The 54,068-nt window shown below is 64.7% G+C and carries 57 protein-coding genes and 1 tRNA gene (1 of these 58 running past the window's edge); 41 read left to right on the forward strand and 17 right to left on the reverse strand.

Annotation, left to right across the window (positions count from 1 at the left end; all coding sequences use genetic code 11):
- The 3 genes from VGD10_RS09860 to VGD10_RS09870 form a co-directional block, all read right to left on the reverse strand.
- Positions 1-257, reverse strand: a 257-nt coding sequence (locus tag VGD10_RS09860) for a hypothetical protein (RefSeq protein WP_331040648.1), incomplete at its 3' end; no start/stop codon positions are given.
- 60 nt (positions 258-317) lie between these two features.
- Positions 318-716: a hypothetical protein gene (locus VGD10_RS09865; RefSeq protein WP_331040649.1), complete on the reverse strand. Its 399-nt coding sequence runs from the start codon at positions 714-716 to the stop codon at positions 318-320.
- 60 nt (positions 717-776) lie between these two features.
- Positions 777-1,310: a DUF4402 domain-containing protein gene (locus VGD10_RS09870; RefSeq protein ID WP_331040650.1), complete on the reverse strand. Its 534-nt coding sequence runs from the start codon at positions 1,308-1,310 to the stop codon at positions 777-779.
- A 245-nt stretch (positions 1,311-1,555) separates the two neighbouring features.
- On the opposite strand from VGD10_RS09870, the gene VGD10_RS09875 reads away from it, so the two are divergent.
- Entirely contained in the window at positions 1,556-2,755 is a 1,200-nt protein-coding gene (locus VGD10_RS09875) for an AI-2E family transporter (RefSeq protein ID WP_331040651.1), read from the forward strand.
- A 54-nt stretch (positions 2,756-2,809) separates the two neighbouring features.
- A tRNA-Asp gene (locus VGD10_RS09880) sits at positions 2,810-2,886 on the forward strand.
- A gap of 12 nt (positions 2,887-2,898) precedes the next feature.
- On the opposite strand, the gene VGD10_RS09885 is transcribed toward VGD10_RS09880, so the two are convergent.
- From VGD10_RS09885 to VGD10_RS09905, 5 genes are all read right to left on the reverse strand, one after another.
- On the reverse strand, positions 2,899-3,255 hold the full coding sequence (locus tag VGD10_RS09885; protein ID WP_331040652.1) for a VanZ family protein: 357 nt from the start codon (positions 3,253-3,255) through the stop codon (positions 2,899-2,901).
- Complete coding sequence (locus tag VGD10_RS09890; RefSeq protein ID WP_331040653.1) at positions 3,246-3,458, reverse strand: DUF2842 domain-containing protein; 213 nt, start codon at positions 3,456-3,458, stop codon at positions 3,246-3,248. The genes VGD10_RS09885 and VGD10_RS09890 overlap by 10 nt, the downstream gene beginning before the upstream one ends.
- Entirely contained in the window at positions 3,455-4,018 is a 564-nt protein-coding gene (locus VGD10_RS09895; RefSeq protein WP_331040654.1) for a 5-formyltetrahydrofolate cyclo-ligase, read from the reverse strand. The genes VGD10_RS09890 and VGD10_RS09895 overlap by 4 nt, the downstream gene beginning before the upstream one ends.
- 171 nt (positions 4,019-4,189) lie before the next feature.
- Positions 4,190-4,519, reverse strand: coding sequence for a cell division protein ZapA (locus tag VGD10_RS09900; protein ID WP_331040655.1), 330 nt, complete (start codon positions 4,517-4,519; stop codon positions 4,190-4,192).
- Complete coding sequence (locus VGD10_RS09905; RefSeq protein WP_331040656.1) at positions 4,506-4,916, reverse strand: hypothetical protein; 411 nt, start codon at positions 4,914-4,916, stop codon at positions 4,506-4,508. Before VGD10_RS09905 ends, VGD10_RS09900 begins: the two co-directional genes overlap by 14 nt.
- Here VGD10_RS09905 and tkt point away from each other — a divergent pair.
- The 7 genes from tkt to VGD10_RS09940 are packed head-to-tail and all read left to right on the forward strand — an operon-like array spanning position 4,882 to position 11,887.
- Complete coding sequence (gene tkt / locus VGD10_RS09910) at positions 4,882-6,849, forward strand: transketolase (RefSeq protein ID WP_331040657.1); 1,968 nt, start codon at positions 4,882-4,884, stop codon at positions 6,847-6,849. The genes VGD10_RS09905 and tkt overlap by 35 nt on opposite strands.
- A 1-nt stretch (position 6,850) precedes the next feature.
- Positions 6,851-7,861 carry a type I glyceraldehyde-3-phosphate dehydrogenase gene (gap, locus tag VGD10_RS09915; protein ID WP_331040658.1) on the forward strand — a complete coding sequence of 337 codons (1,011 nt, stop codon included), beginning with the start codon at positions 6,851-6,853 and terminating at the stop codon, positions 7,859-7,861.
- Between the two features lie 3 nt (positions 7,862-7,864).
- Positions 7,865-9,049 (forward strand): phosphoglycerate kinase, encoded by a 1,185-nt coding sequence (locus VGD10_RS09920; protein WP_331040659.1) that lies wholly within the window; start codon positions 7,865-7,867, stop codon positions 9,047-9,049.
- A 12-nt stretch (positions 9,050-9,061) separates the two neighbouring features.
- Complete coding sequence (locus tag VGD10_RS09925) at positions 9,062-9,961, forward strand: fructose bisphosphate aldolase (protein WP_331040660.1); 900 nt, start codon at positions 9,062-9,064, stop codon at positions 9,959-9,961.
- 18 nt (positions 9,962-9,979) lie between these two features.
- Positions 9,980-10,609, forward strand: coding sequence for a class I SAM-dependent methyltransferase (locus tag VGD10_RS09930; protein ID WP_331040661.1), 630 nt, complete (start codon positions 9,980-9,982; stop codon positions 10,607-10,609).
- Positions 10,606-11,292: a thiamine phosphate synthase gene (gene thiE, locus VGD10_RS09935; RefSeq protein WP_331040662.1), complete on the forward strand. Its 687-nt coding sequence runs from the start codon at positions 10,606-10,608 to the stop codon at positions 11,290-11,292. The genes VGD10_RS09930 and thiE overlap by 4 nt, the downstream gene beginning before the upstream one ends.
- Before the next feature lie 16 nt (positions 11,293-11,308).
- Positions 11,309-11,887: a hypothetical protein gene (locus VGD10_RS09940; RefSeq protein ID WP_331040663.1), complete on the forward strand. Its 579-nt coding sequence runs from the start codon at positions 11,309-11,311 to the stop codon at positions 11,885-11,887.
- On the opposite strand, the gene VGD10_RS09945 is transcribed toward VGD10_RS09940, so the two are convergent.
- Positions 11,877-12,614 carry a DUF72 domain-containing protein gene (locus VGD10_RS09945; protein WP_331040664.1) on the reverse strand — a complete coding sequence of 246 codons (738 nt, stop codon included), beginning with the start codon at positions 12,612-12,614 and terminating at the stop codon, positions 11,877-11,879. The two genes, VGD10_RS09940 and VGD10_RS09945, sit on opposite strands and share 11 nt — an antisense overlap.
- Before the next feature lie 62 nt (positions 12,615-12,676).
- Here VGD10_RS09945 and VGD10_RS09950 point away from each other — a divergent pair, with 62 nt between their 5' ends.
- The 25 genes from VGD10_RS09950 (at position 12,677) to VGD10_RS10070 (ending at position 35,901) form a co-directional block, all read left to right on the forward strand.
- The gene (locus tag VGD10_RS09950; RefSeq protein ID WP_331040665.1) at positions 12,677-13,744 is read left to right on the forward strand and encodes a L,D-transpeptidase family protein; all 1,068 of its coding nucleotides are present in this window, start codon (positions 12,677-12,679) and stop codon (positions 13,742-13,744) included.
- The gene (locus tag VGD10_RS09955) at positions 13,741-14,364 is read left to right on the forward strand and encodes a M23 family metallopeptidase (protein WP_331040666.1); all 624 of its coding nucleotides are present in this window, start codon (positions 13,741-13,743) and stop codon (positions 14,362-14,364) included. Before VGD10_RS09950 ends, VGD10_RS09955 begins: the two co-directional genes overlap by 4 nt.
- A 45-nt stretch (positions 14,365-14,409) precedes the next feature.
- Complete coding sequence (efp, locus tag VGD10_RS09960; protein WP_331040667.1) at positions 14,410-14,973, forward strand: elongation factor P; 564 nt, start codon at positions 14,410-14,412, stop codon at positions 14,971-14,973.
- A gap of 21 nt (positions 14,974-14,994) precedes the next feature.
- On the forward strand, positions 14,995-15,813 hold the full coding sequence (locus tag VGD10_RS09965) for an inositol monophosphatase family protein (RefSeq protein WP_331040668.1): 819 nt from the start codon (positions 14,995-14,997) through the stop codon (positions 15,811-15,813).
- Between the two features lie 17 nt (positions 15,814-15,830).
- The gene (locus VGD10_RS09970; RefSeq protein ID WP_331040669.1) at positions 15,831-17,069 is read left to right on the forward strand and encodes an SMP-30/gluconolactonase/LRE family protein; all 1,239 of its coding nucleotides are present in this window, start codon (positions 15,831-15,833) and stop codon (positions 17,067-17,069) included.
- 102 nt (positions 17,070-17,171) lie between these two features.
- On the forward strand, positions 17,172-17,549 hold the full coding sequence (gene ndhC, locus VGD10_RS09975; protein ID WP_331040670.1) for an NADH-quinone oxidoreductase subunit A: 378 nt from the start codon (positions 17,172-17,174) through the stop codon (positions 17,547-17,549).
- Positions 17,540-18,094, forward strand: coding sequence for an NADH-quinone oxidoreductase subunit B family protein (locus tag VGD10_RS09980; RefSeq protein WP_331040671.1), 555 nt, complete (start codon positions 17,540-17,542; stop codon positions 18,092-18,094). The genes ndhC and VGD10_RS09980 overlap by 10 nt, the downstream gene beginning before the upstream one ends.
- A gap of 3 nt (positions 18,095-18,097) precedes the next feature.
- Positions 18,098-18,760: an NADH-quinone oxidoreductase subunit C gene (locus tag VGD10_RS09985; protein WP_414639522.1), complete on the forward strand. Its 663-nt coding sequence runs from the start codon at positions 18,098-18,100 to the stop codon at positions 18,758-18,760.
- Positions 18,757-19,992, forward strand: coding sequence for an NADH-quinone oxidoreductase subunit D (locus VGD10_RS09990; RefSeq protein ID WP_331040672.1), 1,236 nt, complete (start codon positions 18,757-18,759; stop codon positions 19,990-19,992). The genes VGD10_RS09985 and VGD10_RS09990 overlap by 4 nt, the downstream gene beginning before the upstream one ends.
- A 237-nt stretch (positions 19,993-20,229) precedes the next feature.
- Positions 20,230-20,904: an NADH-quinone oxidoreductase subunit NuoE gene (gene nuoE / locus VGD10_RS09995; protein ID WP_331040673.1), complete on the forward strand. Its 675-nt coding sequence runs from the start codon at positions 20,230-20,232 to the stop codon at positions 20,902-20,904.
- Positions 20,904-21,044, forward strand: coding sequence for a hypothetical protein (locus VGD10_RS10000; protein WP_331040674.1), 141 nt, complete (start codon positions 20,904-20,906; stop codon positions 21,042-21,044). The genes nuoE and VGD10_RS10000 overlap by 1 nt, the downstream gene beginning before the upstream one ends.
- Entirely contained in the window at positions 21,044-22,351 is a 1,308-nt protein-coding gene (gene nuoF, locus VGD10_RS10005) for an NADH-quinone oxidoreductase subunit NuoF (RefSeq protein ID WP_331040675.1), read from the forward strand. Before VGD10_RS10000 ends, nuoF begins: the two co-directional genes overlap by 1 nt.
- A 3-nt stretch (positions 22,352-22,354) precedes the next feature.
- On the forward strand, positions 22,355-24,376 hold the full coding sequence (nuoG, locus tag VGD10_RS10010) for an NADH-quinone oxidoreductase subunit NuoG (RefSeq protein ID WP_331040676.1): 2,022 nt from the start codon (positions 22,355-22,357) through the stop codon (positions 24,374-24,376).
- A complete protein-coding gene (gene nuoH, locus VGD10_RS10015; protein ID WP_331040677.1) occupies positions 24,373-25,419 on the forward strand; it encodes an NADH-quinone oxidoreductase subunit NuoH in 1,047 nt (348 codons plus the stop codon). Before nuoG ends, nuoH begins: the two co-directional genes overlap by 4 nt.
- Complete coding sequence (nuoI, locus tag VGD10_RS10020) at positions 25,416-25,901, forward strand: NADH-quinone oxidoreductase subunit NuoI (protein WP_331040678.1); 486 nt, start codon at positions 25,416-25,418, stop codon at positions 25,899-25,901. The genes nuoH and nuoI overlap by 4 nt, the downstream gene beginning before the upstream one ends.
- A 33-nt stretch (positions 25,902-25,934) precedes the next feature.
- Positions 25,935-26,546 carry an NADH-quinone oxidoreductase subunit J gene (locus VGD10_RS10025; RefSeq protein ID WP_331040679.1) on the forward strand — a complete coding sequence of 204 codons (612 nt, stop codon included), beginning with the start codon at positions 25,935-25,937 and terminating at the stop codon, positions 26,544-26,546.
- Entirely contained in the window at positions 26,543-26,848 is a 306-nt protein-coding gene (gene nuoK / locus VGD10_RS10030) for an NADH-quinone oxidoreductase subunit NuoK (protein ID WP_331040680.1), read from the forward strand. The genes VGD10_RS10025 and nuoK overlap by 4 nt, the downstream gene beginning before the upstream one ends.
- A gap of 1 nt (position 26,849) precedes the next feature.
- Positions 26,850-28,943, forward strand: a complete 2,094-nt coding sequence (gene nuoL / locus VGD10_RS10035) for an NADH-quinone oxidoreductase subunit L (RefSeq protein ID WP_331040681.1) — start codon at positions 26,850-26,852, stop codon at positions 28,941-28,943.
- Positions 28,940-30,487: an NADH-quinone oxidoreductase subunit M gene (locus VGD10_RS10040; RefSeq protein ID WP_331040682.1), complete on the forward strand. Its 1,548-nt coding sequence runs from the start codon at positions 28,940-28,942 to the stop codon at positions 30,485-30,487. The genes nuoL and VGD10_RS10040 overlap by 4 nt, the downstream gene beginning before the upstream one ends.
- Complete coding sequence (gene nuoN, locus VGD10_RS10045; protein ID WP_331040683.1) at positions 30,487-31,920, forward strand: NADH-quinone oxidoreductase subunit NuoN; 1,434 nt, start codon at positions 30,487-30,489, stop codon at positions 31,918-31,920. The genes VGD10_RS10040 and nuoN overlap by 1 nt, the downstream gene beginning before the upstream one ends.
- Positions 31,921-31,948: 28 nt before the next feature.
- Positions 31,949-32,416, forward strand: a complete 468-nt coding sequence (locus VGD10_RS10050; RefSeq protein WP_331040684.1) for a RidA family protein — start codon at positions 31,949-31,951, stop codon at positions 32,414-32,416.
- Between the two features lie 2 nt (positions 32,417-32,418).
- Entirely contained in the window at positions 32,419-33,108 is a 690-nt protein-coding gene (locus VGD10_RS10055) for a biotin--[acetyl-CoA-carboxylase] ligase (protein ID WP_331040685.1), read from the forward strand.
- Positions 33,109-33,122: 14 nt separating this feature from the next.
- A complete protein-coding gene (locus tag VGD10_RS10060; protein ID WP_331040686.1) occupies positions 33,123-33,908 on the forward strand; it encodes a type III pantothenate kinase in 786 nt (261 codons plus the stop codon).
- Between the two features lie 31 nt (positions 33,909-33,939).
- Positions 33,940-35,577, forward strand: coding sequence for a ribonuclease J (locus VGD10_RS10065; protein ID WP_331040687.1), 1,638 nt, complete (start codon positions 33,940-33,942; stop codon positions 35,575-35,577).
- A 51-nt stretch (positions 35,578-35,628) separates the two neighbouring features.
- Positions 35,629-35,901, forward strand: coding sequence for a DUF1467 family protein (locus VGD10_RS10070; protein ID WP_331040688.1), 273 nt, complete (start codon positions 35,629-35,631; stop codon positions 35,899-35,901).
- Here the strand turns inward: VGD10_RS10070 and VGD10_RS10075 are convergent.
- Positions 35,898-38,180, reverse strand: a complete 2,283-nt coding sequence (locus VGD10_RS10075) for a hypothetical protein (protein ID WP_331040689.1) — start codon at positions 38,178-38,180, stop codon at positions 35,898-35,900. The genes VGD10_RS10070 and VGD10_RS10075 overlap by 4 nt on opposite strands.
- Positions 38,181-38,318: 138 nt before the next feature.
- Between VGD10_RS10075 and VGD10_RS10080 the strand changes: the two genes are divergently transcribed.
- Genes VGD10_RS10080 through VGD10_RS10090 form a run of 3 tightly spaced genes read left to right on the forward strand, consistent with a single transcriptional unit; the run spans position 38,319 to position 42,057 of the window.
- A complete protein-coding gene (locus tag VGD10_RS10080) occupies positions 38,319-39,527 on the forward strand; it encodes a hypothetical protein (RefSeq protein WP_331040690.1) in 1,209 nt (402 codons plus the stop codon).
- A gap of 35 nt (positions 39,528-39,562) precedes the next feature.
- Positions 39,563-40,657 carry a DUF2336 domain-containing protein gene (locus tag VGD10_RS10085; RefSeq protein ID WP_331040691.1) on the forward strand — a complete coding sequence of 365 codons (1,095 nt, stop codon included), beginning with the start codon at positions 39,563-39,565 and terminating at the stop codon, positions 40,655-40,657.
- Between the two features lie 8 nt (positions 40,658-40,665).
- The gene (locus VGD10_RS10090) at positions 40,666-42,057 is read left to right on the forward strand and encodes a HAMP domain-containing sensor histidine kinase (RefSeq protein WP_331040692.1); all 1,392 of its coding nucleotides are present in this window, start codon (positions 40,666-40,668) and stop codon (positions 42,055-42,057) included.
- Between the two features lies 1 nt (position 42,058).
- Here the strand turns inward: VGD10_RS10090 and VGD10_RS10095 are convergent, their stop codons facing one another.
- Complete coding sequence (locus tag VGD10_RS10095) at positions 42,059-43,345, reverse strand: citrate synthase (protein WP_331040693.1); 1,287 nt, start codon at positions 43,343-43,345, stop codon at positions 42,059-42,061.
- A gap of 10 nt (positions 43,346-43,355) precedes the next feature.
- Positions 43,356-44,777 (reverse strand): glutamate--tRNA ligase, encoded by a 1,422-nt coding sequence (gltX, locus tag VGD10_RS10100; RefSeq protein ID WP_414639523.1) that lies wholly within the window; start codon positions 44,775-44,777, stop codon positions 43,356-43,358.
- A gap of 20 nt (positions 44,778-44,797) precedes the next feature.
- Between gltX and VGD10_RS10105 the strand changes: the two genes are divergently transcribed.
- Positions 44,798-46,930 (forward strand): ComEC/Rec2 family competence protein, encoded by a 2,133-nt coding sequence (locus VGD10_RS10105; protein WP_331040695.1) that lies wholly within the window; start codon positions 44,798-44,800, stop codon positions 46,928-46,930.
- 35 nt (positions 46,931-46,965) lie between these two features.
- Here VGD10_RS10105 and VGD10_RS10110 read toward each other — a convergent pair whose 3' ends face one another.
- The 4 genes from VGD10_RS10110 to VGD10_RS10125 form a co-directional block, all read right to left on the reverse strand.
- Positions 46,966-47,304, reverse strand: a complete 339-nt coding sequence (locus VGD10_RS10110; protein WP_331040696.1) for a VOC family protein — start codon at positions 47,302-47,304, stop codon at positions 46,966-46,968.
- A gap of 2 nt (positions 47,305-47,306) precedes the next feature.
- A complete protein-coding gene (lexA, locus tag VGD10_RS10115; RefSeq protein ID WP_331040697.1) occupies positions 47,307-47,969 on the reverse strand; it encodes a transcriptional repressor LexA in 663 nt (220 codons plus the stop codon).
- A 93-nt stretch (positions 47,970-48,062) separates the two neighbouring features.
- Complete coding sequence (locus VGD10_RS10120) at positions 48,063-48,650, reverse strand: aminodeoxychorismate/anthranilate synthase component II (RefSeq protein WP_331040698.1); 588 nt, start codon at positions 48,648-48,650, stop codon at positions 48,063-48,065.
- A 22-nt stretch (positions 48,651-48,672) separates the two neighbouring features.
- Positions 48,673-50,595, reverse strand: coding sequence for a peptidylprolyl isomerase (locus VGD10_RS10125; RefSeq protein WP_331040699.1), 1,923 nt, complete (start codon positions 50,593-50,595; stop codon positions 48,673-48,675).
- A 120-nt stretch (positions 50,596-50,715) separates the two neighbouring features.
- On the opposite strand from VGD10_RS10125, the gene tpiA reads away from it, so the two are divergent.
- Complete coding sequence (gene tpiA / locus VGD10_RS10130; protein ID WP_331040700.1) at positions 50,716-51,435, forward strand: triose-phosphate isomerase; 720 nt, start codon at positions 50,716-50,718, stop codon at positions 51,433-51,435.
- 5 nt (positions 51,436-51,440) lie between these two features.
- On the opposite strand, the gene VGD10_RS10135 is transcribed toward tpiA, so the two are convergent.
- On the reverse strand, positions 51,441-51,950 hold the full coding sequence (locus VGD10_RS10135; protein WP_331040701.1) for a nuclear transport factor 2 family protein: 510 nt from the start codon (positions 51,948-51,950) through the stop codon (positions 51,441-51,443).
- A gap of 93 nt (positions 51,951-52,043) precedes the next feature.
- Here VGD10_RS10135 and secG point away from each other — a divergent pair, with 93 nt between their 5' ends.
- Both secG and VGD10_RS10145 read left to right on the forward strand, forming a co-directional pair.
- Positions 52,044-52,457, forward strand: a complete 414-nt coding sequence (secG, locus tag VGD10_RS10140; protein ID WP_331040702.1) for a preprotein translocase subunit SecG — start codon at positions 52,044-52,046, stop codon at positions 52,455-52,457.
- Between the two features lie 95 nt (positions 52,458-52,552).
- Positions 52,553-54,068 carry the 5' portion of a CTP synthase gene (locus VGD10_RS10145; RefSeq protein ID WP_331040703.1) on the forward strand. The gene runs 122 nt beyond the window's last position, so the window shows 1,516 of its 1,638 coding nt (coding positions 1-1,516); it begins with the start codon at positions 52,553-52,555; the stop codon falls past the right edge of the window.

Here is a 54,068-nt window from a genome sequence, read left to right on the forward strand (position 1 = left end):
TCGAACGTCGCAGGCGTTGTGCCCTGGTTGAAGATATAGACGGTTGCCGAGCGCGTGTTCCGGTCGAAAGTCAGGCGCCGCGGTGTGATATTGAGGTTGACCCCAACCGTCGAGACGGCGCTCTGGGCCGGCTGCGCCGACTGCGATACGGCCGCGCCGGGCAGCAGCATCAGGGAAGCAAGGATCGGTCCCGCGCCCGCTTTCATGCCTTTGCGCGCCGCTTTTCCGCTGCGAAGCGTCTGAGATTTCTGTGACATCGGCTCCCCCAAGCTCCCGCGCATATTACGTCAAATTCTTCTTATAACAACAGGATAAAGTCAGTTGTACTGAGCCAGCACGACCATCACGCTTTCGCAGTTGCTGGTGCCGCACTCGAGCGCTGTTTCCGCGCCTATCGCGCCGACACTGACGCTCACCGCCTCCTCCGCCAGCAAAAGCCCGCCACCGAACAGCAGTTGGCTCGACGCGCTGAGTTCCAGATTGTTCTGCGGTGTCGGCGCTGCGGGCGAAGCGCGGGCAAATCCGCCGTCGAGATGATTGATCACGGTAACGGTCACCGCCACGTTCGAAAGCACATCCTGGACGACCTGCTCCGTGCCAGGTCCTTCGATAATTGTGGAAGCTGTCGTGCGAACCTGGGCAAAGCTGGGCGCGGAAAAGACTATCGAAGAGGCGAGCGCCACGGCAACTGCAACAGTGGGACGCGCAATCCGCATGGGATCCACCTCACCAGGAAGATCGCCCGGCGCGGCTATGCTGCGCCGGGCGGGGGAAGCTTATTGATAAGCGACAGTAACTGTAAAGGTGCCGGTATAGTCCCCGGTCGGCGTGCTGTCGGAAATTGCGAAGCTGCCGCCGATGTTGAGCGGTGCGGTGCCGTTGGCCACGTCGCCCAGGCTGCCGCCGAGGGTCAGGTTGCCGGCGGGGTCGCGGCTCAGCGTCACCGGAATGTCGGGAGCGCCGCTCCGCTGAAGATTGAATGTGCCCGTGCCGAGATCGACGGTCACGACCTGGCCCCCTTCACCGGCGACCGTGTATTTGGCGCGGCTCTGGCCAGTGCCGAGAAAGATCACGTTCGCGCCGGACTGGGATGGCGTATCGCTGGTCGACGAAATGGTGACGGTCGACGTGCCGCTGGTCGGACGGACGATTCGGCCGAATACCAGCGCATTGTTCTGCGAAATGGTTACCGGGCGGATGATCGTCGTCGTGCTGGTCGTGTTGACCGAATTGGTCGCCTGTCCGAAGGCAGGAGCAGAAATGCCGGTAAGCAACGCGACCGCAATGGCCGACTTCACAAAACGAGTCATCTTGAAAACCCCCACAAGCTGCGGCTTCAGCCGATCCAATGATACGGTATTAGTACCGTATGCCGTGTGACTGAGGGCTCTACGCGCGGGGCGGAAATTGTCAATAAATTCTTAATAACAACGTTATCCCTGTGCCAATATGTTACGGTTCGGCAACAGCATTCCTCGCCATGGAACGAAATCGAGAAATCTGGACAGGCGCCGGTCGGCTGCGTGTATGAGGGGCTATGGGCGCGAACGAGAAAATGAAAAGGCCTGTCGATCCGCATCACGAACATGATGCGCATCAAGATGTGCTGCACGAAGCGACCGAGGCGGCCTACCGCCGCGACCGCTTGCTCGCTGCTCTAACGCTGATGGCGGGCGTTGGCCTTGCAATTGCTCTGCCTTTCGCGCTTCGCGCGGGTGCCGAATTCTTCCTTCCGGTAACGGCAGCGCTGGTGATCGCGATTGCGCTCGTGCCGATGCTGGAATGGTTCGAGCGGCACGGATTGCCCTCCGCTTTGTCCGCGCTTGTATGCGTGATCCTGCTCATCACCATTGCGAACATTGCTGTCGCATCGATCGTTCTTCCGGCCGCGGAATGGGTAAGGCTTCTGCCAGAACGGATTGGGCGCATTCAGGAGACGCTTGCGCCGCTCCTCGAAGTCTACTCGAACCTTGAACGCTTCATTGATGACATCGTCACCGAGTTCGGTGCGGAGAGCGGTCCCGAGCAGAGGACCGTGACGGTGGAGACGCCGAATTCCATGGTCGACATCATCGCCACCTCCGCGCCCTATGCGGCAATCCAGATGTTCTTCGCGGTGCTGGTCATCTTCTTCTTCCTGTCCGGCTGGACGCGGATGCGGAAAAGCACGATCACCGGCCGCGCCAGCTTCGGCGGCGCGATGACGACTGCGCGCGTCATCCAGCAGGTAGTCGATTCCACCTCGACCTATCTCGGCACGATCACTGTCGTGAACATACTGATGGGCCTGCTTGTCGCGGTTGCGCTGTGGGCGATCGGCATGCCGACGCCGCTCATGTGGGGCGGCATTGTCGCGGTGCTGAACTACATTCCTTATTTGGGACCCATCGCCTCTACCTTGCTGCTCGCGCTTGGCGGCCTCATGGCCTTTTCGGATCCGTGGCAGGCGCTGCTTCCGGCGATGATCTTCGTCCTCGTCCACCTGATCGAGGCCAATTTTATCACGCCGATGATCGTGGGGCGGAGGCTGACGATCAACCCGCTCCTCATCCTTGTATCTCTAAGCTTCTGGAGCTGGATTTGGGGAACCACCGGGGCGCTTCTCGCAGTACCCTTGCTGATCATCATCCGCACCGTCATCGCCGCTGCCGGCAAGCCCGACATCGCCGGATTCCTGTTCGAGGAGGGGACCTTAACCGGCCATCACCATGATGAATTGGCGGAGGGAACACAGCCTGCGACGAATAGCCGCTAGGCTTGCTTGACAGCCTTAGGGCGGTCGCCTAGTTCGCCCCCCACCACTACCCACGCGGGTGTAGCTCAGTTGGTTAGAGCGCCGGCCTGTCACGCCGGAGGTCGCGGGTTCGAGCCCCGTCACTCGCGCCATTTCCCAGAAACTTATAGCCTTCGGATCAGCGCTGCCGCCATCAGCGCGAGTCCCGCGCCCGCTATGTCCGCAATCCAGTCGAGGAATTCCGGCGAGCGATTGACAAACGGCATCGCCTGAACCGCTTCGATAGCCGCGCCGAACAGCGCCATGCCAACGCCGATCCGCGCCAGTCGGGCCTTCGGATAGGCAGCGGCTGCCAATGCCGTCAGCACCAGGAAGATGCTGAAATGCAGGAGCTTGTCGGACGGATCTCCTGGGACGCGGAACGGCCTCGGCCAAGTGGAGACGAGGAAGGTGACGACGATCAGGACCCAAAAGGTGAGGACCAAAGCGCGCTGAAACAGGCCGCTCTCCTTCACCTCCACGAACCAAGCTCCATCCAGCGAAGCAGCCGCTTCATCGGAAAGAGCCAGAGCCACGCCACGCCGCCCGCGACGAAAGCAATTCCGCTCGCCCAAAGCGGTAGGCCAAGTTCTTCGACGAGCATCACCACCGCCACCGACCAGATGGCGATCAGCAGCAGGATAAGGAGCATTCCGGCGGGCTTTCGCCAGGTGGGTTCGTTCATTTGCACTGTATCCATTCCGCCGGGGTCGCAATGGCGTCGAGCGGCACGTCCCAGGGGTCGGGCTCCAGCGGCTCCTTCCTGATCTGCGGCTCCCAGGCAAGGCCGATCGTGACGAGCGCGGGATTGCCCTCGCGAAGATGGGAGAGGGCGCGGTCGTAATGGCCCTTGCCATGGCCGATCCGGGTGCCTAGCCGGTCCGCGGCTACGAGCGGCACCAGCACCACGTCAGGCGCGAGCGCCGGGGCATCGGCACCGGGCTGCAGCACGTTCCAGGGCCCGGACTCCGTCGCAGGCGCCTGTCTGAACATCATTTGTTCGTCCCGATCGCCGAACCAAGGCAGGACCGCCGTCTGGCCTTCACCGAGGGCATCGAGGATAGGATAGGGGCTGATCTCGTCCCGCATCGGATGATAGCCCGCGACCACGCGCGCACCGATCAGGCGCGGAAGCACAATCTGCGCGAGCTGCTTCTCCAGCGAATTGCGGGTGTTCGGCCAGAGCGCCGAGGCGTAGCTGTGCCGGAAGAGAAGGGCGTCGTTCCGGATTTCGATCTTGTTCAAGGTGACGGGACCGCCGTGGCCGTTTGCTGGAATATCCTCTGACGCCAGAACGTCAGGTGGGAACCATGTGCTTCGGACCTGGATCCGGGCAGTGACAGCTCCCTAGGATGTCTTATCGCCTCAGGGATGTTCGCAAAAGCTCGTACCGGGCAGTACCCGTCAGAAACCGATTTAGGTGTTTGCGCGCCCGCTCTCAAGCCTGTCGGCAAGCTTTTCCATCCGCTCGGCAAGTTGTTCGAGCGCATTGGCGACGGCGGGGTCGTAGCTCGGCTCCGCTGCGGGGGGAGGCGCCTTGCCCTCGTCGCGCTCCTTGATTTCATCAGCGAGTAGCAGCGAAGCGAAGAGAAGCTGCCGCGCTTCGGGAAGGCTGCCGAGCGCAGACGCCGCCTCCTTCGCCTTTCGGTCGACCACCGCCGCCATCTCGCGAAGATGTTCCTCTTCGCCGTCGCGGCACGCGACGGCATAGCGGCGGGACGCGATCTCGACTTCAATGGTCGCCATGCATCGCCTCCTCGCGGCTCGCCAGCAGCTGGTCGATCTGGCTGACGGCGCCCTGGACGCGCTCGCGCAGCGCCTGATGCTGGCGCTTCAGCTGCTCCAGCTCCTCTCCGCTGCCATTGCCAGCTGGCTGCCGACCTGCGGCGGCCTCGATCCGGGTAAGCGCCCGCTCGATCCGGCTGATGGCTACAATGGCGCGTTCATCTGGCATCAATGTAGGAATAGCACGACTTGCCGCTTCGGCAAGCATGCTGCCGAGGGCGCCCGCGGTTGACGGCCGGGCCTCCATCCTTAAAGGAGCGGCAGGCGGAACGTTCGAGTCCCGCCCGCCTCCTTCACCCGGGCATTCCATTTCAGGGAGCAGCATGTCCGTCGAACCAAGATTGATGGCCAATGCCATTCGCGCCCTTTCCATGGACGCGGTGCAAGCGGCGAACAGCGGCCATCCCGGCATGCCGATGGGAATGGCGGACGCGGCGACGATCCTCTTTAAGGAATACCTGAAATACGATCCGAAGGAGCCCAACTGGCACGACCGCGACCGCTTTGTGCTGTCGGCGGGGCACGGATCGATGTTGATCTATTCGCTGCTCCACCTCACCGGCTATGCGCGGCCGACGATGGACGATATTCGCGGCTTCCGGAAGCTTGGAAGCCCCTGCGCTGGCCATCCCGAAAACTTCATGCTGGAGGGCGTCGAGGCCACAACAGGTCCGCTGGGGCAGGGCTTCGCAATGGCGGTCGGCATGGCGATCGCCGAGCGGCACCTGAACGCCGTATTCGGCGACGATCTGGTGGATCATCGCACCTGGGTGATCGCCGGCGACGGCTGCCTGATGGAGGGCATCAATCATGAAGCCGTTGGTCTTGCCGGACACCTGAAGCTCGGGCGGCTCAACGTCCTGTGGGACAATAACAAGATCACGATCGACGGTTCGACCGACTTGTCGACCTCCGAAGACATTCCTGCCCGCTACCGCGCCTCGGGCTGGCACGTCGTCTCCTGCGACGGCCACGATTTCGACAGCATCCGCAACGCTCTGGACGAGGCCATCGCCGATCCGCGCCCGTCGCTGATCGACTGCCGCACCATCATCGGCTGGGGCGCACCGAACAAGCAGGGCACCTCCGCGACACACGGCGCCGCGCTCGGCGACGACGAAGTCGCCGCTGCCCGCAAGCACCTCGTCTGGGACAGCGAGCCCTTCGACCTTCCGGAACCGATCGAACGCGCCTGGCGTGAAGCCGGCGCTCGCGGCGGTAAGGTGCATGAAGAGTGGCGGGCGCGGCTTGCGGCGAACCCCCAGCGCGAGGAATTCGTGCGCCGGATGGAAGGCCGCCTGCCAGAAGGATCGGCCAAAGGCGATTATCTGGACTGGCTTTCCGCCAATCCGCAGAATGTCGCCACCCGCAAGGCCTCCGAAATGGCGTTGGAAGCGATCAACGCCGCGCTTCCCGAGACGATCGGCGGCTCGGCCGACCTGACCGGCTCCAACAACACCAAGACGAAGGCGCAGGCCCCGCTCACCGCCGACAATTATGGCGGCCGCTACATCTATTACGGCATCCGCGAGTTCGGCATGGCCGCCGCGATGAACGGCATGGCGCTTCACGGGGGTGTAATTCCCTATGGCGGCACCTTCCTCGTCTTCTCCGATTACTGCCGGCCGGCCATTCGCCTGTCGGCGCTGCAGAACGTCCGCGTCGTCTACGTGATGACGCACGACAGCATCGGCCTCGGCGAAGACGGCCCGACCCATCAGCCGGTCGAGCATGTGATGAGTCTTCGCATGATCCCGAACCTCGACGTCTATCGGCCTGCAGATGCGGTGGAGACAGCGGAATGCTGGGCTTTGTCGCTAGCGCGGCAGGACGGCCCTTCGCTCCTCTGCCTCACCCGTCAGAACTTGTCGCAGCTCCGGACGGAGCGGACCGACAATTTTTGCGCGAAGGGCGCCTACCGGCTGCGTGCCGCCAAGGCCGCGCGCCGCGTCATCATCATCGCCACCGGTTCAGAGGTGGAAACGGCGCTGAAGACCGCCGAGGCGCTGGAGGGGCAGGGCATCGGCGCCGATGTCGTCTCTATGCCCTGCTGGACGTTGTTCGACCGGCAGGACGATGCATATCGCACCGACATATTGCCGAAGGGCGTGCTCCGCCTCTCGATCGAGGCGGGGACGACGCTCGGCTGGGAACGCTATGCCGACCTCAGCATCGGCCTCGACAGGTTCGGTGCGTCCGCGCCTGCGGAAGATCTTTTTGAACGCTTCGGCTTCACCGCCGATCAAATCGCGCCGCGCATCGTCGCGGCCCTCAATTCAGGAGTGAAATGACATGGCGACACGGGTAGCGATCAACGGTTTCGGGCGGATCGGCCGCCTCGTCGCGCGCGCAATCCTCGAAAAGAAGGACAGCGGTCTGGAACTCGTCGCCATCAACGATCTCGCCGACGCCAAGTCGAACGCTTTGCTGTTCAAGCGCGACAGCGTCCACGGCCCCTATCCGGGCGAAGTGTCCGCCGACGGCAACGACCTCGTCATCGACGGCAAGCGCATCAAGGTAACTGCCGAGCGGGATCCGGCGAAGCTTCCGCACCGCGAGAACGATATCGACATCGCGCTCGAATGCACCGGCTTTTTCACCGACCGGGACAAGGCGAACGCGCACATCACCGCTGGCGCGAAGCGCGTCCTGATCTCCGCTCCGGCAAAGGGCGTCGACCTCACCGTCGTTTACGGCGTGAACCACGAGAAGCTGACGGCGGACGACATCATCGTTTCGAACGCGAGCTGCACCACCAACTGCCTCGCCCCCGTCGCCAAGGTGATGAACGACACGGTCGGCATCGAGCGCGGCCTGATGACCACGATCCACGCCTATACGAACGATCAGAAGATCCTCGACCAGATCCATTCCGACATGCGCCGCGCCCGCGCCGCCGGCATGTCGATGATTCCGACCACCACCGGCGCCGCCCGCGCCGTTGGCGAGGTACTTCCCGAGCTGAAGGGCAAGCTCGACGGATCGGCCGTCCGCGTGCCGACACCTAATGTCAGCCTCGTCGACCTCACCTTCACTCCGAAGCGTGATACGACGCTGGAGGAAGTGAATGGTGCACTGAAGGCGGCCTCTGAAAGCGGGCCGCTGAAGGGAATTTTGGCTTATACCGACGAGCCGCTGGTTTCGATCGACCTCAACCACAATCCGGCTTCGTCAACCGTGGACAGCCTTGAAACGGCGGTTCTGGAAGGCAAGCTCGTCCGCGTCGTGTCGTGGTACGACAATGAATGGGGCTTTTCGAACCGCATGGTCGACACGGCCGCGGCGATGGGCCGGTTCCTCTAAGCAATGGCGTCCTTTCGAACGCTGGACGATCTCGGGGATGTGAGGGGCAAGCGCGCGCTGGTGCGCGTGGACCTCAACGTCCCCATGCAGGACGGGCACGTCACCGACGACACCCGCTTCCGCGCAACGCTTCCGACGGTGACGGAACTCGCGGACCGCGGCGCGATCGTGCTGCTGCTCGCCCATTTCGGACGGCCGAAGGTGCCGGGGCCGGACTTCTCCCTGTCCCGTGTGACACGGCCCTATGAGCAGGTGCTCGGCCGGCCGGTGCGTTACGTCGACTGGGAGGTGGACCAGGAGAATGTTGCCATGCTCCAGCCGGGAGACGTGGCGATCCTCGAAAATACCCGTTTCTTCGGGGGCGAGGAGAAGAACGACCCGGCGGTTGCGGAGCGTTTCGCCCGGCTCGGCGACTTCTACGTCAACGACGCCTTTTCCGCCGCTCATCGCGCTCACGCCTCCACCGAAGGCTTAGCACGCCTGCTTCCCGCTTATGCTGGTCGGGCGATGGAAGCGGAGCTGAAGGCGCTGGAAGCGGCGCTCGGTAATCCGGAGCGACCCGTCGCAGCGGTGGTTGGCGGCGCCAAGGTTTCGACCAAGCTCGACGTGCTCCGCAACCTGGTCGCCAAGGTCGATTACCTGATCATCGGCGGCGGAATGGCCAACACCTTCCTCGCGGCACGTGGGATCGACGTCGGCAAGTCGCTCTGCGAGCACGACCTCAGGGACACGGCGCTCGAAATCCTCGACGCCGCGGACAGGGCGAACTGCACCGTGCATTTGCCTTATGATGTGGTGGTGGCGAAGGAGTTTGCGCCCAACCCGCCGACCCGCATTGCCAATGTGCATGAAGTCGCCGCGGACGAGATGATCCTCGACGTCGGTCCGGCCGCCGTCGAGGCGCTGGCGGATGCGATCAAGACCTGCCGCACCCTCGTCTGGAATGGCCCTCTCGGCGCGTTCGAAACGTCGCCGTTCGACAAGGCGACCGTGCAGCTCGCCCAGACGGCGGCGGCGCTGACTCAGAGCGGCAGCCTCGTTTCGGTTGCAGGCGGAGGCGACACCGTTGCCGCGCTCAATCATGCCGGTGTGGCAGACCAGTTCACATTCGTTTCAACCGCGGGCGGCGCCTTCCTGGAATGGATGGAAGGCAAGGCCCTGCCGGGCGTCGAAGCCCTGAAAAGATAAGAAGGACCAAAGATGCAAGTTTCCGAAATGCGGACGAAGATCGAAAGCGGCAACGGCTTCATCGCTGCGCTCGACCAGAGCGGCGGCTCGACGCCCAAGGCGCTGAAGGGTTACGGTGTCGAGGAAGGCAGCTGGTCGAATGAGGAGGAGATGTTCGGCCTCATCCACGACATGCGGAGCCGCATCATCACCTCGCCTTCCTTCACCGGCGACAAGGTGATTGGCGCGATCCTCTTCGAACGCACGATGGACGGGCAGGTCAATGGCAAGCCGACCCCGCAGGCGCTGATCGAAAAGGGCGTGGTTCCCTTCATCAAGATCGACAAGGGCCTCGAAGAGGAAGCGAACGGCGTCCAGCTGATGAAGCCCATGCCGGATCTGGATCAGCTCCTCAGCCGCGCCCGCGGCCTCGGCGTGTTCGGCACCAAGGAGCGTTCGGTGATCAACCTCGCCAACCGCGAGGGCATTGCCGCCGTCGTCCGCCAGCAGTTCGAGGTGGCGCGTCAGGTGCTTGCCGCCGGGCTAGTCCCGATCATTGAGCCTGAGGTCAACATCAAGAGCCCCGAGCGCGCCGAAGCCGATCGCATCCTGCTCGAGGAGCTGACGAAGGCGCTCGACGCGCTTCCCGGCGACGACAAGGTGATGCTGAAGCTTTCGATCCCGCAGCAGCCGGGCCTGTTCCAGCCTTTGGTGGATCATCCGCGCGTGCTCCGCGTCGTCGCCTTGTCGGGCGGATACAGCCGCACCGACGCCTGCCGCGAGCTTGCCAAAAACCCTGGCATGATCGCCAGCTTCAGCCGCGCCCTGCTCGAGGACCTGCGCCACCAGATGAGCGGAGACGAGTTCGACTCCTCGCTCGGCGGCGCGATCGACGAAATCTACCAGGCTTCGACCGTCAAGCAGGCGGCTTAAAGCCTCGATGGGCCAAGATTGAGCCTGATTCAACGCTATCTTGCCTACCAGTTCGCGCGGCCGCGCGGGCTTGCGGGACGCTGGATATTCGGAAGCTGGCTGGACCGGGTGAACCAGGGCATGAACGCCCTGGCCCTCGATCTTCTTCGCGTGCAGCCAGTCGATCGGATCCTGGAGGTCGGCTTTGGGGGCGGAGCGCTCTTCGCCTCGATTCTGGACAGGAATCCCGCCGAAGCGATCGGCGTCGACCCGTCGAAGCAGATGGTCGCGCGCGGGCGTCGGCGCTTCCGCGGCGCCATAGCGCGGGGACGAGCGGAAATCTCGCTTGGGCCGGTCGAGAAGCTGCCGGTGGAGAGCCGGCTGATCGACAAGGCTTGCAGCCTCAACACGATCTATTTCTGGACCGATCCCGAGGCGGGGATGCGGGAGCTGGCGCGGGTGATCCGACCTGGCGGAACGCTCATCCTCGGCTTCGAGGCGCCGGAGACGCTTCGGGCCTGGCCCGGGCACCGCTACGGATTCACCGTCTATGAACCGGCTGAAGTGGTTCGACTTGCCGAGGAAGCCGGTTTCGGCAATGCCGAGATCCATGAAGGGCTGGAGCCGAAGTTCGGCAAAATCTATTGTGTGAAGGCCGAGCGCCTATGACGGACAACGAAGACGAACTGACCCTCGATCCCGATTTCGCGCGCCGCTTCGACGCAGCCCCCCGAGGGCCCTGCCTTCTCTATCTCGTTTCTCCCGCAAGCATCGACGAAGGCTTCGCCGACCAGCTGAAGGCGGCGCTCGACGGCGGACCTGTCGCCGCCTTCCAGCTCCGCCTGAAGGGCTTGAACGATCATGCCGTCGCCCGCGCCGCGGAGCCGCTGCAGGCAATCTGCGCCGAGCGCGACGTCGCCTTCCTCGTCAACGATAGCATGGCGCTGGCGAAAAGGCTGGGCGCGGACGGCGTCCATCTGGGGCAGGGCGACGGCGATCCACGGGAGGCGCGGGCGCTGCTCGGCCCGTCGGCGCAGATCGGCGTCACCTGTCACGACAGCCGCCATCTCGCGATGGAAGCAGGCGAGGCGGGGGCAGATTATGTCGCCTTCGGCTCCTTCTTCCCGACCACGACCAAGGAGGTGCTGCACCAGCCGGAGCCGTCGATCCTCAGCTGGTGGTCAACCCTGTTCGAGCTTCCCTGCGTCGCGATCGGCGGCATCACCCCGGACAACGGACGGGAACTGGTGAAGGCGGGCGCGGATTTTCTTGCTGTATGCAGCGCCGTCTGGGCGCATAAGGATGGTCCGGGCGCCGCGGTCGCGGCGTTTCAGGAGGTGCTGAAGCGTTAACCGGAGGCGAGGGCTTATGGTGGACGATCAGGTAAGGGTGGGTTCCTATTCGGCGCTGATCGCCGGGATCGTGATCTGCGGCCTTGCGGCGGTGGCGCTCTTCCTTCCCGTCATCCAGGATTCGCCGCGCGGAGAGCTATTGGGCCTGCTCCTGCTCCTCGCCGGCCTCGCCGAAGCGGGCACGGGATGGCTGAGGCGGCGACTGAGGACCGGCCGGTCAGCGCTCGGCGCAGGCGTCGTCGCAATGGTGCTTGGGGCGCTGTTCCTCTTCAATCCGTCGCTTCACCTCGTCCCCACATCCTATCTCATCATCCTGTGGCTCTTCTCGCGCGGCGTCCTGCTGCTGTTCGCTTCCATTCCGTGGACCGACCCCGAACATGCCTGGCTTGCCGTCAGCGGCTTTGCCGACATTGGCCTCTTCGTGGTGCTGCTCGTCGGCCTTCCGGTCACTGCTCTCACGCTCAGCCTGTTCGGCCCGACCGAGGAGGTGGTGGCGAATTTCTCGCTGGTAGTGGCCGTGAGCCTCGCCGTCGCCGGCCTCTCCCTGATCGTCATCTCGATGCTGGAGCGGCGGGAGCCCGAAGCTACCGAATAGCCTGTCCCACCATCGCCCGCAGCGTCAGCGCATCGTCGATGGCGTGGGCGTGGATGTCGTTGTTGAAATAGCACCAGACGTCGCGGCCGACGCGCGACTGCTCGACGATCCAGTCGGTCCAGCCGAGCAGCCCCTCATCCGAATAGCGGCCCCAATATTTGCCTTCGCCGCCGTGGAAGCGGACGTAGGCGATCGGACCCGCCGCCCAGCGCGGGCTTTGCGAGCCCGGCATGTCGTGGACACAGAAGGAGACGCTTCTGCTTTCCAGGAGCGCAAGCACCTCGTCCGTGTACCAGCTCTTCTCCCGGAACTCGAAGACATGCGTCAGGTCCCCTGGGAGAAGGTCCAGAAAATCGCGCAGACGATCGAGGTTGAGGCGAAGGCGGGGCGGAAGCTGATAGAGGATCGGGCCGAGGCGATCGCCGAGATGCCGGAAAGGCGTCAGCATCCTTTGCAGCGGCTCCGCGCAATCCTTCAGCTTCTTGGCCTGGGTGAGGAAGCGGTTCGCCTTCACCGCATAGCAGAAGCCCGGCGGCGCCTGCTCCCGCCATTTGTCGAACGTCTCGGCCTTGGGGAGGCGGTAGAAGCTGTTGTTGATCTCCACGGTGTCGAACGTCGCCGCATAATGTTCGAACCAGAGCCGGACCGGCATGCCCTTCGGGTAGAAGAGCTCGCGCCAGTGTTTGTAGTTCCAGCCTGAGCAGCCGATGCGGATTTGCCCCGCCATGGAAATGTTCGCTCCTACAATCGTTGGGCTCGCGGACGTGTGAACCATCAGTGGAGCGTGAAGTGCCGGACAGTAAGTGGATCAACGGGTTCCTGGTAGGAACGATGGGCATCGCAATCGCCGGTGCTGCCGTGGCACAGGACCCTGAGCAGAAGGCAAAGGCGGGCGCTCAAAGCAAGCAGGCCCAACAGGGACAGCAGCAAGGCGCGGAAAAGCCGAAGATCGACGGCACCGTCTTTCACGCGCAGGTACTGCTCGATCGCGCCGGCTTCTCGCCCGGCGTGATCGACGGCGAATCCGGCATCTCCTTCGAAGCCGCCGTGAAGGGCTTCCAGGAAGCGCGCGGCCTGCAGGTGACGGGCCAGCTTGACCAAGCGACGCGCCAAGCCTTGCTGCAGGACAAGGCGCCTTCGACGCGGCGGCTCCGTATCCATGAAAGCGATGCGCAGGGACAGTTCGTCGGCTCGATCCCGAAGGATCCGGCCGAGCAGGCGAAGATGCAGCGGCTCGGCTATCGCAATCTTCTCGAAAAGATCGCCGAGAAATTCCACACGACGCCGCAGACGATCATCTCGCTTAATGATCCGAAGCAGACTCTGCAGGCGGGTACGGTGCTGGTGCTCCCGAACGTGCTTCCCTCGTCGCGCAGCTATCAGGGCGTCGAGGGCGAGCATGCCCAGCTCCTTAGCGACCTAAACGTCAGCGGCCAGCAGCCGCAGGCGAGCCGCGTCGTGGTCGACAAGTCCGACAAGGTCGTCCGCGTCTATGGGCAGAACAACCGCCTCGTCGCGCAATTCCCGGCGACGATGGGAAGCGAGAAGGACCCGCTGCCGCTCGGCCAGTGGAAGGTGAATACGGTCGCCTTCAATCCGCCGTTCAAATATCAGCCGAAGCTCTTCTGGGACGTCGAAGATACTGAACAGGAGCAGATGCTTCCGCCGGGGCCAAACGGGCCGGTGGGCGTGGTCTGGATCGACCTCAACAAGGAGCATATCGGCATCCACGGCACCAATTCGCCGGAGACGATTAAGCGGGCCGAGAGCCATGGCTGCGTCCGGTTGACAAATTGGGACGCCGGGCGCCTAACTCAGATGATCGATAACGGAATGCAGGTCATCTTCCAGGCTTGAGGGCTCTTCGGCGCATATTCACGCACCTTCTGACCGCGGTCCTCACGGCCGCGATCACCAGCCTGTATTGGTACGGCACCTATGGGCGCGGATCGGGCGGCGCGAGGGCGGAGCCGGGTCCGGAATTGGTGGAGAAGGCGGTCGCCACGGCGGAAGGGCCGGTGGAAGTGTCGTTGGGGCCGACGGGGCTTGCGATTCCGGTGTCCGGCATTCGCCCGAACCAGCTCGTGGACACATATAAGCAGGCGCGGGCGGGCGGCGCCCGCGTTCACGACGCTATCGACATCATGGCACCTCACGGAACGCCGGTCATCGCCGCCGCTCCGGGCCGGGTGGAGAAGCTCTTCTTCAGCAAGGGCGGGGGCGGCATCACCGCTTATGTCCGCTCCGACGACGGCAAGTGGATCTATTATTACGCGCACCTTCAGGATTATGCGCCAGGCCTGAAGGAAGGGCAGAAGGTGGAGCGCGGAAGCCCGATCGGCCGTGTCGGCGCCACCGGCAACGCCAATCCCGACGGGCCGCACCTGCATTTCGCGATCCACCGGATGGTCTCGGGTGAGGATTGGCACGAGGGGACGGCGATCAATCCCTACCCCCTGCTTGCCGGAAAGCGGTAGCGCCGCTAAGGGCCTCAGCGGCTCTTTTCCAACAGTGAGTGACCCATGAAGATCAGCGGCGTGGACATTCGTCCCGGCAACATCATCGAATATGAAGGCGGCATCTGGCGCGCCGTGAAGATTCAGCACACCCAGCCCGGCAAGGGCGGCGCCTATATGCAGGTGGAGCTGAAGAACCTGATCGACGGGCGCAAGAACAATGTCCGCTTCCGCTCGGCCGAAACGGTGGAGCGCGTGCGGCTCGACACCAAGGACTTCCAGTTCCTGTTCGCCGAGGGCGACATGCTGACCTTCATGGACAAGGAAACCTACGAGCAGGTTTCGCTGCCGCGCGACCTTTTGGGCGACGCCGCGGCCTTCCTCCAGGACGGCATGGATGTCGTGATGGAGCTCTACAATGAGAAGCCGATCTCGGTGCAGCTCCCCGACACGACCGAAGCCACCATCGTTGAGGCCGACGCGGTGGTGAAGGGACAGACCGCTTCCTCCAGCTACAAACCCGCAATCCTCGACAACGGCGTCCGCGTGATGGTGCCCCCGCACATTTCCAGCGGAACCCGCATCGTCGTCGACGTTTACGAACAGACCTACGTCCGCCGCGCGGATTAAGGGTCTGGGCGGAGAATTGATTTGGTAAGCCATTCCGGCCTCATCACCGTGATGCAGCGCGCCGCTCGCAAGGCGGCGCCGCGGCTTCGGCGCGACTTCGGCGAGGTCGAGCAGTTGCAGGTCAGCCGCAAGGGTCCGGCCGACTTCGTGTCGATGGCCGACAAGCGCGCCGAGCAGACGGTGATGGAGGAACTCCAGCACGCCCGGCCGAACTGGGGCTTCTACATGGAGGAAGGCGGCACGATCGAAGGCGATCCTTCGAAGCCGCGCTGGATCCTGGATCCGATCGACGGCACTTCCAACTTCCTCCATGGCATCCCGCATTTCGCCATCGCCATCGCGGTGCAGGAGCCGAAGCTCGGCGGTGGCTGGGGCGAGATCACGCAGGGGCTCGTCTATCAGCCGCTTACGGACGAAAGCTTTTGGGCCGAAAAGGGCAGGGGGTCCTGGCTCAACGAGCGGCGGCTCCGCGTGTCCTCCCGCCGCGATCTCGCCGACGCGCTCATCGCGACCGGTGTTCCCTACAAAGGGCACGGCCATCTCGACCGTTTCCAGAAGATATTGGACGCCGTTTCGCCCGAAGTGGCGGGCATCCGCCGCTTCGGCTCCGCGGCTCTCGATCTCGCTTGGGTCGCCGCGGGGCGCTACGACGGCTTCTGGGAAGAAGACCTCCAGCAATGGGACATTGCTGCGGGGCTTCTGCTGGTCCGCGAAGCCGGCGGTTTCGTCACCGATTTCCGAGGTTCGGAGGCGGGTCTTGCCAAAGGACAGGTGCTGGCTGCAAATGACCAGATACATTCGAAGCTGCACAAGCTCGTCGGCCGCGCCGTAAGGAGCTGAGCGACAAAAGGGGGAATATGCGGGGGAAGTTGGCCATTCTGTCGGCGCTGATGCTGAGCGCGTGCGCGGCAACCGATCTCACCACTCCCGCCGCGCCCTGGCCTCCACTGCCGACCGCCTTTGCCGCCGTCGGCGATCTCAATGAAGCCGTAGCCCGCTTTCCGAACAGCGCCGCCCTTCAGCAGCGCCGGCTCGACCTGGCCCTCAACGCCAGCGATGCCGCCACCGCACTGGATGCCGCTTCACGACTGGCCTCGATGGGGGCAGGCCTGCCGCCGCCTGTGAGGGAACAGCTTGGGAAAGTCATCGGCGCTGAAGCCGCGGAACGGCTCATTCCCATCTTCAATAGCAATTCTGCGCCAATCGCTCCCAGCAACGTTCACGCGACGATCCCAGCCGCGCACCGGTTGATCGAGGGTGTGGCGTGGGACTCGAGACGCAGCCAGCTTTATGCGACCAGCGTGGTCGACCGCCGCTTGCTCGCTGTAACCAGAGAAGGCGTGCGCGAGGTGGCCGGACCTTCCGGCATCGGCAGCCTCTTCACCGGCCATTACGACAGCGCCAACGATCGGATCTGGCTTGTGGCCGCCAGCGTCGAACAGACGCCGGCAGACGGCGGCCGCTTTGCGGGGCTGCTTTCCTTCTCCCCCGCTGCTCCCGCCGCCGTCATCCGCCTTCCGCTGCCGGCGGCGGGCGAGGCCGGCCCGAACGACATCGCTGCGGCCAGGGATGGCACGCTCTATGTCAGCGACATGGTGACGGGGGCGATCTACCGGTGCCGCCCCGGCTGCTCAGCGCCTGAGACCTTCGTCACGCCGCGCACCTTGCGGAGCGCCCATGGCATGGCTGTCTCGCAGGACCAGAAGCGGCTTTATGTTGCCGACTTCCGCTACGGCCTCGCATCGGTGGATTTGGCGACCGGCCAAGTGTCGCAAGTTGCGGCACCGTCCGACATGATGCTCGACGGGATCGACGGGTTGTTTGCTTATGATGGTGACCTCATCGGCATCCAGGGCGGCACCTTCCCGGCCCGGATCGTGCGCCTCTCCCTGTCCCGCGATGGCCGCCGCGTGGAGCGGCTGAGGGTGCTCGAACGCGCCAATCCCGCCTGGGGCGAACCCACTTTGGGCACGATCGCGGGAAACCGGCTGCTCTATGTGGCGAACGCGCAGTGGGAACGGTACGGCCCAGGCGGCGCACCGACCGGAAACGGTGCTCCCGAACCCACTGTGATCAGGGCGCTTTCGCTCGACTGAGCGGCAAACGGATGGCTTGTGCCAACCTGCCCCGCTAAGCGGTTGCGGCGACGCACTTCCTAGCCTAGAAGCCGCGCAACCTCGTTTCCTCGGAGAGTCTCGATGGCGTCCGCCGCCGCCGAATATCTGCCTATCCTCCTGTTTCTCGGCGTGGCGCTTTCGCTGTCGGCGTCCTTTGTCTTTCTGCCGATGATAGCATCGAAGTTCACCGGCGCCGCGAACCCGTATCCGGACAAGCTCGCCGAATATGAATGCGGCTTTCCCGCCTTCGAGGACAGCCGGGCTCAGTTCGACGTGCGCTTCTACCTCGTCGCGATCCTGTTCATCATCTTCGACCTTGAGGCGGCCTTCCTCTTTCCGTGGGCGGTGTCGCTCGGTGCCATCGGCATTGCAGGCTGGGCCGCGATGATGATCTTCCTGATCGAGCTCACGCTCGGCTTCGTCTATGCTTGGAAGAAGGGAGCGCTCGAATGGGAGTGATCCTCGACCCGCGTCATGAGAATGAGCGTCCGGCCGATCTTCAGCAGCCGGACCCCTATTTCTTCAACCACCTCTCGTCCGAAGTTTCGAACAAGGGCTTCATCGTCACCTCGACCGAGGACCTGTTTCAGTGGGCGCGCACCGGATCGCTCTGGTGGATGACGTTCGGCCTCGCCTGCTGCGCGGTTGAGATGATCCATGTGAACATGCCGCGCTACGACCTTGAAAGATTTGGCGTCGCGCCCCGCGCGTCGCCGCGTCAGTCGGACGTGATGATCGTCGCCGGTACGCTCTGCAACAAGATGGCTCCGGCGCTTCGCCGCGTCTACGACCAGATGTCGGAGCCGCGCTACGTCATCTCCATGGGCAGCTGCGCCAACGGCGGCGGCTATTATCATTACAGCTATTCGGTGGTGCGTGGCTGCGACCGGATCGTGCCGGTGGACATCTACGTTCCCGGCTGTCCGCCGACCGCCGAGGCGCTTCTTTACGGAATCATGCAGCTGCAGCGGAAAATCCGCCGCATCGGCACGATCGAGCGCTGAGCCATGAACAACAGCGCCCCAAGGATCGCGCCGCGCGAAGGCATTATCGACGAGGTTAAGGCCGCTATCGGCGACGCTTTCGTCGAGGCGAAGCACGCCGCCTACGAAGACAGCATCACGGTTCGCCGCGAGAGCATCGTCGAAGTGCTCCGCACGCTCCGCGACAGCTTCGCGTATCAGCAGCTGATGGAGATTGCGGGCGTCGACTATCCGCAGCGGGTCGAGCGCTTCGACGTCGTCTATCACATGCTGTCGGTGACGAAGAACCACCGCATCCGTGTTCGCGTCACGACCGACGAAGAAAAGCCAGTGCCTTCGGTGACAGGCCTTTTCCCGGTCGCGGGCTGGCTGGAGCGGGAGGTGTTCGACCTTTACGGTGTGCTGTTCGAAGGCAATAACGACCTTCGCCGCATCCTCACCGACTATGGCTTCCGCGGCCACCCGTTCCGCAAGGACTTCCCGCTCTCCGGCTATGTCGAGATGCGCTATTCCGAAGAGCAGAAGCGGGTCGTCTACGAGCCTGTGCGGCTGGCCCAGGATTTCCGCGCCTTCGATTTCATGAGCCCGTGGGAGGGCGCCGAATATGTGCTCCCCGGAGACGAGAAGGTGCAGGGTGAAGCTCCCGGAGCGCCCACGCCTGCGAAAGCGGGAGAGACGAAGAAATGACGATCGCCTCCTCCGCTCAGGATCTTGAGACGCAGGTCGCCCGCTCCGGCGGCACCGAATCCGAGATTGCCAACTACACGATCAATTTCGGCCCGCAGCATCCGGCTGCGCACGGCGTGCTCCGCCTCGTGCTGGAGCTGGACGGCGAGATCGTCGAGCGCGTCGACCCGCACGTCGGCCTGCTCCACCGCGGCACCGAGAAGTTCTGCGAGTACAAGACCTACCTGCAGGCGCTGCCCTACTTCGACCGACTCGATTACGTGTCGCCGATGTGCATGGAGCACAGCTATGTGCTCGCCATCGAGAAGCTGCTCGACCTCGAAGTGCCGCTCCGCGCCCAGTATCTCCGCGTCTTCTTCGCCGAGCTGACGCGGATCAAAAACCACCTTTTGAACATCGGCAGCCACGTGATGGACGTCGGCGCGATGACTCCGAACCTCTGGCTGTTCGAGCTTCGCGAAGACATCATGAACTTCTACGAGCGGGCGTCGGGCGCGCGTATGCATGCGGCCTATTTCCGTCCGGGCGGCGTCCATCAGGACGTGCCGCTGAAGCTGCTGACCGACATCGCCGACTGGCTCGACAACCGCCTGTTCCGCCTGTTCGAGGATTCGATGGCGCTGGTCGTCGACAACCGCATCTTCAAGCAGCGGAACGTCGATATCGCGGTCGTGTCGAAGGAAGATGCGCTCGCCTGGGGCTTCTCCGGCCCGATGATCCGCGCCTCTGGCATTCCCTGGGATATCCGCAAGGCGCAGCCCTACGACGTCTACGACCGCATGGAGTTCGAGGTGCCGGTCGGCACCAACGGCGACTGCTATGACCGCATGATGGTCCGCGTCGAGGAAGTCCGCCAGTCCGCAAAGATCATGAAGCAGTGCCTCCAGCAAATGCCGGAGGGGCCGATCGCAACGCTCGACCGAAAGGTCTTCCCGCCGAAGCGCGGCGAGATGAAGCAGTCGATGGAAGCGCTCATCCACCACTTCAAGCTCTACACCGAGGGCTTCCACGTGCCCGAGGGCGAGGTCTATGTCGCCACCGAAAGCCCCAAGGGCGAATTCGGCGTCTATCTCGTCTCCGACGGCACCAATAAGCCTTACCGCGTGAAGATCCGCCCGACCGCCTTCAGCCACCTTCAGGCGATGGATTTCATGACGAAGGGCCACATGCTCGCCGACGCCACCGCGATCCTCGGCGCCATGGACATCGTATTCGGGGAGTGCGACCGGTGATGGATCGGGAGAAAGCCCGAAACTGGCCATTAGCTGGAGGCGTGGGTGTCCTAGTTTTAACGGGCGTTATAGGTCTCCAAGAATTTTTCGTTTCTGGGGGAACGGCATACAGGATTGCCGGCGTTGGGCTGCTTCTACTTCTCTTGGCGGCGGCCTGGTTACTCGCGAGATTTATCTCCAGCCATCGTGACGAAATCGGCGAAGCTCGGTTCGATACGACGAATAAGAGCGAACGAAATGGCTGACACGCTTCCCAACAGCCTGCCCGATATCGCGGAGCTTCGCGCCCGCTGGGGCGGCTTTGCCTTCACGGCGGAGAATGAGGCGCAGGCGAAGGTAGTGATCGGCCGCTATCCGCCTGGGCGACAGCAGAGCGCGATCCTGCCGCTTCTTGACCTTGCCCAGCGGCAGGTGGGGGCGGAGACGGGAACGCAGGGCTGGCTGCCGGTGCCGGTGATCGAATATGTCGCCGCCTATCTAGGCATGCCTTACATGCGGGCGCTCGAGGTCGCGACCTTCTACACCATGTTCAACCTTCGGCCCGTCGGCCGCTACCATGTGCAGGTCTGCGGCACGACGCCCTGCATGCTACGCGGCTCCGACGACGTGTTCGACGCCTGTCACAAGAAGGGCATGAAGAAAGGGCAGACGACGCCGGACGGCCTATTCACTTTGTCCGAAGTCGAGTGCCTCGGCGCCTGCGCCAACGCGCCGATGGTTCAGATCAACGACGACAATTACGAAGATCTGACCTTCGAAAGCACCACCGCTATCCTCGACGCGCTCGCCCGCGGCGAAACGCCGAAGCCGGGCCCGCAGGTCGCCCGCCAGACCAGCGCGCCTGAAGGCGGCCCGACCTCGCTGCCGGAGATGGTGAACGAAAATCACGATTATCGGGGCCAGTGGAGCTGATGGAACAGCTGCTTCCCGTCATCATCGGCGTCGTCGGCCTGATCATCGTCCTTAAGGTGCTGAAGGGCGTCGTGAAGCTTGTCGGCATCGCGATCATCGTCGCGCTCGTTGCCGCGCTTTATTTCGGAATGGGTGCCTGATGCCGATCACCTCCCTTGACGACAAGGACCGCATCTTCACCAACGTCTACGGCTATCAGCCCTGGGGGCTGAAGGGCGCGCAGGCGCGCGGCGACTGGGACAATACCAAGAAGCTGATGGCGTTGGGGCAGGACGCCATCATCGACGAGATCAAGAATTCAGGCCTTCGCGGACGCGGCGGCGCCGGGTTCCCGACCGGCATGAAGTGGAGCTTCATGCCGAAGGAGCCGACCGAGGGGCGCCCCAACTTCCTCGTCATCAACGCGGACGAATCCGAGCCCGGAAGCTGCAAGGACCGCGAGATCATCCGCCACGATCCGCACAAGCTGATCGAAGGCGCTTTGATTGCCGGCTACGCGATGCGCGCGCGGGCCTGCTACATCTACATTCGCGGCGAGTTTATCCGCGAGGCGGAGACGCTCTTCGCCGCCGTGCAGGAGGCCTATGACGCCGGCCTGCTCGGCAAGAACGCAGCCAAATCGGGCTACGACTTCGATGTCTTCGTCCACCGCGGCGCCGGCGCCTATATTTGCGGCGAGGAAACGGCGCTCCTCAACAGCCTCGAGGGGAAAAAGGGCTTTCCGCGGCTGAAGCCGCCGTTCCCGGCGGGCGCGGGCCTCTATGGCTGCCCGACCACGGTCAACAATGTCGAGAGCATCGCGGTCGTCCCGACGATCCTCCGCCGCGGCGCGAACTGGTTCAAGAGCTTCGGCCGCGAGAAGAATGAAGGCACCAAGCTCTTCCAGATATCCGGGCATGTGAATAAGCCGTGCGTGGTCGAGGAAGCCATGTCGATCCCGTTCCGCGAGCTGATCGACCGCCATGCCGGCGGCATCCGCGGCGGCTGGGACAATCTTCTGGCCGTAATCCCCGGCGGCTCGTCCGTCCCGCTCGTACCGGCGGCGCAGATCATGGACGCTCCGATGGATTTCGACGGCCTCCGCGATCTCGGCTCCGGCCTTGGCACGGCGGCGGTGATCGTCATGGACAAGTCCACCGACATCGTGAAAGCGATCAGCCGCATCAGCTACTTCTACAAGCATGAAAGCTGCGGCCAGTGCACGCCCTGCCGAGAAGGCACCGGCTGGATGTGGCGCATGATGGAGCGCCTCCGCGAGGGCAATGCGGACATCGGCGAGATCGACCAGCTTTACGACGTCACCAAGCAGGTCGAAGGCCACACCATCTGCGCCCTCGGCGACGCCGCCGCCTGGCCGATCCAAGGCCTCATCCGCCACTTCCGTCCGGAAATAGAGCGGCGCATCATCGAGAAGAACGGCGACAATCAATTGGAGGCCGCGGAGTAACTCATGCCTCTAGTCAAAGTTGATGGCCAGGAGATCGAAGTACCGGCAGGCGCGACCGTCCTGCAGGCTTGCGAGCTTGCGGGGAAAGAGATTCCGCGCTTCTGCTATCATGAGCGGCTGACCATCGCTGGCAATTGCCGCATGTGCCTCGTCGAGGTGAAGCCGGGGCCGCCGAAGCCGCAGGCAAGTTGTGCGCTGCCAGTGGCCGAGGGGCAGGAGATCGTCACCAATTCGCTGACCGTGAAGAAGGCGCGGGAAGGGGTGATGGAGTTCCTCCTCATCAACCACCCGCTCGACTGCCCGATTTGCGACCAGGGCGGTGAATGCGATCTTCAGGATCAGGCGATGGCCTATGGCCGCGGCCATTCGCGCTTCGCCGAGAATAAGCGCGCGGTGACCGAAAAATATATGGGTCCGGTCGTCAAGACGATCATGACCCGCTGCATCCAGTGTACGCGCTGTGTGCGCTTCGCCGAGGAAGTCGCCGGAGTCGAGGAGATCGGAGCGATCAACCGCGGCGAGAATATGGAGATCACCTCCTATCTCGAGGGCGCGGTGACGTCGGAGCTTTCCGGCAATGTCGTCGATCTCTGCCCGGTCGGTGCGCTTGTGTCGAAGCCCTACAGCTTTGAGGCGCGGCCCTGGGAGCTTCGCAAGATTCCCGGCATCGACGTGATGGATGGGGTCGGCACCAACATCCGCATCGATGCGCGCATGCGGGAAGTGATGCGCGTTTTGCCCCGCATCAACGAGGACGTGAACGAGGAGTGGGCGCACGACAAGACGCGTCACGCGGTTGACGGGCTGCTCCGCAACCGCCTCGATCGGCCTTGGGTGCGGAAGGGCGGCAAGCTAGCGCAGGCGACTTGGGAAGAGCCGTTCGCGGCCATTGCCAAGGTCGCCAAAAGTGCGGGCAGCAGTGTTGCCGCCGTGGCGGGCGATCTGCTCGACGTCGAGACCATGTATGCGGCGAAGAAGCTGCTGCAGTCGCTCGGATCGAACCTGATCGAGGGGCGGCAGACCGGCCTTGCCTATGACGCGACGAACCTCGGCGCTGTCAGCTTCAATTCGACCATCGCCGGCATCGAGACGGCGGACGCGATCCTGCTCGTCGGCACCAATCCGCGCTGGGAGGCGAGCCTCGTCAACACCCGTATCCGCAAGGCCGTGAAGGCCGGCGCGAAGGTGTTCGGCATCGGTCCCGAGGTCGATCTCACCTATCCGGTCGAATGGCTCGGCAACGACCTTTCGCTGCTCCAGAAATTGCCCAAGACGGTTGCGGCGGCGCTCAAGGACGCTCTTCGTCCGGCGGTGATCGTCGGCGGCGCGGCACTCGCAGCCGAAGGAGGGCAGGCGGCGACGCTTGCGCTCGTTGATCAGTTCAACCTCAACCGGGTCGGCTGGAACGGCTATAACGTGCTTCACACCGTCGCGGCGCGGACGGGCGGGCTAATGCTCGGCTATGCGCAGCCGGGCGGCATGCGGGCGCTTGCCGAAGCGGCGCCAAAGCTGCTGTTCGTGCTCGGCGCGGACGAAATGGATTTCGCGCCGTTCGCCAAGAGCTTCAAAGTCTATGTCGGGCATCATGGCGACAAGGGCGCGTCCAGTGCCGACGTGATCCTGCCGGGCGCTGCTTACACCGAAAAGCACGGCATCTACGTGAACGTCGAAGGCCGTGTGCAATATAGCGAGCGTGCCGTCGATCCGCCGGGCGACGCTCGCGAGGATTGGGCGATCTTCCGCGCGCTTTCCGACGTGCTCGGTAAGCCGCTGCCGTTCGACAGCTTCCATGCGCTTCGCCAGCGCCTGTTCGAGGACTATCCCGTCTTCGCCAATCCGGGGTTGTTGACCTTCGACTGGGCGCCGCCCGCTCTGCCGGCGGTGAAGCTCGCCAAGGACAGTGCTGTCGCTTACCCGATCAAGGACTTCTACTTGACCAACCCGATCGCCCGCGCGTCGCCGACGCTGCAGCGCTGCTCGGCCGAGATCCTCCACGGCCAGACCTTCGCGGAGGCCGCGGAATGACCGAATGGTTCCAGGGCACGCTTGGCTACGGCTTCGGCTGGTTCGTCGCGACGCTTATCCTCATCCTGATGATCGCGCTGCCGCTGATGCTTGCGGTCGCGATGATCATCTATGCCGACCGCAAGATCTGGGCGGCGATGGCGCTCCGGCGCGGACCGAACGTGGTGGGGCCGTTCGGCCTCCTGCAAAGCTTTGCCGACGGTTTGAAGGTGTTCCTCAAGGAAACGATCATCCCGTCCGGCGCCAACCGCGGCCTCTTCATCATCGCCCCGATCATCACCTTCACGGTGGCGCTGATCGCCTGGGCGGTGATTCCGTTCGGGCCGGACATGGTGCTGTCCGACATCAATGTCGGGCTCCTGTTCCTGCTCGCGGCGTCCTCGCTGGGCGTCTACGGCGTCATCATCGCCGGCTGGGCGTCCAACTCCAAATATCCCTTCTTCTCCGCGCTCCGCGCCGCGGCGCAGATGGTGAGCTATGAAGTCTCGATCGGCTTCGTCCTCATTCCGGTCATCCTCTGGGCGGGCACGTTCAACCTCGGCGGGATCATCGCTGCGCAGGAGAGCCATGTGTTCTTCTTGAACGGCTTCGGCTTTAACCCGCTGCTTTTCCCGATGGCAGTGATCTTCCTCATCTCCTCGATGGCGGAAACCGCGCGTGCCCCGTTCGACCTGACCGAGGCGGAATCGGAGCTCGTTGCCGGCTATCAGACCGAATATAGCTCGATGAGCTTCGCGCTCTTTTGGCTCGGCGAATATGGCAACGTCCTGCTGATGTGCGCGCTCAATGCGACGCTCTTCTGGGGTGGATGGCTGCCCCCGATCGACTGGGAGCCGCTTTATGCGATTCCAGGCATCTTCTGGCTATTCCTGAAAATATTCCTGTTCTTCTTCATCTTCAGCTGGGTGAAGGCGACGGTGCCGCGCTTCCGCTACGACCAGCTGATGCGGCTCGGTTGGAAAATCTTCCTTCCGATCTCGCTGCTCTGGGTCGGCATCGTATCCGGCTATCTGATGATCGACCGTTACGGAGCGCTTTCATGAGCGTCGCGCATTACGCCAAGTCATTCTTCCTCTGGGAGTTTCTGAAGGCGCACTGGATCACCTTGAAGTATTTCTTCAAGCCCAAGGCGACCATCAACTACCCTTATGAGAAGAACCCGATCTCGCCCCGTTTTCGCGGCGAACATGCGCTTCGCCGCTATCCGAACGGGGAGGAACGCTGCATCGCCTGCAAGCTGTGCGAAGCGGTCTGCCCCGCGCTCGCCATCACGATCGAGGCCGAACCGCGCGAGGACGGCAGCCGCCGCACTACGCGCTACGACATCGACATGACGAAGTGCATCTATTGCGGCTTCTGCCAGGAAGCGTGCCCGGTCGATGCCATTGTCGAGGGGCCCAATATGGATTTTTCAACCGAAACGCGGGAGGAGCTGATGTACGACAAGGCGAAGCTCCTCGCCAACGGCGACAAGTGGGAGCGCGCACTCGCCGCGAACCTTGCCGCCGATGCACCCTATCGTTAAGCGGCCAGCCAGTTCAGGGGCACGACCGACCAAGTGATTCAGGCCTTCATCTTTTATCTGTTCGCAAGCCTTGTGGTGCTTTCCGGAGCGCTCACCATCCTTGCGCGCAATCCGGTGCACAGCGTGCTGTGGCTGATCCTCGCCTGCTTCAACGCGGCGGGGCTGATGCTGCTGCTCGGCGCCGAGTTCCTCGCCTTCCTTTTGGTCATCGTCTACGTCGGCGCGGTCGCGGTGCTGTTCCTGTTCGTCGTCATGATGCTGGACGTCGACTTTGCCGAGCTTCGCGCCGGCTTCGCCAAATACTGGCCGTTTGCGGTGCTGCTTGCCTTGGTGCTGCTGGTCGAGATCGGCGCGGCTTTGGTGGCATGGGACATGGGCGCGTTCGATCCCGGCGTTCGCGCTGCTCCGACTAATCCGCACACGCCTAATATCGAGGCGCTGGGGACGGTGCTCTACACGCGCTACCTCTTCATCTTCGAAGCGGCCGGCCTCGTTCTGCTCGTCGCAATGATCGGCGCGATCGTTCTCACCCACCGCACCCGCGGCGGGACGCGGCCGCAGAACGTGTCGAAGCAGATCCGCCGCCGTCCGGACGAAGCGACCCGCAACGTCAATCCCGGCGTGGGGCAGGGGGTGGAGCTATGATCGGCCTGGGCCATTATCTCGCCGTCGGCGCGATCCTGTTCGTGATGGGCGTGTTCGGGATCTTCCTGAACCGGAAGAACGTGATCGTCATCCTGATGGCGATCGAGCTCATCCTGCTCGCCGTGAATATCAACCTCGTCGCCTTCTCCGCCTATCTGGGCGACATGGTGGGGCAGGTGTTCGCGATGTTCGTCCTGACTGTCGCGGCGGGCGAAGCCGCCATCGGCCTTGCCATCCTCGTCATTTATTTCCGCGGCCGCGGCTCGATCGCGGTCGACGACATCAACCAGATGAGGGGCTGAGATGGACGTCCAGCTCATCGTCTTCCTGCCGCTGCTGGCGGCGATCGTCGCAGGGCTCGGCGGCCGCATCATCGGCCGCGTGCCTGCCAAGATCATCACCACCGGCGCATTGTTTGCGTCGGCGGCGCTCAGCTGGCCGATCTTCCTCGGCTTCATGGCGCACAGCGTCGAGCCCTATAACGTCACCATTCTGAAGTGGATCAGCTCCGGCGACCTGCAGGTGAACTGGTCGCTGCAGATCGACGCGCTCACCGCCGTCATGCTGGTCGTCGTCACCACCGTCTCCAGCCTCGTCCACCTTTATAGCTGGGGCTATATGGCGGAGGATCCGGATCAGCCGCGCTTCTTCGCGTATCTCAGCCTCTTTACCTTCGCGATGCTGATGCTCGTGACGGCGGACAATCTCGTCCAGATGTTCTTCGGCTGGGAAGGCGTCGGCCTCGCTTCCTACCTGCTGATCGGCTTCTGGTATCAGAAGCCTTCCGCCAACGCCGCGGCGCTCAAGGCCTTCGTCGTCAACCGCGTCGGCGATTTCGGCTTCTCGCTCGGCATCTTCGCGACCTTCCTCGTCTTCGGCACCGTCTCTATCCCGGAAATCCTCGCCGCCGCGCCGTCCATGGCAAACTCCACGATTGGCTTCCTCGGCCTCCGCGTCGATACGATGACCTTGATCTGCATCCTGCTCTTCATCGGGGCGATGGGGAAATCGGCACAGCTTCCGCTTCACACCTGGCTTCCGGACGCGATGGAAGGCCCGACGCCCGTCTCGGCGCTGATCCATGCCGCCACCATGGTGACGGCGGGCGTGTTCATGGTCTGCCGCCTGTCGCCGATGTTCGAGGTAAGCCCGACCGCGCTCACCATCGTCACCTTCGTCGGCGCGATCACGGCTCTGTTCGCAGCCACCGTTGGCACGGTGCAGAACGACATCAAGCGCGTCATCGCCTATTCGACCTGCTCGCAGCTTGGGTACATGTTCTTCGCGGCAGGCGTCGGCGCATACGGCGCGGCGATGTTCCACCTGTTCACGCACGCTTTCTTCAAGGCCTTGCTGTTCCTCGGCGCGGGCAGCGTCATCCACGCCATGCATCACGAGCAGGACATGCGCTTCTACGGCGGCCTTCGTAAGGAAATCCCGCTCACCTTCTGGGCGATGCTGTTCGGAACCCTTGCGATCACCGGCGTCGGTATCATCCAGGTGGCGGGGCTGCCGAGCTTCGGTTTTGCGGGCTTCTTCTCAAAGGATGCGATTATCGAAAGTGCCTTCGCGTCCGGCACGACTGCGGGCGGCATCGCTTTCGTCGTCGGTATTTTCGCGGCCCTGCTCACCAGCTTTTATAGCTGGCGCCTGATTTTCCTTACCTTCTTCGGCAAACCCCGCTGGGCGGCGTCGGAGCATATCCAGCATGCGATCCACGACGCGCACGGCCATGGCCATGACGCCCACGATCACAACGATCCTATCCAGGAGCATGCCGGCCACGACACGCGTCCGGACGAGGCGCATGCGCATGAGGTTCCGGCCGGCACCGGCGGCTATCATCCGCATGAAAGCCCCTGGACGATGCTGGTGCCATTGGGCGTGCTGACGCTCGGCGCGATCTTCGCCGGCATGGTCTTCCACCACGCCTTCATCGACCTGCACGAAGGCGCCGAATTCTGGGGCGGCAGCATCCATTTCAACGCGCATCTGATGGAGGACATCCACCACGTGCCTCTGTGGGTGAAGCTGTCGCCCGCGGTCGTGATGATCCTCGGTTTCCTCATCGCCTATGCCGCCTATATCCGCGACACATCGATGCCTCGGCGCTTCGTCGGCCAGTTCGGCGTCCTCTACCGCTTCCTCTATAACAAGTGGTTCTTCGACGAGGCGTATAACGTCCTCTTCATCCGCCCCTCGCTCTGGCTCGGCCGCGTCTTCTGGAAGCGCGGGGACGAGGGCACGATCGACCGCTTCGGACCTAACGGGGCGGCGGGCGTGGTCCGCGTCGGTAACCTTCTCACTTCGCGGCTCCAGACCGGCTATCTCTACACTTATGCGCTGGTGATGCTGCTCGGCCTCGCTGCCGCTGCGACCTGGGTCATGGCGCGATGAACGTTCTCGGTTTCCCGATCCTCTCCGTCATGCTGGCGGTGCCGATCGTCGCCGGCATCCTCTGCCTGTTCGTCAGCAGCAATGCCGCGCGTTGGGTGGCGCTTGCCGCGACCCTGATCGACCTCGCGCTGGGCATCCTCCTCTGGAACGCCTATCAGATCGGCGGGCCGCAATGGCAGTTCGTCGAGAATGCCGGTGCGTTCGGGCCGTTCGCCTGGAAGCTCGGCATCGACGGCATCGCCTTGATGCTGATCCTCCTGTCCGTCTTCCTGATGCCCTTCTGCATCCTCGCCAGCTGGTCCTCGATCGAGCACCGCATCCCGGAATATATGGCGAGCTTCATGCTGATGGAGACGCTGATGATCGGCGTCTTCGCGGCGCAGGACATCTTCCTCTTCTATCTGTTCTTCGAGGCCGGCCTCATCCCGATGTACCTGATCATCGGCATCTGGGGCGGTTCGAACCGCATCTACGCCAGCTTCAAATTCTTCCTCTACACGCTTCTGGGATCGGTGCTGATGCTGGTCGCAATGCTGTGGATGGTGCAGACTGCCGGCACGACCGACATCCCGACCCTGATGGCCTACGACTTCCCGCCTCAGGCGCAGACGTGGCTGTTCCTCGCTTTCTTTGCTTCCTTCGCGGTGAAGATGCCGATGTGGCCGGTCCACACCTGGCTACCCGACGCGCACGTGCAGGCGCCGACCGCGGGTTCGGTGATCCTTGCGGGCGTGCTCCTGAAGATGGGCGGCTACGGCTTCATCCGCTTCTCTCTGCCGATGTTCCCGGAAGCTTCGTCGCAGCTCTTCTGGCTCGTCATGGGCCTCAGCCTCGTCGCCATCGTCTACACCTCGCTCGTGGCGCTGGTGCAGCAGGACATGAAGAAGCTGATCGCTTATTCCTCAGTCGCGCACATGGCGTTCGTCACCATCGGCCTCTTCGCCTTCAACCGGCAGGGGCTGGAAGGCGCACTGATCGTGATGCTCTCGCATGGTCTCGTCTCGGGCGCGCTCTTCCTCTGCGTCGGCGTGATCTACGACCGGCTGCACACCCGCGAGATCGACCGCTATGGCGGCCTTGCCACCAACATGCCGGCTTATGCGGTGCTGTTCCTGCTCTTCACCATGGCCTCGATCGGCCTCCCGGGCACTGCGGGCTTCGTCGGCGAGTTCCTCAGCCTCGTCGGCGCCTACAAGGCGAACAGCTTCGTCGGCGCGGTGGCGACCACCGGCATCATTTTGGGCGCCGCTTACATGCTCTACCTCTACTGGCGCGTCTCCTACGGCGTGCAGCGTAATGCCGATGCCGCTGCAATGCCGGATCTGACGCGGCGCGAGCTTGCCATCCTCGCCCCCATCGCCGCCGTCGTGCTGTGGATGGGCATTTATCCTGAATCCTTCCTCGCGCCGATGCGGAACGATGTCGGCCTGCTTCTGGCCCGGGTTGAGCGGGCAGCGCCGGAAAGCGACGCGCACCTTGCGATGGGGAGCGCGCCCAAGGCGGCAGCGCCCGCTGCGCACGCGCCGGCGGCAGGAGGCCATTGATGAAAGAATCCCTCCTCCTCACGCTGCCCGAGTTGATCCTGACGGCCGGCTCGCTGATACTGCTGATGATCGTCGCCTGGGCGGGCGATAAGTCCGGCAAGCTGGTCACCTGGCTGTCCGTGCTGACGCTTGCCGTGGCCGCCTTCTTCATTCCAGGCGTCAACGACGCGGGCGCGATCGGCTTCGACGGCCTGTTCATCGCCGACAGCTTCGCTGCTTTCTCGAAGATCCTCGTCTATATCGCCGCGGCCGCTTCCATGCTGGCGGCTTTGGGCTGGTTCACGCGGGACCGCGACTTCCGTGCCGAATATCCGATCCTCGTGCTCCTCTCGTCGATTGGTATGGGCATCATGGTCTCGGCCGGAGATCTCCTCACCCTCTATATCGGCCTCGAACTGCAGAGCCTCGCCGCCTACGTCCTCGCCTCTTTCCAGCGGCGCGACATGCGCTCGGCCGAAGCGGGGCTCAAATATTTCGTCCTCGGCGCGCTTGCCTCCGGCATCCTGCTCTACGGCACGTCGCTGCTCTACGGCTTCACCGGCACGACCCTTTTCGCGGGCGTAGCGCTCGGGCTCGAGAACGGCGTCTCGACGGGCGAGCTGTTCGGCATGGTGTTCGTGCTCGCCGGCGTGGCCTTCAAGGTTTCCGCGGTGCCGTTCCACATGTGGACGCCCGACGTCTATGAAGGCGCGCCGACGCCGGTGACCGCCTTCTTTGCCTCGGCGCCGAAAGTCGCCGCAATGGCACTCCTCGCCCGCGTCTGCATCGAGGCGCTTGGGCCCGCCACGTTCGAATGGCGGCAGATCGTCATCTTCATGGCGCTCGCCTCCACCATCCTCGGCGGCGTCGCGGCGATCGGACAGAACAATATTAAGCGCCTGCTTGCTTACTCGTCGATCAACAATGTCGGCTTCGCGCTGATCGGCATTGCCGCCGGCACGCAGGCGGGCGTCGCCTCGGTCCTCTTCTACATGGCCGTCTATGTCGTGATGACGCTCGGCACCTTCTTCATCATCCTGAAGATGCGGGACGAAGCCGGCCAGCCGGTCGAAGGTATTGGCGCGCTCTCCGGCCTGTCTCGCTCGCGCCCCGGCCTCGCGCTCGCCATGGCGCTCTTCATGTTCAGCCTCGCCGGCATTCCGCCGCTGATGGGCTTCTGGCCGAAATTCTACGTCTTCAACGCGGCGGTCGAGGCGGACCTCACCTGGCTCGCGGCGGTCGGCATCGCGACCTCGGTGATTGGTGCCTATTATTATCTGAAGATCATCAAGATCATGTATTTCGACGAGGTTGCTCCCGCCTTCGAACGGCGCGGCTTCGGCGTCGAAAGCCTGCTCATCCTTGCCGCGGCTCTCTTCGTGTCGCCGCTCGGCTACCTCCTGATCGGGCCGTTAGATACCGTTTCGCGAAATGCTGCGGGGGCGTTATTCTAGAAGCCTGATCCATTGAGGGGGGACCGACATGCGCATCTTCTGCCTGACCATCGCTTCATTGCTTGCGGCCGCGCCGGCCTCAGCCGCCGCTCCCACGAAACAGGTTTCCCCGGCTCCCACTCCCGAGGCTCAGCAATTCTATGACAGCTGGGGCTTTTCCGGTGCGGTCCGAAGTGGTGACATGATCTATGTCTCCGGCGTAGTCGGCACCCAACGGCCAAACGAAACCGGTCCGGAGCAGGGGTTTGTCCGAGCCTTCGAAGCCCTTTCGAAGACGCTGGCGCTGGCCGGCGCCAGTTGGGACGATGTGGTGGATATGACCTCCTACCACACCGATCTCGGCGCGCAGATGGACGTCTTCCGGTCCGTTAAGTCGCGCTACGTGAAGGCGCCCTTCCCGGCTTGGACAGCGATCGGCGTCTCTCGCCTTGTTCCGGACAGGGGTCTCGTCGAAATCAAGGTGGTCGCCCGGGCCCCCGCCGCTCCGCCCCGGTAAGAATGATCAGGACGGTCGAGGAGACCGGCTCCACCAATGACGATATGGCGGCGCTCGCACGTGGGGGCGCGGCCGAAGGCCTGTGGCTCCGCGCCGAGCGCCAGACCGGCGGCCGCGGGCGGCAGGGCAGGGGCTGGCAGTCTCCGCCGGGCAATCTTTTCGCCAGCACCCTGGTGAGGCTCCAGCCGCACGATCCTCCCGCGCCCACGCTCGCGCTTGTCGCTGCCGTCGCTCTGCACGAAAGCTTGTCCATCGCAGCGTCCGGGCCGCAATTCATCATCAAGTGGCCGAACGACCTTCTGGTAGACGGGGCGAAGCTCAGCGGCATCCTGCTCGAACGGGCCGATGACGCCGTCATCATCGGCATCGGCGTCAATCTTGCTTTTCATCCGGAGGGGCTGGGACGGCCCGTCACCAGTGTTGCCGCACTGGTCGGCGCGGCTCCCGAGCCTGCCGCTTTCCTCGAGATACTGGCGGAAAGCTTCGCGCAATGGCTCTCCCGCTGGCGGACAGAGGGGCTGGAGCCGATCCGAGGCCGCTGGCTAGCGCACGCTCATCCGCTCGGCACTGCCCTTTCGACACCCGAAGGTGAAGGCATGTTCGATGGTCTCGACGAAAGCGGCGCACTTCGCCTCCGCTTGGCGGATGGCGCGTCCCGTGTCATTCACGCCGGCGACGTGTTCCTGATCTGAAGGCCTGATCCCAAATGTTGCTCGCCATCGATGCCGGAAACACCAATGTGGTCTTCGCCCTCATCGAGGGGCAGGAGATCAAGGCGCGCTGGCGGATCGCGACCGATCCGCGCCGGACTGCGGACGAATATGCGGTCTGGCTCCACCAGCTGATCGGGCTCGACGGACGCAGCAAGGCGGAGGTCGAGGCGGTGATCATCGCCACCGTCGTGCCGCGCGCGCTCCACAATCTCGAAGTGCTTGCCGAGAAATATTTCGGGGTGAAGGCGCTGGTCGCCGGCCGCGCACCGGTCGAATTCGGCATGGCCATCGACCTGCCGCAGCCGGAGACGGTGGGCGCGGACCGCGTCATCAACGCGCTTGCGGCGCATGAGGCGCATAAGGGCGACCTCATCATCATCGATTTCGGCACCGCGACTACCTTCGATGTCGTGGATTATACCGGCACCTATAAAGGCGGCGTGATCGCCCCCGGCATCAATCTCTCGCTCGACGCGCTCGTCGCCGCCGCCGCCAAGCTCCCGCGCATCGCCATCGAGGCCCCTGCCGAAGGGAGTGCCGTTATCGGCCGCAGCACCGAGGAGGCGATGCTGTCCGGCATCTACTGGGGCTATGTCTCCATGATGGAGGGCATGGTCGCGCGGATGAGACAAGAAATCGGCCGCCAGACGAAGGTGATCGCCACCGGCGGGCTTGCGCTTCTCTTCGACAAGCATACGAGCATCTTCGACGCGATCGAGCCGGACCTCACCATCACCGGCCTCGGAATGCTTTACGATCGGGCCAAGGGGCGCGCTTGAACCCTCCGCCTTCACGAATGTTGGAACAGCCATGAAACCCGGAAAAGAACTGCTCTTCCTCGCGCTTGGCGGCTCGGGCGAGATTGGGATGAACGTCAATCTCTACGGCTGCGACGGCAAGTGGATCATGGTCGATCTCGGCATGACCTTTGCCGATCCCGCCTACCCCGGCATCGACCTCGTCCTCCCCGATCTCGCTTTTATCGAGGAGCGGCGGAACGACTTGCTGGGCATTGTGCTGACGCACGGCCACGAGGACCATATCGGCGCCATTCCCTACCTCGCGCACGATCTCGGCGTGCCGCTTTACGCGACGCCTTTCACGGCTGGCCTGATTGCGGAAAAGCTTCAGGAGGAGGGCCTGACTGAGGACGTGAAGGTCAACGTCATCGATATTGGCGGGACGATGCAGATTGGGCCGTTCGGCTTCCGCTTCGTGCCGCTGGCACACTCGATCCCCGAGGGGAACGCGCTGCTTATAGAGACGCCTTACGGGAAGATCTTCCACACCGGCGACTGGAAGCTGGATGAGTTTCCGCAGCTTGGCGATCCGGCGGACGAGGGCGAGCTGATCAAGGTCGGCGATGAGGGCATTCTCGCGCTCGTTTGCGATTCCACCAACGTGTTTCAGGAGGAGGCTTCCGGCTCCGAAGAGGAGGTGCGGAAGGGCCTGGACGAGGTGATCGGCCGGGCGGAAGGCCGGGTGCTCGTCACCACCTTTGCCTCCAACGCGGCGCGCCTCCGTACGCTCGGCAATGTCGCCCGCGACACCGGGCGCCAGGTCTGCGTCGCCGGACGCTCATTGGATCGCATCCTCCGCGTCGCGAGGAGCGTCGGCTATCTGCTCGATTTCCCCGACACGATCGACTTCGAAGCTGCGATGCAGCTGCCGCGCCGCGAGGTGATGATCATCGCCACCGGGGGGCAGGGCGAATATCGCGCCGCGCTCGCCCGCATCGCCTTCGACCAGCACAAATTGAAGCTGGCCGACGGCGACCTCGTCGTCTTCTCTTCGAAGCAGATCCCCGGCAACGAAATCGCCATCGGCCGCATCCAGAACGAGCTTGCCGCGCGCGGCGTCCACATGATCACCGACCGGCAGGCCGACGTCCACGTGTCCGGCCACCCGGGCCGGCCGGAGCTTGCCGCCATGTATCGCTGGATCAGGCCGGAGATCATCGTGCCCGTTCATGGCGAGCTTCGCCACATGGCTGAGCATGACGGCTTCGCCCGCGCGAACGGCGTTCCGCGCGGCATCCTTCAGAAGAATGGCGATGTCATCCGGCTCGCGCCCGATGGCCCCAAGAAGATCGGCGAGGAGAGGGTAGGGCGCCTCATCCTCGACGGCGACGTGATCCTCGCCGCCGACGGCTCGACGATGAACGAGCGGCGGAAGCTTGGCCAGAACGGCACCATCTCGGTCGCGCTGGCGCTGGACGATGCCGACCGGGTGCAGGGCGGCGTCGAGATCAGCATCCAGGGCGTCCCGGTCGAAGAGGATCGCGAGGCTTTCCTTGAGGAAGCTTGCGAAGCCGCCGCTTCCGCCGCGCGTGCCAATAGCGGGCGCGAGGACAAATTGAAGGAAGGCATTCGCCTCGCCGTCCGCCGCTGCGCCACCGAATGGACCGGCAAGAAGCCGATCGTCGAAGTCCTTATCGTTCGCGTCTGAGACCAGAAAACAAGGCTTCGACAAGCTCGGCCGGAGCGGTAAGGAGGCGGCATGAAGCTAGGCTCGGCGCTCGCCATCTACGCACTATTCTGGGTGATGAGCTTTTTCCTCGTTCTGCCGTTCGGCGTCCGGACCGACGAGGAAGCCGGCGTTGAGCGCGCTGCAGGGCATGCGGAGAGCGCGCCGCATCGCTTCAGCTTCGGCAAGGCCGCGCTGCGCGCGACTCTGCTCTCAGCGTTGCTCTTCGCGCTTTTCTACCTGAACTATATTTACGGCTGGATCGGCGTCGGCGCCCTCGATTGGGCCGCGCCGCCCAAGGATTAGTTCCTGAGCCGCTCGATCGCCTGCGCGAGGGCGACGTAGAGCTTGCCCATGTCGGATGAGAGGATGGTGACGCCGAGCGCATTGCCGTCCCGATCCGCAAGGACGCGGCGGAGCATGGTTTCGAAATCGGCGATGTAGCGGTTCACCTGCTCGCGGAATTCGGCGTCCATTTCATAATATTGGCCCACCTCCCGCGCTTCCGAATTGTCGAGGAGGCGCACCGCGCGCCGCGTGAAGACGCCGCGGTCGCCCTTGAGGTAGGCCGCCCATTCGGCGTCGGTGACTTCGTTCGACAGTATCTTGGTGACGTCGATGGCGGTAGAATTGAGTGCTTCTATGAGGAGGGACACGCGCCGGGAGAAAGCCTCGCTGCTGGTCGCTTCCTCGGCGCGGCGCTCTTCCTCGATCCGCGCCTCGACCGCAGCGGCGGAGTCGCCGATGGCGAGCATCTGCCGGGTGAGGCGTTCCGAAGCCGCCCGTGCCGTTTCGGTGGCGCGTTCGGAAAGCGCCGAAAGCTCCTCGACCTGTGTTCTGAACGTCTCCGCAATGGCCTCGCCGATGGCGCGGCGGCTTGCTTCGCCGATCTCCGCGGCCGCGCCGGGGATGACGGCGCTGATCGTCTCGCGCGCGTGGTTCGCCGCCTGATTGGCGGTTTCGCGCACGCGCACCAGAGCGTCGATGAGCTGCGGCCCGGTCTCGCCGCCGATGCGGGCGGCCGCAGCGTCCGCGCCTTCCGCCGCCTGCCCAAGCGCCCTGAGCTGCTCTTCGGCGCCCGCCACATTTTCGCGGAGGCGGGCGAGGAGAGTGTCCAGCGCCTCCTTCTGGCGCGCGATGCTCGCCTCGGCGGCAGCGGCTTGGCTGGCCGCGTCGCAGGCGGCGACCTGCACCGCTTCCACGACCGGCGCCAATTCTTCCGCCGCGCGTTTGGTGCGCCCGGCCTGCGCCTCCACCTCGGACAGCGCCGAGGGAATGTCGCTCTGCAGCTGGCTGGTGATGCCGGTGAGGGCTCGCGCCATCTCCTCGGCGCGGCCGATCAGCTCCGCGGCGCGGTCCTGGCCGCCCGTCACCTCGTTCTGCAGCTCCTGCACGCGGCTGCGAAGCAGCTCGATGGAGCTGCCAAGCTGTTCGTTCTGGGTCCCGCCGGTTGCGCCGAGCGCCACAAATCTCTGGTCGAGCTCGGCAAGGTTGCTGGAAAGGCCGGACACGAGCGTCTGACTCGCCGCGTCCTGCGCAGCAAGCTGGCTCGCAAGCTGCTCGATCTGGCCGCTGACCTGCTCCAGCCGCTGGGCAAGGCTCCGGCCCGACGCTTCGCCGGCCGTTTCGAGTGCGACACGGCTCTGCTCGATCATCGCCAGCATGGCCTCACCCTGCGCCTGCAGGCTCGACCGTGCTGCCGCGACAGCCTCCGACGTGCGCACCAGGCTTTCGTCGACCGCGCTGGTCATGCTCTGGGTGGCGTCGTCGAGCTGAACCTTGGCGGCGGCCGTGCTGGTTTCGATCCGCTGGAGGTGCGCCGCGAGCCGCTGCGCCGTGCCGCCGACCACTTCGTCCGCCTCGCGTCCCCGAGCCACCAGCGCCGAAAGCTGGCTTTCGAGTTGCCCCGCCTCGCCGAGCGCCGCCAGCCCGGCCTGCTTCATCGCTTCGGCAACCGTCCGCGCCTGCTCCTCGGCCTTGGGAAGGTCGGTGAGCAGCACGCCGATGTCGACGCGCGCCGCATTGGCCGCGGCTTCGAGCTGCTCCGCCTTGCGGTCGAGCGTCACCGTCTCCTTGGAAATGTAGTGCGTCACCCGCCCAAGCCGGTCCGCGGCTTCGTCGCCAAGCTTCATCAGCTTCGCCGCTTCGCCGGTGAGGCGCGCATGATTGTCCTCGAGCTGCGTCGCGACGATCTGGAGGATGCTCTGCAGCGCCACGCTTTCGCGGTGCATCTCGGCAACGACGGCGCGGAAGCGCTGCGTCTCGCGCCGGGTCGTCTTGCCGAAGATCAGCCAGATGAGGGCGAGGAGGATGAGCGGCCCCGACACGAGGGCTACGGAGGTGACGATGCCGGGGAGCGTCGGCTGCCGGAATGTCGGGATCAGCGACCACACCGCGAATGCGAGCCAGGCGAAGGCGGCAAGCCCCAGCAGCACCGCCAGCGCCTTGAGCCCGCCCGACATCTCGCTTTCGATCGGCACCGCGGGCTCATAAACCTCGTCGGCCGAGCCGAGCCAGGCGTTTGAGCCGTTATCCTGGGCGACGCCTTCCGGCTCCGCCTCTGCGCGCTGTGCCCCTGTGATCATGCCGCTACTCTATCATCTTTCCGCCGCCGGGGAAGTGGGACTTGGGCGAGGCGAGCCACCCTTTCCGTGCGGTGAGCTGCTCTTTCCAAAAACGCCTCGCGAAGCCTACGGTGAGGCATGGGGAGGGATTCACCGCCGATGACGCTGGCCGCGCTAATCTGCGCCTATCATGAGAGCGAGGAGATTGGCGGGCCGCTTCGCGCCACCCTGCCGCTTGCTGGCCGCACCCTGATCGAGCGGCAGGCGCGGATCGCCGCCAATGCCGGCGCGCGGCCGATTATCGTCGCGGTGGAGCGGCAGCCGCCCGAACTCACCGCCGCCATCGATCGGCTCCGTGCCGAGGGACTCGATATGCTGATCGCCCGCACCGCCGGCGATGCGGCCAAGGCCGTTCAGTCTTCCGACCGCCTGCTGCTGATGGCGGATGGGCTTCTTGCCGACGAGGACGAGGTGCAGCGGCTGGTATCCTTTGAAGGGAATGCGCTTCTCACGGTGCCCGATCTCCGTTTCGACGAGCAGTTCGAGCGGATCGACGCCGACTCGCGCTGGGGCGGCCTTGCGCTCATCGACGGGCAGACGCTGAAGCATACAGCCGCCATGCTGCAGGACTGGGATTTGCAGTCGACCCTGCTGCGGCGCGCGGTGCAGGGCGGGGCGCGCCATCTCTCGCTGAGCGGCGATCCGGTAGCGACGCGGCTGCTGGTGGCGGAGCGCGGGGCGGACCTTGCGGACCTCGAAAGCCGCATTCTCGAACATGCCAGCGCCTATCAGACGGACTGGGTCTCCCGCTATCTGCTCGCGCCGCTGGAGCATGCGGCGGTGCGGCGGCTGATGCCGACCGGGGTCACGCCGACGCAATTGTCGCTGCTCGGTCTCGTCCTCAGCGGTCTCAGCGCAATCTCCTTCTCCCGATCCTGGCTCTGGGCCGGGCTCGTCCTCTTCCTGCTCGCGACGCCGCTCGCCGGCATGGCGGAGCGGCTCGGCCGCCTCCGCTTCCACGGACGCCAGCCCGACGTCTGGCTCTCCCGTCTCACGCCCGTCGCAGCGGCCGCCGCGCTTCTTGCGCTCGGTTATGCGCTGACGCCTCTAAGTGGCTGGGGCTGCATGGTTTTGACGGTCGCCGCTATCGCTTTCCTGGTCGCGCTTGCAGGGGAAAGGGCGCCTCGCGGCACACGCGCCGGGGCCTTCCTTGCCGAACCAAAGGGCATGGCTTGGCTGATGCTGCCCTTTGCCGCCACCGGACAATGGGCGGCGGGGCTCGGCGCGCTGGCGCTTTATGCCGCCGGCTCCTTCTTCTGGGGGCAGCGGCAAGTCCATGGGCCGAAAGGGCTCTCGCCAAAGGATTAGCGGCGTTTTAACCTTGTCTCCGCTAGGAACGACCGATGTCCGACCGCGGGTTGAAACAGCCGGAACCCATGGGCGACGCCGCGCGGCTGTTGCTTGCCGCGGCGCGTGAGCGCTTCTCGGTCGCGGCGACGGACATCCTGCTTCCCGAACAGTCGCGCCTTACCGAATGGCAGCGGCTCACTGCCTCGGCCCTTTTGCTCCGCCTCGTCCGCAGCATCGAAGACGATCTTCGCGCGCGGCTGGCAGGGCAGTTTCGGGACAATGAAGCCATCTATGCAGCTTTGGGCGCGACGCGGCTGGAGATCGCGCTTCCGCTGCTGGAGCGAGCGCAGGTGCTTCGCGACGCGGAGATCGGCACCATCCTCGTCCGCCGGGTGGAGGAGCATCGCTTCTGGAAGGAACATGCCCGGGCCGACGAATATCTGTCGGAGCTGATCCGGGATGATGACGACGGCATCGCCGCCGAAGCCATGACGTTGCTGATCGCCCGTAGCCGCCGCTTCGACCGCTTTCAGGAGCCGGTGATGGGCCACACGGACCTGCCGGCCGAGCTTCAGCACCGCCTCGTCTGGATGATCGCCGCCGCGCTTCGCCAATATCTCGTCCAGCAGCACAAATTGCCTTCGGGCCAGGCCGATGCGGCTATTTCCGCTGCCGCTGGCGACGTGATCGCGGGTCATGACGAGAGCCACGGCCTCGAAGCGACGGCCATGCGGCTCGCGCGGCGCCTTCATCAGGCGGGGCGGCTCGAAGGCACGGACCTCTCCCGCATCCTGGAGGAGGGGCAGCTGCCGCTGTTCGTCGCCGGCCTCGCCGTGCGCTGCGGGCTCGACTATGCGTCGGCCTGGGAAATCCTCTCCGATCCGCATGGGCGCGGTTCGGCCTTGATGCTCCGCTCCGGCAACATCCCTCGGGACAGCGCCGCCTGGATCCTTTTGCTCCTCAACTCGCGGGGCAAGCTCTTCTCGGGCGCGGAAGGGGATGCCGCCGCGGCGCAGCTCGACCTGTTCGACGGCACTGGCCAGCCCGCCGCGGAGGACGTGCTTCATCTCTGGCGGGTCGACCCCGGCTACCGCGCCGCCATCACCCGGCTTTCGACCCGCAGCCGTTCGGGCTCCGAAGCAGCGTGAGCGCCGGCGTGGCACCCGAACTCATGACCGTACGGGCGACGCTCGACGGCGATTGCCGCCTCATCACGGCCGATCCGCAGCTTGTCGACCTCCACCGCCGCGCGGGCGGCAGGGAAGGGGGCGTGCTCGCTGTGCCGCAAGTGGCAGCGCTGGCCCGGCTCGCCCGGCGCTTGGGCGTGGTGATCTCGCGCGGCGCCATTGCCGCGGACGGCGACCGCGATCTTGAACTGTGGGTGCGGGCGGAGCCGGCGGGCGACCGGATCGAGCTTTCGATCGGCGGCTGGACCGAACGGGCGGCGCATCGCCCCATCTCAGGGCCCGCGGCCGAGCAGGAGGCGGATTTCGTCCGCGCGGCCGTCGACTGGACCTGGGAGACGGACGAGACGCTCCGCTTCACCGCGCTTGGCCCGGGCGCGGCGCAGGCGACCGGAAGGCTTCCCGCCGAACTCACCGGCGAGCAGCTCACCAGCCTTTTCCGCTTCAAGGAACATGAGGACGGCTCGCTCCCGATCCTCAACGCGCTTGCCGAGCGCCGCCGCTTCGACGACCAGCTTGCCGAGCTTCGCATCGGCACACGAGAGGCCTTCACCCTCAGCGGCGTGCCGCTGATCGACGGCGCCGGGCGCTTTGCCGGCTTTCGCGGCTCCGCCACCAGTATCTCCGCCTCGCTTCGGGACGCTGCCGCCAATGATGTGACGCCCCCCGCGCAGGAGGAGCACGACCTCACCGCTTTCGGCGAGCGGATCGACAAGGCCCTTCGCGACCCGCTCGACCACATCATCCATTATGCCGAGGATATCGAGGCGCAGAAGGAAGGGCCGCTTCAGCCCGATTATGCAGGCTATGCGGGCGATATTGCCTCGGCGGGGCGCCACCTCCTGACCCTCGTCGACGACCTCGTAGACCTGCAGGCGATCGAGCGCCCGGACTTCAAGCCGGCCTCTGACCCGATGGACCTCGCTGAGGTGGCGCGACATGCCGCCCAGCTCCTCGGCGTCCGCGCGTCCGGCAAGAGCGTCACCATCGAAGCGCCGGCCGAGGCGCTAAAGCTTCCCGTGCGCGGCGAATATAAACGCGCGCTCCAGATCGTGATGAACCTCGTCACCAACGCGATCCGCTACTCGCCGGAAGGCGGCACGGTGAGGATCGCCGCGTCGGCGCAGAAGGGCGTCGGCTCGATCTCCGTCGCCGATGAAGGAAAGGGCATCGCCCTCGCCGACCAGCAACGCATCTTCGAGAAATTCGAACGGGTGGACGCCAGCGAGCCGGGAGGAACCGGCCTTGGTCTCTACATCGCGCGCCGACTGGCCGAAGCGATGGGCGGCACTCTCGCCGTCGACAGCGCTCCGGGCGAGGGCGCCCGCTTTACCTTCGGCTTGCCACTGGAACGCCGCCGCTAGGTCAGCGCTGGCCGACCGGTACGTAATCGCGCTGCGTCGGGCCGGTGTAGAGCTGGCGCGGGCGGCCGATCTTCTGGTCGGGGTCGGAGATCATTTCGTTCCACTGCGCGACCCAGCCGACGGTGCGGGCGAGCGCGAAGAGGGCGGTGAACATCGACGTTGGGAAGCCGATCGCCGACAGGATCACACCCGAATAAAAATCGACGTTCGGATACAGCTTCTTCTCGATGAAATAGGGATCGTTGAGCGCAATCTGCTCGAGCTCCCGGGCCACGTCGAGGACCGGATCGGAGATGTTGAGCTCCTTCAGCACTTCCTCGGCGGTCTGCTGCATCACCTTCGCACGCGGATCGTAATTCTTGTAGACGCGGTGGCCGAAGCCCATCAGGCGGAACGGATCGTCCTTGTCCTTGGCGCGGGCGATATATTCCGGAATGCGGTCGGGCGTGCCGATCTCGCGCAGCATGTTGAGCGCGGCTTCGTTGGCGCCGCCATGCGCAGGGCCCCAGAGGCAGGCGATGCCCGCCGCGATGCACGCGAAAGGATTGGCGCCCGACGAGCCCGCAAGGCGGACGGTCGAGGTGGACGCATTCTGCTCGTGATCGGCATGGAGGATGAAGATCCGGTCCATCGCCCGCTCGATGATCGGGTTGACCTCATATTGCTCCGCCGGAACGCCGAAGGTCATGCGGAGGAAGTTGCCGGTATAGGACAGGCTGTTGTCCGGATACATGAACGGCTGCCCGACCGAATATTTATACGCCATCGCGGCGATGGTCGGCATTTTCGCGATCAGCCGGTGGCTGGCGATCATCCGCTGCTTCGGATCGGTGATGTCCGTGGAATCATGATAGAAAGCGGAAAGTGCGCCGACGACGCCGCACATGATCGCCATCGGATGCGCATCGCGCCGGAAGCCGCGGTAGAAGGTCGAAAGCTGCTCGTGCAACATCGTATGGCGCGAAATCGTGTAGCCGAACTTGTCCAGCTCTCCCTGCGTCGGAAGCTCGCCATTCAGGAGCAGGTATGAGACCTCCATGAAGGTCGAATGTTCGGCCAGCTGATCGATCGGATAGCCGCGATGGAGCAGGATGCCCTGATCGCCGTCGATATAGGTGATCGCGCTCTCGCAGGCCGCGGTCGAGGTGAAGCCGGGATCGTAGGTGAAGGCGCCGGTCTGGCCATAGAGCTTCCGGATATCGATGACGTCGGGCCCTACGCTTCCCGATTTGACCGGATAATCGAATTGCTGCCCGCCAAGATCGAGTTTCGCGCTGCCGTCGGCCATATCTTCTTCCTTACTTCGTCATCCGGTCGGCGATGCGGGCGAGGCTTTCGGCCTTGCCCAGCAGCACCAGCACATCGAAAATGCCGGGCGATGTCGCCCTGCCGGTGAGCGCCGCCCGGAGCGGCTGCGCCACCTGGCCGAGCTTTACGCCCGCGCCTTCCGCCACCTCCCGAACGGCCTGCTCCGTCGCCTCGGCCGACCAGTCCGCGATTGCGGACAAGCGGGCATGGACGAGGGCGAGCAGGTCCGGCCCTTCGCCCTCTAGCAAGGCAAGAGCGCGTTCGTCCATGTCGAGCGGCAGTGATTTGAAAAGAAACGTGCCGCCTTCTGCAAGTTCATTGATGTTTTTGGCGCGGGGCTTCAGCCCCTCCATGGCGCGGGTGAGGAGCGCCAGCTCGTCGTTCGACAAAGCGCGGTCCAGAAGCTGCTCGATCTTCGCGCCGGCAAGCCCCGCTAGCCGCCCGTCGGACGCTTCGCGGATATAGTGGCCGTTCAAGTTCTCCAGCTTCTTGATGTCGAAGCGGGAGGGCGAGCGACCGACATGATCGAGGTCGAACCAGCGTACCGCATCCTCGCGGCTGATGATCTCGTCGTCGCCATGGCCCCAGCCGAGCCGGAGCAGGTAATTGGACAGGGCTTCCGGCAGGATGCCCAGCTCATGATAGTCCATGACGCCGGTCGCGCCGTGCCGCTTAGACATCTTGGCGCCGTCCTGACCGTGGATCAATGGAACATGGGCGTAGGTCGGCTCCGGCCAGCCCATCGCCTTGATGATTCCGAGCTGCCGGAAAGCGTTGTTGAGGTGATCGTCGCCGCGGATGACGTGGGTCACCCCCATGTCGTGGTCGTCCACAACGACCGCGAGCATGTAGGTGGGCGTGCCGTCCGAACGGAGCAGGATCATGTCGTCCAGCTCGCTATTCTGGACCGTGACTTCGCCCTGCACCTTGTCGTGGATCGTGGTCGCGCCTTCCTTCGGCGCGCGGAGGCGGATGCTGAACGGCATGCCCTCCTGCTCAGGGCCGCATTCGCGGTCGCGCCAGCGGCCGTCATAGCGGAGCGGCTGCTTGTTGGCGCGCTGCTCGGCCCGCATCTGCTCAAGCTCCTCGGCCGTCGCATAGCATTTATAGGCATTGCCGCTGGCGAGCAGCTGGTGCGCCACCTCGGCATGCCGCTCGCCGAACTGCGACTGGTAATATTCCGGCCCGTCCCAATCGAGCCCGAGCCAGCGCATGCCCTCGAGGATCGCTTCGATCGCCGCCTGGGTGGACCGCGCCCGGTCCGTATCCTCGATGCGGAGCAGGAACTTGCCGCCGTGATGACGCGCGAACAGCCAGTTGAAGAGCGCGGTGCGCGCGCCGCCGATATGAAGGAAACCGGTGGGCGAGGGCGCAAAGCGGGTGACGACGGGGGTGCTTGCGCTCACGCGCACATTCTCCAAGGATGCGGCCGATGGCCAGTGACGGACGCGCCCCTAGCATAGCGGATGCACCGCTACAAACGGGCGTGGGGAGGTTCTTTTCGCGGGCTTCGGAGCGACTGGAGAGGCTGTTCGAGGCGGAGCGGGACCAGCTTCCGCTCTGGCTTCCGGTGGGGCTGGGGCTTGGCATCGCGGCTTGGTTCGCGCTTCCGGACAGCGCAAGCTGGACGGCGTTCCTGCTCGCATCGGGTGCGCTCTTCTTCGGCTTCCTCACGGCGGGCGGGACACGCTGGGGAAGGGCGCTCGCCATCTTCTCGCTCGCCGTCGCGCTCGGCTGCGGCCTCATTTGGTGGAAAGCGGAACGCGCCGCAGCCCCGCGCCTCGAACGTGCGCAGATGGCGGAATTCGCCGCTGCAGTGCAAAGCTTCCAACGTGTCCCGGCCAAGCAGTCTGTGCGCCTCATCGTCTCCCCCGTCGAGGCTCCCAACCTGCCGACGAAGCTCCGTATCAACGTGGATGAGGAGAAGGCGCGGAATATAGCCCCGGGCTCGACGATCCGCCTCAGGGCCTGGCTGATGCCGCCAGCACAGATGGCTGTCCCCGGCGCCTATGATTTCGCCCGCGTCGCTTGGTTCCAAGGGATCGGCGGCACCGGCCGCGCCTTGGGCGAGAATGAACTAATTTCGCCGCCGAGGACGCAAGGCTTCGTCGCGCGGATCGCGGCTGCACGGCAGCGGCTCGCCGACCATGTCGGCTCCCGCCTCGGCGGAGGGGAAGGCGGCATCGCCACCGCGCTGGCGACCGGCGATCAGGGCGCGATCTCGGAAGAGGATGCCGAAGCGATGCGCCGCTCCGGCCTCGCCCATCTTCTCTCGGTCAGCGGCCTCCACCTCACGGCCGTGGTCGGAGCGGTGATGCTGCTGACGCTAAAGTTGCTTGCGCTCAGTCCCACGCTCGCGCTCCGCTGGCCGCTCGTCCTGATCGCGGCCGCGGCGGGTGCGACAGCGGGCATCGCCTATACGCTGCTCACCGGCGCGGAGGTGCCGACCGTCCGCGCCTGCGTGGCGGCTTTGCTGATCCTGCTCGGCCTGGCGCTCGGGCGTGAAGCCTTCACAATGCGGCTGCTCGCGGTTGGCGCGCTTATCGTGCTCCTCTTCTGGCCGGAATCGCTCGCCGGCCCCAGTTTTCAGCTCAGCTTCGCCGCCATCGCCGCAATCGTCGCACTCCACGAGCATCCGAAGGTGAAGGCGCTCCTCTCCCGCCGGGACGAAGGCTTCCTCCAGCGCTCGGGACGCTTCCTCCTCGGCCTCATCCTCACCGGCCTAGCCGTCGAGATCGCTTTGGCGCCGATCGCCCTCTACCACTTCCACAAGGCGGGCTTTTACGGTGCGCTCGCCAATATCGTCGCCATCCCGCTCACCACCTTCATCGTCATGCCGCTGGAGGCCTTGGCGCTGCTCTTCGACTTGGCTGGCCTTGGCGCACCCTTCTGGTGGCTGACCGGCAAGAGCCTGTCGCTTCTGCTCGACCTCGCCCACGCCACTGCGAATGCGCCGGGCGCTGTCGCACTGCTCCCGACCATGCCGCGCGGCGCCTTCGCAATGATGGTGCTCGGCGGCCTCTGGATCTGCCTCTGGAAGACACGCTGGCGCCGCTGGGGTCTGCTGCCCGCCCTCGCAGGCGCTACCTGGGCCGTGTCCACGCCCGCACCCGATCTTATCGTCACCGGCGACGGCCGCCACCTCGCCATCCGCACCTCATCCGGCGGCTTCGCCCTGCTCCGCGGCCGCGCCGGCGACTATGTCCGCGACATGCTTTCGGAAACATCTGGCTATGAAGGCGAGCTGCTCAGCATTGAGGATCTTCCCGCCGCCGCCTGCAGCGCCGACCTCTGCGCCGCCGACATCGTGCGGGACGGCCGCCGCTGGCGCCTCCTCGCCACCCGTAGCCCGCGCTTCGTCGAATGGAAGGACATGGTCCGCGCCTGCGCCGGGGCCGACATCGTCGTCGCCGACCGCCTTCTTCCCCGCGCCTGCAGCCCCCGCTGGCTTAAAGCCGATCGCACCTTCCTAGCCAAAAGCGGCGGTTTCGCCGTCACCCTCGAAGAACAACCTCGCGTCACCACCGTTGCCGAACGTGTGGGCAGCCATCCTTGGGCAAGGTGATGTCCGCCTCCGCTACCCCCTACGCAGGGTAGCGCCTAATGCTCCGACTTCACGCAAGCGACCTCGTTGCCACTCGGGTCTAGAAACTGGAAGCGGCGTCCCCCCGGAAAGGCGAAGATGGGGCGAACGATCTCCGCGCCCGCGGCTTTCACTGCTTCGAACGCGGCTTCAAGGTCCTCGACTTCGATCACCGGCAGCGGCGCCTTGGTTGCTTCCGCCGGGTCCGCCTGCAGGCCGATATCGGTGTCGCCGGTGATCGTCGCTGCGTAGGTCGGCCCGAACTCTGTCAGCGACCAGCCGAACACCTGCTCGTAGAAGCTCTTCGCCGCGCCGATATCCCGCACCGGCAGTTCGACATAATTTAACCGTGCCATCGTCAGTAGCGCCGCAGTAGTCCGGCGAGGCGGCCCTGCACCTGCACTTGCTCGGGCCGGTAACGCTGCGGATCATAGCTGCGGTTGGCGGGATCGAGGCGGATCATCTGGCCTTCCCGGCGGAAGGTTTTCAGGGTCGCTTCCTCATTGTCGATCAGTGCCACCACGATCTCGCCGTCGCGCGCCGTGTCGGTCTTGCGAATGAGGGCATAGTCGCCGTCGAGAATGCCTTCTTCGACCATGGAATCGCCGGCGACCTCCAGTGCATAATGTTCGCCAGGCCCAAGCAGGGCGGCAGGAACGGCAAGGCTTTCCGTTCCCTGCAGCGCCTCGATGGGGGTGCCCGCCGCGATCCGGCCGTGAAGCGGGATCTCCATGATGTCGTTGGCCGCGATCGGGATGCTCTTCGGCGCATCGTTTCGGTTTGCCGCCTGCGGCACCGGCGCCGCGGCGTCCGGCATTCGCAGCACTTCCAGCGCCCGCGCCCGGTTCGGCAACCGCCGGATGAAACCGCGCTCCTCAAGCGCCGAGATGAGCCGGTGCACGCCGGACTTGGACTTGAGCTCCAGCGCCTCCTTCATCTCCTCGAACGAAGGCGACACGCCGTTCGTGGCGAGATGGCCATGGATGTAGCGGAGAAGCTCATTCTGCTTGCGGGTCAGCATTGTTCCGGCTCCCTAAGAAGGAACGAATGTGGAACACCTATGAAACGTTACGGATGCTTGTCAAGCGGCAGATTTCGAGAGGTGTGCTGCGCCTCAGGCCAACGCTGCCTTTCTTGCCAGCTTCAGGAACGTAAAGAGCAGCTTGTGGCCATATTCGGAGGCGACGCTTTCCGGATGGAACTGGATGCCGTGGATCGGGAGATGCGCGTGCCGCATGCCCATCACGCAGGCATCGGGTGCCGCCGCATTGATGATCAGCTCCTCCGGCAGTCCTTCCTCATCGACGTCCAGCGAATGGTAGCGGGCCGCGGTGAACGGGGAGGGGATGCCGTCGAAAACGCCGGTCCCGTCATGCACGACTGGGCAGGTCTTGCCGTGCATGATCTGCTTGGCCCGCTTCACGCGTCCCCCGAAATGCTGCGCGATCGCCTGATGCCCGAGGCAGACGCCGAGCAGCGGCTTTTCCGCCTCGGCGCATAGCCCGACCAGCTCCAGCGAAATGCCCGCTTGATCAGGCGTGCCCGGGCCGGGTGAGATCAGGAACGCCTCGGCGCCCGCGGCCATAGCCTCGGCGGCGCTGATCTCGTCGTTCCGGGCCACCTCTACCTCGGTGCCCAATTCCTTCAGATAATGGACCAGGTTCCAGGTGAAGCTGTCATAATTGTCGATGACGAGGATCAAGGCGCCCGATCCCGCCCTAGCCTTACTGCGCGCCGGGCCCCTGCAGCTGACGCTTCAGCGCGCGGATCGCGTCCTCGTTGCGCTCTACCTCCAGCTGGCGCTCCACCGCATTGGTGAATTGCTGGGCAAGCTCGTCGCTCGCCACCTGCCCGAACTGGGCCTGAGTCGCCTGGATGAGCTGCTGGTTGCCGCGCGCATCGCCCGCTTCCGTCGTGGCGAGATGCACGACGAACCAGCCGCCGCGGTTCGGCGCCTCGAGAAGCTTGGCGGTGCCGCGCTTCATGCTGAACATCATCTGGAGCGGCGGCGGAACCTCAGCGCCACCCTGGCTGATGTCCATGCGGCGGGCGTTGATCGGCTGCGGCGCGGGGAGGGCGATGCCCGCCTGCGCAAAGGCCTGTGCAGGCGCGGTGCCCGCATTGATCTTGGCGACGATGGCGGCGGCGACTTGCCGGGCGCGCTGCGCCTGACGCTGGGCGACGAGGTCGGTGCGTACGCGGTCGGCGATCTGCGCGAGCGGCGGCGGCGCGGCGGGGACGATGCGGCCGACGGCAAGCATGGCGAAGCGCTGGCCCTGTTGGATCGTCTCGACGACCGGATCCTCGTCCTCGGCCATCTCGAAGGCGGTCTTCAGCAGCGGCTGAATGTCGGTGGTCGCCCCAGCACCAGCGGCCGTGACGGGCGGTGTTTCCTGCACCTGAAGGCCATTCGCCCGGGCGACTTCCTCGAAGCTCGATCCATCAGCGAGTGAATCCTCGATCCGCGTGACGAGGTCGGCAAGGCCGGCCTCCGTCTTCTGCTGCGTAAGCGCTGCTGCAATCTCGCCGCGCACGGCCTCGAGCGCACGGGCAGGCGTGCGGTTGATCTTGTCGATGCGGACGATGTGCCAGCCAAGCTCCGACTGGATGGGCTGCGTCACGGCGCCTTCCGCCGCGCCGAAGGCAGCATTGGCAATGGCCGGCGAGCTGATCCCGCTAAAGCCCTGGCGGTTCTGCCCCGCCTGACGGATATCGCCGGCGCTGAAGCCCGCTTCCGCCGCCGCCTGTTGGAAGCTGGTGCCGCGGGCGAGCTTGGCCGCGAATTGCTGGGCGGCCTGCTGCGTCGGCAGCACCACCTGGCTCAGATCGCGGGTCTCCTGCGCCGCATAACGTGCCGCGTTGGTGCGGTAATAATTGGCGATCTCGGCATCGGTCGGACGTGCCTGCGCCGCCACCTTGTCGGGCCCGAACACCGCATAGCGAAGCACGCGCCGCTCCGGCAGCGTGTAGCGGGTGCGGTTCTGGTTATAGAAAGTCTGCAGTTCCGCATCCGTCGGTGCCGGCCCAGCCGGCATAGCTTCTGCGGGCACAATCCCCACAGACCCCTGCCGCCGCTCGAGCAGTAGCGAGGCATATTGAAGCGCAAGGCTCTGCGGCACCCGCGCGTTGCCGGCGATCGGCAGGAGCAGCTGGCGCTGGATGATTGACGCCTCGATCTCGCTACGGAGCGCCTGCTCGGTCACGTTCTGCCGGGCGAGCGCCGCCTGGAAGGCCGCATTGTCGAACTGGCCGGCAAGGTTCTGAAACGCCGGAATGCTAGCGATCTCGCGGTCCACCATCAGCTTCGACGCGGCCAATCCGACGTCGCGGCCGAACGAAAGCAAAGCCTTCACCGAGATGAGGCCGCGAAGCGCCTCTTCGAACACGCCGGTGCGAAGGAAACGGGGCAAGTCGAGCTCAGGCTGCTGCTCCCGCGCGCGGGTCAGCTGCCGGTTCACCTGGTCGGTCAGCTCCGTCGAGGTGACCGTCTCGTCGCCGACGCTGGCAAGGGTGGAGCTTCCCGCCCCGACACCGCCAAGCCCGCTCCCGCCCGTGCCGAAGCCGGTAATGACGATCGCGAAGAGGCCGATTGCGAGCACCCCCAGCATGAGCTTGGACATGATGCCGCGGCGGAAGAAGGAGAGCATGACTTACCTTGAAAAGGAACGGGAGGGCGCCGTCATAGAAAAGGCTGCGGCATGCGGCAAGCTTGGCGCGGGGCCGCCAGCTTGCTAGGCGCGCGCCATTCACGAACAGGGAGAGGTAAGTTGCGGAAGCTGGTGGCTGGAAACTGGAAGATGAACGGCAATCTGGCGCAGCTTGCGGAGCTCGACGCCATCGCCGCCGCCGCCGAAGCCAATTCGGGCGTCGACGTCGCCGTCTGCCCTCCCTTCACCCTGATCGTTCCCGCCCGCGAGCGCGCGCCCGGCCTCGCCATCGGCGCCCAGGACGTTCATGCCAAGGATTGCGGCGCCCATACCGGCTGCATCTCCGCCCCGATGCTGAAGGAAGCGGGCGCGCGGCTCGTCATCGTCGGCCATTCGGAGCGCCGCGCCGACCAATATGAAAAGGACGAGGAAGTCCGCGCCAAGGCGACCGCCGCTCTGGCCGCCGGCCTCCAGACCATCGTCTGCGTCGGCGAAAGCGAGGCGCAGCGGGAGGCGGGCGAGCATATCGCGGTCGTCACGCGGCAGCTTCAGGGCTCGCTCCCTACCGAGCGCGGCAGCGGCGAGCTGGTGATCGCCTACGAACCGATCTGGGCGATCGGCACAGGCAAGACCGCGACGCCGGAAGACGTGCGCGAAATGCACGCTGCTATCCGCAACCATGTGGGGAAGGGCGTCCGCATCCTCTACGGCGGCTCGGTCAAGGCCGACAACGCCGCCGAGCTTTTCGCCACCCCCAATGTCGACGGCGCCCTGGTCGGGGGCGCAAGCCTCACCGCCGCCCAATTCGTGCCGATCATCGAAGCGGCGGCAGGCGTCTGAGGAGTTTATTCGCTGGCGGCTGCCGGTTCCGCCGGAGGGATCAGGCTGGCATGCGAAGTGGAAAGCTGCCAGCGGCCGGCCCGGTTCACATAGACGCGGGTGACGCGGAAGCGGCCGCTTAGGTCGATGGGCACGTTGGGCTGCGGCCGGAAAGTCGCGCCTTCCCAGACGACGGTGCCCAGCAATACGGCGGTGTTGCCGTAATCGTGCACGGTGACATCCTCGATCTTCCCGCTCTTCAGCGAGAAAGTGCCCGGCGCGTAGAAGGCAAGCTCCTCCGCCCGGTTCGTCGTGCCGCCGCGAAGGTTGGTGTGGCTATATTCGGCGGCGAATTGCCGCTCCAGCACCGCCCGATCGCCTTTGACATAGGCGGCCTGCCTTTCCTCCTCGAGCGCCAGGAGCGTGCGCTCAAGCGCGCTTTGGCTCGCCGCCGGGGCCGCAACCGCCAATAACCATGCCGCCAGGATCATCTGCATCGCTGCCTCAACATTTGTATCGTCGCCAGGATAGAACATGATCGGTCCCGCGGCCATCCCCGCGGTTGAACCCGGCGCGCACATCGACTAGATCGCAGCGCAGCAATTTCCCGAAATCGAAAGACAGCCCACGTGTTCACCTTCCTCCTCATCGTCCAGACGATCGTCGCCGCCAGCCTCGTCATCGTCATCCTGATGCAGCGTTCAGAAGGGGGCGGGCTGGTCGCTTCGTCGAGCGGAAGCCTGATGACCGCGCGCGGCGCCGCCGATTTCCTGACCCGCGCCACCGCGGTACTCGGCACGCTCTTCATCGTTTTGTCGATCGCGCTTGCCGGCCTCGCCGCCGTCGACCGCGCACCGACCACCATCGATCCCTCGCTCGCCGGTCAACCCGCCGCGCCCGTGCAGGCCCCCGGCGGCGTCCCGACCATCGACCCGCTCGCCGGCCTCGCCCCCGCAGCGCCCGCCGCAGGGACGGCCGCTCCTGCAGCCAATGCAGCCGCTCCGGCTCCGGAGACGAACGGCGCAGTCCCGCTCGCCCAATAATCCCCAGAAAAACCTCGGCCAAAGTACCACTTTGGCCGAAAACGTGATTCCTGCCCTTGCGTTAGCGACGGCGACCCGCTTAAGCCTCGACTCCCATGGCGCGGTTCATTTTCATCACCGGCGGCGTGGTCTCATCGCTTGGCAAGGGTCTCATGGCTGCCTCTCTGGCGGCCCTCCTTCAGGCGCGCGGCTACAAGGTCCGCATCCGTAAGTTCGACCCCTATCTGAACGTCGATCCGGGCACGATGTCGCCCTATCAGCATGGCGAAGTCTATGTGACCGACGACGGGGCGGAGACCGACCTCGACCTCGGCCATTATGAGCGCTTCACCGGCGTCGCGGCGCGGCAGTCGGACAATATCACCACCGGCCGCATCTACCGCGACATTATCGCTAAGGAACGGCGCGGCGACTATCTCGGCGCCACCGTCCAGGTGATCCCGCACGTCACCAACGAGATCAAGGCCTTCGCACTCGCCGAAACGGAAGGCCACGACTTCATCATCTGCGAGATCGGCGGCACCGTCGGTGACATCGAAAGCCTCCCCTTCATCGAGGCGCTTCGCCAGCTCCGGAACGACATCGGGCGCGAGAACACCGTCTTCGTCCACACCACGCTCGTCCCCTATATCGCCGCGGCGGGCGAGCTGAAGACGAAGCCGACGCAGCACAGCGTCCGCGACCTCACTTCGCTCGGCATCCAGCCCGACGTCCTCCTTTGCCGCGTTGACCGGCCGCTTCCCGACAGCGAGCGCGCCAAGATCGCGCTCTTCTGCAACGTGCGGAAGGAAGCCGTCATCCCTGCGCTCGACGCGAAGAGCATCTATTCCGTCCCGCTCCAATATCATGAGGAAGGCCTCGATACCGAGGTGCTCCGCGCCTTCGGCATCATGGACGCGCCCGCGCCGGACCTTTCCCAATGGCACGAAATCATCGACCGCCTCACCAATCAGGAAGGCGAGGTGACGGTCGGCGTCGTCGGCAAATATGTCGGGCTTCAGGACGCCTATAAGAGCCTTACCGAGGCGCTCGTCCACGGCGGCATCGCCAACCGGGTCAAGGTCAACATCCGCTGGCTCGACGCGGAATTGTTCGAGCATGGCGATGCGGAGGTGGCGGCTAGCCTAGAGCCCTGCCACGCCATCCTCGTCCCCGGCGGCTTTGGCGAGCGCGGCACCGAGGGCAAGATCCTCTCCGTCCAGTTCGCGCGCGAGCGAAAAGTGCCCTATTTCGGCATCTGCCTCGGCATGCAGATGGCCTGTATCGAAGGCGCCCGGAACACGGCCGGCGTCGCGGGCGCAAGCTCCACCGAATTCGGCGAGACGGCGGAGCCTGTAGTAGGCCTCATCACCGAATGGATGACGCCCGAAGGCGTGCAGCAGCACCGCGAGGCGAACGGCGACCTCGGCGGCACCATGCGCTTAGGCGCCTATGAAGCGGAACTCGGCGGCAACAGCCACGTCGCCAGCATCTATGGCGGCACCAGGATCAGCGAACGCCACCGCCACCGCTACGAAGTCAACATCCACTACAAGGACGCGCTGGAAAAAGGCGGCCTCGTCTTCTCAGGCATGAGCCCCGACGGCCAACTCCCGGAAATCGTCGAACGCC

Source organism: Allosphingosinicella sp., from assembly GCF_036402135.1.
In the GTDB taxonomy this organism is placed as follows: Bacteria; Pseudomonadota; Alphaproteobacteria; order Sphingomonadales; family Sphingomonadaceae; genus Allosphingosinicella.

Excerpts from the sequence above, each read along its gene's own strand:
- VGD10_RS09870 (WP_331040650.1), bottom strand. The coding sequence starts at position 1,310 with ATGACTCGTTTTGTGAAGTCGGCCATTGCGGTCGCGTTGCTTACCGGC.
- VGD10_RS10080 (WP_331040690.1), top strand. The coding sequence starts at position 38,319 with ATGACGCTGGCCGCGCTAATCTGCGCCTATCATGAGAGCGAGGAGATT.
- VGD10_RS10105 (WP_331040695.1), top strand. The coding sequence starts at position 44,798 with ATGGCCAGTGACGGACGCGCCCCTAGCATAGCGGATGCACCGCTACAA.
- nuoK (WP_331040680.1), top strand. The coding sequence starts at position 26,543 with ATGATCGGCCTGGGCCATTATCTCGCCGTCGGCGCGATCCTGTTCGTG.
- VGD10_RS10110 (WP_331040696.1), bottom strand. The coding sequence starts at position 47,304 with ATGGCACGGTTAAATTATGTCGAACTGCCGGTGCGGGATATCGGCGCG.
- VGD10_RS09905 (WP_331040656.1), bottom strand. The coding sequence starts at position 4,916 with ATGGCATTGGCCATCAATCTTGGTTCGACGGACATGCTGCTCCCTGAA.
- VGD10_RS09900 (WP_331040655.1), bottom strand. The coding sequence starts at position 4,519 with ATGGCGACCATTGAAGTCGAGATCGCGTCCCGCCGCTATGCCGTCGCG.
- nuoG (WP_331040676.1), top strand. The coding sequence starts at position 22,355 with ATGCCTCTAGTCAAAGTTGATGGCCAGGAGATCGAAGTACCGGCAGGC.
- VGD10_RS10065 (WP_331040687.1), top strand. The coding sequence starts at position 33,940 with ATGAAACCCGGAAAAGAACTGCTCTTCCTCGCGCTTGGCGGCTCGGGC.
- VGD10_RS10040 (WP_331040682.1), top strand. The coding sequence starts at position 28,940 with ATGAACGTTCTCGGTTTCCCGATCCTCTCCGTCATGCTGGCGGTGCCG.
- VGD10_RS10135 (WP_331040701.1), bottom strand. The coding sequence starts at position 51,950 with ATGTTCTATCCTGGCGACGATACAAATGTTGAGGCAGCGATGCAGATG.
- VGD10_RS10070 (WP_331040688.1), top strand. The coding sequence starts at position 35,629 with ATGAAGCTAGGCTCGGCGCTCGCCATCTACGCACTATTCTGGGTGATG.
- VGD10_RS09990 (WP_331040672.1), top strand. The coding sequence starts at position 18,757 with ATGACGATCGCCTCCTCCGCTCAGGATCTTGAGACGCAGGTCGCCCGC.
- tkt (WP_331040657.1), top strand. The coding sequence starts at position 4,882 with ATGTCCGTCGAACCAAGATTGATGGCCAATGCCATTCGCGCCCTTTCC.
- VGD10_RS09925 (WP_331040660.1), top strand. The coding sequence starts at position 9,062 with ATGCAAGTTTCCGAAATGCGGACGAAGATCGAAAGCGGCAACGGCTTC.
- ndhC (WP_331040670.1), top strand. The coding sequence starts at position 17,172 with ATGGCGTCCGCCGCCGCCGAATATCTGCCTATCCTCCTGTTTCTCGGC.
- VGD10_RS10050 (WP_331040684.1), top strand. The coding sequence starts at position 31,949 with ATGCGCATCTTCTGCCTGACCATCGCTTCATTGCTTGCGGCCGCGCCG.
- thiE (WP_331040662.1), top strand. The coding sequence starts at position 10,606 with ATGACGGACAACGAAGACGAACTGACCCTCGATCCCGATTTCGCGCGC.
- gap (WP_331040658.1), top strand. The coding sequence starts at position 6,851 with ATGGCGACACGGGTAGCGATCAACGGTTTCGGGCGGATCGGCCGCCTC.
- VGD10_RS09980 (WP_331040671.1), top strand. The coding sequence starts at position 17,540 with ATGGGAGTGATCCTCGACCCGCGTCATGAGAATGAGCGTCCGGCCGAT.
- VGD10_RS09970 (WP_331040669.1), top strand. The coding sequence starts at position 15,831 with ATGCGGGGGAAGTTGGCCATTCTGTCGGCGCTGATGCTGAGCGCGTGC.
- efp (WP_331040667.1), top strand. The coding sequence starts at position 14,410 with ATGAAGATCAGCGGCGTGGACATTCGTCCCGGCAACATCATCGAATAT.
- VGD10_RS10060 (WP_331040686.1), top strand. The coding sequence starts at position 33,123 with ATGTTGCTCGCCATCGATGCCGGAAACACCAATGTGGTCTTCGCCCTC.
- VGD10_RS09875 (WP_331040651.1), top strand. The coding sequence starts at position 1,556 with ATGAAAAGGCCTGTCGATCCGCATCACGAACATGATGCGCATCAAGAT.
- VGD10_RS09985 (WP_414639522.1), top strand. The coding sequence starts at position 18,098 with ATGAACAACAGCGCCCCAAGGATCGCGCCGCGCGAAGGCATTATCGAC.
- VGD10_RS09890 (WP_331040653.1), bottom strand. The coding sequence starts at position 3,458 with ATGAACGAACCCACCTGGCGAAAGCCCGCCGGAATGCTCCTTATCCTG.
- nuoE (WP_331040673.1), top strand. The coding sequence starts at position 20,230 with ATGGCTGACACGCTTCCCAACAGCCTGCCCGATATCGCGGAGCTTCGC.
- VGD10_RS09945 (WP_331040664.1), bottom strand. The coding sequence starts at position 12,614 with ATGGCGGGGCAAATCCGCATCGGCTGCTCAGGCTGGAACTACAAACAC.
- nuoH (WP_331040677.1), top strand. The coding sequence starts at position 24,373 with ATGACCGAATGGTTCCAGGGCACGCTTGGCTACGGCTTCGGCTGGTTC.
- lexA (WP_331040697.1), bottom strand. The coding sequence starts at position 47,969 with ATGCTGACCCGCAAGCAGAATGAGCTTCTCCGCTACATCCATGGCCAT.
- VGD10_RS09920 (WP_331040659.1), top strand. The coding sequence starts at position 7,865 with ATGGCGTCCTTTCGAACGCTGGACGATCTCGGGGATGTGAGGGGCAAG.
- nuoI (WP_331040678.1), top strand. The coding sequence starts at position 25,416 with ATGAGCGTCGCGCATTACGCCAAGTCATTCTTCCTCTGGGAGTTTCTG.
- nuoN (WP_331040683.1), top strand. The coding sequence starts at position 30,487 with ATGAAAGAATCCCTCCTCCTCACGCTGCCCGAGTTGATCCTGACGGCC.
- VGD10_RS09865 (WP_331040649.1), bottom strand. The coding sequence starts at position 716 with ATGCGGATTGCGCGTCCCACTGTTGCAGTTGCCGTGGCGCTCGCCTCT.
- VGD10_RS10095 (WP_331040693.1), bottom strand. The coding sequence starts at position 43,345 with ATGGCCGACGGCAGCGCGAAACTCGATCTTGGCGGGCAGCAATTCGAT.
- VGD10_RS10125 (WP_331040699.1), bottom strand. The coding sequence starts at position 50,595 with ATGCTCTCCTTCTTCCGCCGCGGCATCATGTCCAAGCTCATGCTGGGG.
- VGD10_RS10085 (WP_331040691.1), top strand. The coding sequence starts at position 39,563 with ATGTCCGACCGCGGGTTGAAACAGCCGGAACCCATGGGCGACGCCGCG.
- nuoL (WP_331040681.1), top strand. The coding sequence starts at position 26,850 with ATGGACGTCCAGCTCATCGTCTTCCTGCCGCTGCTGGCGGCGATCGTC.
- VGD10_RS10075 (WP_331040689.1), bottom strand. The coding sequence starts at position 38,180 with ATGATCACAGGGGCACAGCGCGCAGAGGCGGAGCCGGAAGGCGTCGCC.
- VGD10_RS09940 (WP_331040663.1), top strand. The coding sequence starts at position 11,309 with ATGGTGGACGATCAGGTAAGGGTGGGTTCCTATTCGGCGCTGATCGCC.
- VGD10_RS10055 (WP_331040685.1), top strand. The coding sequence starts at position 32,419 with ATGATCAGGACGGTCGAGGAGACCGGCTCCACCAATGACGATATGGCG.
- nuoF (WP_331040675.1), top strand. The coding sequence starts at position 21,044 with ATGCCGATCACCTCCCTTGACGACAAGGACCGCATCTTCACCAACGTC.
- VGD10_RS10000 (WP_331040674.1), top strand. The coding sequence starts at position 20,904 with ATGGAACAGCTGCTTCCCGTCATCATCGGCGTCGTCGGCCTGATCATC.